Origin of the sequence: Vibrio sp. Vb1980 (assembly GCF_033338615.1) — a bacterium.
Classification (GTDB): Bacteria; Pseudomonadota; Gammaproteobacteria; order Enterobacterales; family Vibrionaceae; genus Vibrio; species Vibrio alginolyticus.
Genome location: NZ_JAWOSZ010000008.1, coordinates 152,077 through 209,747, shown reverse-complemented (window position 1 = coordinate 209,747; position 57,671 = coordinate 152,077). Strand labels below are relative to the sequence as shown.

Here is a 57,671-nt window from a genome sequence, read left to right as displayed (position 1 = left end):
ATTCTCATTTCCGACAAGCAGCATTTACATACTGCAAACATAAAACTAGGAGCAATCAAGCTCCTAGTTTTCAAAAACCTAACTAATTATAGGAAGTTCTTACCGTAATCCATTGGAGAAGTACCGAAGTAACTTGCCAATGTTTGACCGATATCTGCGAATGTTTCGCGGCGGCCAAGAGAACCAGCTGGTACTTTTTGACCATAAACCAATACTGGGATGTGCTCACGAGTATGGTCAGTACCTGGCCATGTTGGGTCACAGCCGTGGTCTGCCGTTAGGATAAGCACATCGTCTTCTTCCATAATCTCTAGCACTTCGTTGATACGATCATCGAAGTACTCAAGTGCCGCTGCGTAACCCGCTACGTCACGACGGTGACCGTAAGCTGAGTCGAAGTCTACAAAGTTAGTGAATACGATCGTGTTGTCGCCCGCTTCTTTGATTTGCTCTAGCGTTGCTTCGAACAATGCAGGGATACCTGTCGCTTTCACTTTCTTAGTGATGCCGCAGTTTGCGTAGATATCAGCAATCTTACCAATAGAAACCACGTTGCCTTGCTTCTCATCAACGAGCTTCTGAAGAACCGTTGCTGATGGTGGCTCTACAGAAAGATCACGACGGTTACCTGTACGCTCAAATTGACCTTTACCAGCACCAACGAATGGGCGCGCGATAACACGACCAATGTTGTAATCTTCTAGCTCTTCACGTGCGATTTGGCAAAGCTCTAGTAGACGGTCTAGACCGAAAGTCTCTTCGTGACATGCGATTTGGAATACAGAGTCAGCAGACGTGTAGAAGATTGGTTTGCCAGTCTTCATGTGCTCTTCACCAAGATCGTCAAGAACTTGAGTACCAGACGCGTGACAGTTACCTAGGAAACCGTCAAGACCTGCACGCTCAAGAATGCGGTCAGTCAATTCTTTCGGGAAGCTGTTTGCTTTGTCAGTGAAGTAACCCCAGTCAAACAGAACAGGAACACCTGCGATTTCCCAGTGACCAGACGGCGTGTCTTTACCTGAAGAAAGCTCTGCTGCATGACCGTATGCACCAATGATTTCAGCGTCTGCGTCTAGTCCAGGTGCGAAGCGACCTGTCGATTCTTTATGCGCCATTGCCAAACCAAGTTTCGATAGATTTGGAAGGCGAAGTGCACCTTGGCGATTGTCGTTATCTGCTAAGCCTTTGTCACATTGGTCAGCGATGTGACCTAGTGTGTCTGAACCTACATCACCAAATTCTTTAGCATCGGCAGTTGCACCGATACCGAATGAGTCTAGTACTAAAATAAATGCTCTTTTCATTGCTCGTTCCTTAGGCCCACTCGGCTTTTTATTATGGTTGAGTAGGCCTTGTGTAATTACTTGTTCTATTAGATATCTTCTGCTCGAATTTGGCGGTAAACCTCTGGAGTTGGTGTGTATTCACCACCTACTTTGATTGCACTGCGCAGTGCTTTTGCCGCTTCTTCCCATTGCTCTTCAGTGCGAGCGTGGATGACCGCAAGAGGTTTATCACTGTCTGCGACCTCACCTAGGCGGATGAACTCGTCGAAACCAACTGCGTAGTCGATTTCATCAGTAGCAACACGACGACCACCACCCATAGCAACCACAGCCATGCCGATAGCACGTGTATCCATTGCAGAGACAATGCCCGTTTCTGTTGCGTAAACTGGCTTAATGATTGCTGCTTTTTCTAAGTAGTTGTCGTAGTTTTCTACGAAGTCCGCAGGGCCGCCTAAACCGGCAACCATCTTGCCGAAGCACTCAGCCGCTTTGCCGTTATCCAGCACTTCCATCAGTTTTGCGCGTGCGTCTTCTGTGTTCTCAGCAAGCTTGCCAAGTACTAACATTTCAGCACATGAAGCCATGGTCACTTCAAGTAGACGAGGATTACGGTATTCACCCGTTAAGAAACGAACCGCTTCACGAACTTCCACTGCGTTACCCGCTGAAGACGCCAATACTTGGTTCATGTCCGTAAGAATTGCCGTAGTTTTAGTGCCAGCACCGTTTGCTACCGCAACGATTGATTTTGCTAGCTCTTCAGACGCTTCGTAAGTTGGCATAAATGCACCTGAACCCACTTTTACGTCCATCACTAGCGATTCCAGACCCGCCGCCAGTTTCTTAGAAAGGATCGACGCCGTAATCAGGGAGATATTGTCTACCGTTGCGGTAATATCACGAGTCGCGTAAACACGCTTATCCGCAGGAGCAAGGTCACCAGTTTGACCGATGATCGCCACACCAGCGTCTTTGGTTACTTGACCAAAAACATCGTTGCTCGGCGTAATGTTGTAACCAGGGATAGATTCAAGTTTATCCAGCGTACCGCCTGTATGACCAAGACCGCGGCCAGAGATCATAGGTACGAAACCGCCACACGCTGCCACCATTGGGCCAAGCATTAAAGAAGTTACGTCACCCACACCACCGGTTGAGTGTTTGTCGACAATTGGACCACCGAAGTTCATGTGGCTCCAGTCGATAACCATGCCCGAATCACGCATTGCACACGTTAAGGCGATGCGCTCATCCATGGTCATTTCATTAAAGAAAATCGTCATAGCAAACGCCGCAATCTGACCTTCAGATACCGTGTTGTTCGCTACGCCTTGAATAAAGAAGTTGATTTCGTCTGCGGTAAGTACTTCACCGTCACGTTTTTTACGAATGATTTCTTGTGGTAAATACATTAGTGCCTCCCAAGCTCTTTTGAGCCATGGTTGTAGTAGGATAGAAGAGGTTTGGTAGCACCCGTTTAGGTGCTACCGTTCAGACGTATTATTGGAATTAGTACGCTGTTGGATCAGCGACGTCGTCCGATACTTCTAATGTATTTAGTAGGTTGGTTAGCAGGCTAGACGCACCAAAACGGTAGTGACGAGCATCAACCCAGTTGTCACCTAGGATTTCGTCAGCCATTGCTAGGTATGCTGCTGCGTCTTCAGCAGTGCGCACACCACCTGCTGGTTTGAAACCAACAGTTTCTGCAACACCCATGTCGCGAATAACTTCAAGCATCATGCGAGCGTATTCTGGTGTTGCGTTTACTGGCACTTTACCAGTTGAAGTTTTAATGAAGTCAGCACCTGCTTCAATACAGATTTGAGATGCTTTCTTGATTAGTGCTTCTTCTTTTAGTTCACCTGTTTCGATGATCACTTTAAGAAGAACGTCACCACAAGCTTCTTTACATTGCTTAACTAGTTCGAAGCCTACTTTCTCATCACCCGCCATTAGCGCGCGGTAAGGAAAAACTACGTCAACTTCGTCTGCACCGTAAGCAACCGCCGCTTTTGTTTCAGCAACTGCGATTTCAATGTCGTCGTTACCATGTGGGAAGTTCGTTACTGTTGCAATACGAACCTCTGGCGTACCTTGCTCACGAAGTGTCTTCTTAGCAATAGGAATAAAGCGAGGGTAAATACAAATTGCAGCTGTGTTGCCTACTGCTGTTTTCGCGTCATGACATAGTGAGATCACTTTTGCATCAGTGTCATCGTCATTCAACGTAGTTAGGTCCATAAGTTTAAGTGCACGTAGCGCTGCTGCTTTTAAATCGCTCATTTCTATCTCCGATCAATATTCAAAAAATTCACTACTCAGCCTTACATCACGTCTTTAACTATAATCAACAAGTCGAGACAATGTGAGTAAATGGCTAAACAGTCTATTAATGAACGGACTTGGTTCCCTGAAGACTCGGCATATACAGCGAAAATTTATCATATGCCAATTGCTATCCTTGTCACCGCACAGTACCAGTTTGGCCTATGGCACAACAATCTATGATTGCGGTGTCTTTAATATCACATCACAAAGCAAAACGCCTATTAGATCTGATATTGCAGGGCAATTCATTTGCCCATCGATTATGTAATATTCATTACGTGATTAAGAATCAAGCTTAACCACTATCCTGTGATTAATACATTATAGAGTTTCACCGCAAAACTGTAGCACCAAATAGAGCGCAAACGGTTTGTATCTCAAAATTTCCTAGCCCCTATTCCATTGACTGCGTAATACCTCGACTAAGGCAAACACCCGATGAAATTTTGGAGCCCGAAAAACGAAAAATGCCCCGCAGCAATCTCTTGCTACAGGGCATGATGTAAAACGGCGTCTATATATTAAGAACCGATTCTAATTATAGTGCTGCAAGGCTTAAGCAGAAGCCTGCAATTGTCGCTGCCATAAGGTTAGACAACGTACCTGCAAGAACTGCTTTAACACCCATGCGAGCGATGTCACTACGACGGTTTGGTGCAAGGCTACCTAGACCACCAAGTAGAATCGCGATAGAAGAAAGGTTCGCGAAACCACATAGTGCGAATGAGATGATAGCTGTTGTCTTCTCAGACATTACTTCACCAGTTGCCGCGATTACTTGAGCGTTTTCACCTAGATATGGTGTGAAGTTCAAGTAAGCAACGAATTCGTTCACTACGATTTTCTGACCGATGAATGAACCAGCTGTTACAGCTTCTGCCCATGGAACACCGATTAGGAATGCTAGTGGAGAGAACGCGTAACCTAGGATTAGCTCTAGTGTTAGTTCTGGCATGCCGAACCAACCACCGATGCCACCTAGCATACCGTTGATTAGCGCGATTAGACCAACGAATGCGATTAGCATTGCACCTACGTTAAGCGCAAGTTGTAGACCAGAAGCCGCACCGCCCGCAGCTGCGTCGATTACGTTAACTGGTTTGTCGTCACCGCCGTCCATCGCTTCTTCGATACTTTCGTGAGGCTGGTCAGTCTCTGGGTGAAGGATTTTAGCGAACAGTAGACCACCTGGTGCTGCCATGAATGATGCCGCAACTAGGTACTCTAGTGGAACACCCATAGATGCGTAACCAGCTAGTACACCACCAGCAACAGAAGCTAGACCACCACACATTACCGCGAATAGCTCTGATTGAGTCATTTTTGGAACGAATGGGCGAACAACTAGAGGTGCCTCAGTTTGACCTACGAAAATGTTAGCTGCCGCTGACATTGATTCCGCACGAGAAGTGCCTAGCGCTTTTTGTAGTGCACCACCAAGAATCTTGATAACCCATTGCATAACGCCAATGTAGTAAAGAACTGAAATCAGTGCAGAGAAGAAGATCAGTGTAGGAAGAACACGGAATGCGAAGATGAAACCGCCGCCGCCGAATACTTCGAACATCTTGTCAGAAACAAGACCACCGAACAGGAATGATGAACCATCGTTACCGTAGTTGATAACGTTAGAAACACCTGAAGAGAAACCGTTTAGTAGATCACGGCCCCAAGGTACATACAGAACAAATGCACCTAATGCGAATTGGATAGCGAATGCGCCACCCACAGTTCTAAAGTTGATAGCTTTTCGGTTGTTAGAAAATGCCACTGCAATCGCAAGAAGCACTACCATACCGATTAGGCTCATAAACAGGCTCATAGTTTATGACTTCCTTATAAGTTATTTATTGGCGTGTTACAAAATGGAGCTATAAAGCGGGGGCAATTATACTCATGCAGAATCAATTAAAGTAATGCCAGCCTCACACTTTCCTATAAGATTCATGATTGATTCAACCAGCTTTGTGAGTTAATTCACAATAAGCAGGAAAACGTTTTCGATTTCAAACCACATCTTTAGATTTTATTCACATATCGAGAAAGCAAAATTGCTATTTTTCCACAGTTGAGAGGCAATCGATTGCTTTCGGCCGTTATGCAACTCTACGAGCTCATTAAAGACGTGAATGAGTTTGGCTGGGTGATTTGACTCCCCTTGATATCCAAGTATAGGCATATCTGGTGCGTCTGTTTCGATTACTAGGTTTTCGAGTGGTAATTTTTGAATTGCGTCGCGTGTTTTCTTGGCTCTTGGGTAGGTAATCGTTCCTCCTACACCGATAAAAAAACCTAATTTGACCCACTCCATGGCTTGCTGATAACTCCCAGAAAAAGCGTGTAGCACACCACCTCTAGGGAGATTCGCCGCTTTCACCATTTGAATGAGGCGATTGTGCGCTTTTCGGCTATGTAAAATAACTGGGAGTTCGAAGCGTCTAGCCAGCTCAAATTGAACTTCAAGTATCTTTTCTTGCAACTGTGGATCAACATCAATGGCAAAATCTAAACCACACTCTCCTATTGCCACGCACTGCTGCCCTTTTTGATTTAGATAGCCTTCTAGCTCTGTAAGGTGCTGCTCAACGTTATCTTCAAGAAAATACGGATGAAAGCCGAGCGCATAATACAAATTGGCATGTTGCTCTGCCAAAGTTTGAATACGAGCCCAGTTTTGCGGACCGACGGAAGGAATCAAAATTCTTGCGACGCCTTGCGTTTGAGCAAGCTCAAGTTGATGTGCAAAGTCATCTTGAAACACATCAAAATCAAAGTGGCAGTGCGTATCAAAGAGCTTCATCTTGACGCTTTTTATCTGTATCTGCGGGCAGAAAATCAGAGGATGGTTGGGCTTCACTCTTCTCTTCAGTTTGATGGGCTGGGTCTTTTCGATATGGGACACAACTGCGTTTCTGATCGGGAGTTAACCCCATCTCTTTACACCAGTTGTCGTAACGCTTTAGCCCACGTTTAAACCAATTCATATCTTATCCTTATATAAAAACGCCCTTGGCTAAGTTTATAGCCAAGGGCGTTTTAAAATCTAGTTTGCGTTAAGGCTTACCCTAACCGCGCAAATTAGTGCTCACGCGTCGCACGGAAATCAACGTCAGGGAAACGCTCTTTCGCCAAGTTTAAGTTAACCATTGTTGGAGCGATATACGTTAGGTTATCACCACCATCCAATGCTAAGTTCGCTTGATTCTTGCGTTGGAACTCATCCAGTTTCTTCGCATCACCACACTCAACCCAACGAGCAGTTGCAACGTTAATGCCTTCATAAATCGCTTCAACGTTATACTCAGATTTCAAACGAGCCACAACAACATCGAACTGAAGTACACCAACGGCACCAACGATCAGATCGTTGTTCTGTAGAGGACGGAATACCTGTACCGCACCTTCTTCTGATAGCTGAACCAAACCTTTGAGAAGCTGCTTCTGCTTTAGTGGATCTTTCAGGCGAATACGACGGAATAATTCCGGAGCGAAGTTCGGAATACCAGAGAACTTCAGTGATTCACCTTGCGTAAAGGTATCACCAATCTGAATAGTGCCGTGGTTGTGTAGACCAATGATGTCTCCGGCGTAAGCGTGTTCTGCACGTGCACGGTCACCAGCCATAAAGGTTACTGCATCAGAGATACTCACTTGCTTGCCAAGACGAACGTGGTTCATCTTCATACCTTGCGTGTAAGTACCCGATACAATACGCATGAATGCGATACGGTCGCGGTGTTTTGGGTCCATATTCGCTTGGATCTTAAATACGAAACCAGAGAACTTCTCTTCAGTCGCTTCAACTTCACGTTCAACCGCTTGACGAGTTTTCGGCGCTGGAGCCCATTCAGTTAGACCGTCTAGCATATGATCCACACCAAAGTTACCTAATGCAGTACCGAAGTAAACTGGCGTAAGATCACCGGTTAGGAACATTTCCAAATCAAACTCAGGGCAAGCACCCATGACAAGCTCAAGCTCTTCTCGAACACTTTCCGCAAGGCCTGCACCAACTTTTTCATCAAGCTCTGGGTTATCGAGACCTTTGATGATTCGAACTTCTTGAATCTCATGACCGTGACCTGATTCGTATAAAATCGTTTCATCACGGTGAATGTGGTACACACCTTTAAATTCTTTACCACAGCCGATTGGCCATGTAATTGGCGCACACATCATGCCCAACTCGTTTTCTACCTCGTCCAATACTTCCATTGGATCACGAACGTCACGGTCAAGTTTGTTCATGAAGGTTACGATTGGCGTGTCACGTAGACGTGTAACTTCCATTAGTTTACGAGTACGGTCCTCAACACCTTTCGCTGCATCGATAACCATCAGACATGAGTCAACTGCCGTTAGAGTACGGTAAGTATCTTCCGAGAAGTCTTCGTGTCCAGGCGTATCAAGTAGGTTTACCAGACAATCGTTGTAAGGGAACTGCATTACAGAAGTAGTAACCGAGATACCACGTTCCTTTTCCATTTCCATCCAGTCTGATTTTGCGTGCTGTGCGTTACCACGACCTTTAACCGTACCTGCTTTTTGGATCGCGTTTCCGAATAACAGTACTTTTTCAGTAATGGTGGTTTTACCCGCATCCGGGTGAGAAATAATAGCGAACGTTCTGCGCTTAGACACTTCGCCTAAAAAAAGGGGATTTGACATTAGTTAATCTTCTAAATTACTTTCATGCTCACAAAATAGGCAAGCATATCTACTATTCGATATTGTGCGGTATTCTCGCTTATTATCGCTGTGCTAGCAAACTGGAAAGACATGAACTGAATTTACTCGGCTCACCAGCCTTTACCTGCAACTAACAAGGGAAAGCCAGCTCCACACAAAGAGATGTAAAAATTCAAAAAATTATTATTACATATTCAAAAGCCTCGAATCCGGATACGCATTTAAAGCATAAGTGTTGATGAGGTAATTAGTAACGGCCTAAAACTAACTCAAAAATAAGTAACTCATGATAATGGCGTCTTCCTTACCATTTCCCGATTTAGCTGGGTAATAGTTGTAACGACGGTCCACTTCATTAAAACCTGCTTGCTCATAAATATGGATAGCTGGGTGATTACTTTCACGCACTTCTAACCAAGCACTCTCTGCTTTGGCTTGTTCACAGTATTCAATAAACGCGTCCAGCAATTTTTGCCCTAGCCCTCTGCCCTGTTGAGAAGGCGCTACTGCAATATTTAATAGTGTCACTTCTCCAACAATATTCTGTCCATAGAAGTAACCAACCACTTGAGAGCCTTCCAGCATCACATGATGGCAAGCACCGCGACTGGATAAGTCACGAACCAAAGATTCGGCCCAAGGGTGAGAATGTGCTTGCTGCTCGATTTGCCAAACTTGGTCGAGGTGCTCTGCACGCATCGGCGTAATTTCAATTGTCACGCATTAGCTCCGTTAAGAAGAGTACGAACAGATTTGTTGCCACAATGCGCGGCGCTGTTCGTTATTACCATCAATATCTTGTAATAGTGGCGAGGTCAGGTGCTTTGCCTTGATGCTTTGATCAGCCTCACAGCCTGCAAACCACACCCACTCTAGCTGATGTTCACCCAGCATGGATAAGCGCTCAGGCTCTAGGTGTAGCGCATCATCAAGCGTGAGCTTAATGCTTTTTAATACGCGCTCAAACATCAATGCCGTCTCGTTTTCTGGACATATTGGCGATACCAATAGGAGTTTACATGAACTTTGCAAATCCAATAATGGCGATTGATAGCCTTCCAGTCTTTCAGGGTGTACCAGCTCCCATGTGCTGATCCCCATTTCACGTAAATACTGTTTCTCGTTAATTGACATTTTCCGTCACCTATTTGAACGAGGGCAATCCTATCAAATTATCGCGATTATACCTAAAGGACTTCAAGGAACACCTGAACACAATGAGATGATTTGGATATTCCTGAACATAGCGTTTTGCCAACGGCCACACATTGGGTATGACATATGAGGTACATTATGAAATTCTTAAATACGCTACTACTTTGCACACTGGTAGCCGCCACCAGCGTGAGTGTTTTTGCTAATAACAGCGATGAGTGGGAGCTGATTGCAACGAAAACCGTTAACTTTCATACAGAAACAGATACCGTGACACCAAATAGCCTATTCCGAAACCGAAGCTTCAGTAAAATAAAACTAAAATGTGTGCAAGGAACGGTAGACATGAATGGTTTAAAAGTCGTCATGACAGATGGTAGTGAGAAAAAGCTTTCCTCTATGGGCGTACTAACAAGCGGATTGTCGACTCGTGCCTGGAGCCTTCCAGGTACAAAAGAAGCCAAGCTAAAACGGATTGAAATGACTTACAGTAGCTGGGGAAGCACAAAACTTAGCCTGCTAGGGGTAAGTAAAAAAGCGAAAATAGAGGTCTGGGGCAAAAAGAAAAGTAACCAGTCATCCTAACCTCCCTATCTCAGTTTTCAGTGAATAAGAAAGAAGCCCACTTAGTCGTGGGCTTCTTTCATTTACAGTTCAGAGAACTCTGGCGCATAGTCTATGCGTCCGGAGCGTCCAGCACATTGACCTTCGACCAACTCTGCGACTCGAAATGCACCTTTAGGGACATCCCAAGCACATTCAAAGCCCATCTCGTCGCATGATTGAAAACCCTGGCGCGCGTAATAATCAGGATCGCCCAACACCACACACACTGGGTAACCAAAATCACGCAGTGAATCAAAACCTTCTTTGATCAACTCTGCAGCGATGCCTTGGCGACGGTAATCTTCATGAACAGCTAATGGCGCTAGCCCTTGCCATGACAAATCTTCACCATTTAAGGTCACAGGGCTAAATAAAGCATGGCCTATCACCTCTCCCTCATCTGTACACGCGACTAAGGAAAGCGTGAATTTGCTGTTTTCGCGCAAACGCATCACAAGCTCAGCTTCAGCTTCCGTCGGGAAGGCGTGTTTCAATAAGCGGTCAATGGTAAGAATGTCCGCTGGGGCTTCAGTTCGAATAAGCATTCGCTACTCCGGTTGGTTGTGCAGGCGCTTGAACTCCTTTCTGAACAAAATCAGCCAATTGATTCAAAGCGACTTGCATTGCTTTCGGTAACTGCTCTAAGTCGACACTGTCCATTAAGTTTTTCACTTCTAAGCCAAGCTCAGTATCACCTTCAATTGAAAGGCGACGTTGGAAGAACAGTGTGTCAGGGTCTTCTTTACGACCAGCAATCAGTACTAGGTCGTTTAGATTACCACTAAAACTCACATCTTCCTGAACTGGTTTTTCAGCTACCACCAATTTTTCGTCTTGATAGCTGATGTACCATGCTAAGTTCAAGTCTTTAATCGCAACTTTTAACCACTTGTCTTCAAGGAACTCAAAGTCACCATCTTCCAAGGCTTCTTTAAACACCATTTTTAGCCCTTCTAGCAACGCTTTTTGCTGAATTGGCTGTGGTAATAACTGGACTGGAGAACGCAAAATATTAGCTGCGTTCTTTACTAGTTGACTGCGAATCTTGTTTAACACGTTCATTATCCGTTACTTTGTCATTAGGTTGCTTATATTAAGCAATCGTGGCGATGAGATTACTGTTATGTATCAATAAAGTGCTTATTTTAGATTGGTGGTTTATTGCTCACTAACGCTTCTTTTTTTGAACTTACGTGTATTATTGATGCGAACAGGTGGATAAACACTTTTACAACCGTATTTTCAAAGTTATAGTTATCTGAGCGTATCCATGTGATTGTCGACTGCACAGCTAAAACCGCGAGCCCTTTAATGGCAAGTAACACTTTAGCTTGGTGGTAGACCGCCGCAGGCTTATCAGGGTGTCGCTTTTTATACACGGACGAATAATCTGGCTCATTGGAGATCGGTAATACCCTAATGCCTTCCCAGCAATTAAAACATTGGTTTGCCACGCTAACCTCAAATAGCCCTTTCTTCTTTGCCATTCTTGATAAAAAACACAATTATCGAATGGTAAGTGACCGTTACTGCGATATCGCAGGTTTAAGTCATGAGGAAATCGTCGGCTTAAACGATTGCCAAGTGCTGGGTGAACAGTTTTATAAGAAGCTTGCACCATACTATCAGCGCGCGTTCAAAGGGGCACATGTCGAAGCCGAAATCACGCTCGATGAAACCGACCTTGAAACCAGTCTTCACTTTAGTCTTTCGCCAGTTTTTGAAGGTAACGACATTCGCTTTGTTGTTTTTCACGCTGTCGATACTTCAGAAAAGCAGATACTCGTTCGCTCCTTAGAAGAGTCCGAAAGTAAGTTTGCGAAGTTAACACAACTGCTACCAGACGGCTTACTGCTTATCGAAGATGATATTGTCATCTCTGCGAACCCCGCATCAGCGCGCCTTCTCGGACTTAACTCTCCTCATGAATTGTTGGGCGAAGAGCTAAGTCGTTTATTCATCGATGAAAACAGTAAAAAGGTATTTAGTCATCGATTGAGTACATTAATTTCTGACAAACCTTTTGTCTGCTTAACCAGCGCAAGATGCGGCTTTGAACGGAAAGTTCAGCTACACGCGGATTCCACGGCGATATTAGGTAGCGAATCTCAAATTATCCTAATCCAAGATGCTGATGATGCGCCCAAAAACCTGTCTTCTGCATCGAATGAAGACATACACATTGACTCGCTCACCAAACTCTACAACCGCTTTGGCTTCACCAAACGTTTGGAACAGCTGATCAAAAAGCAAACACCGCTTCTGGTGTTCTATTTGGATATCGATAACTTCAAAAACATTAATGACTCACTTGGTCACCATATTGGCGATAAAGTGATTCAAGAGGTATCGGCCCGTCTTAAACGGTTACTACCAAACCAAGCGATTATTGGTCATTTGGGTGGCGATGAGTTTGGCGTCATTCTACCGGAGCCAGAAAATACCCGCATGGCTGAAATTTTGTCCGATCGCATTATCTCGTTGATCAACCAACCTTTCGACCTGCACCACTTCAGCAAACGCCTTGCCTGTTCAATTGGTAGCGTTCGATACCCTGAAGACGGACAAGATGCACGAATCCTACTACAAAATGCCGATACTGCGATGTATGAAGCCAAAGATCGTGGTAGAAATCGTCTGATCAAATTTAACGATCAAATGAACAAAGAAGCGCGTATGCGTTTGTGGCTTGAAATCGAACTGCAAAAAGCATTGCAGCAGAACGGTTTGGAAGTGTGGTATCAACCTAAGGTTAACGCGCGAGACTTCAGTATCAACGGCGCAGAAGCGCTCGTTCGTTGGAAGCATCCAGTCGAAGGGTACATTAGTCCTGGCTCATTCATTCCTGTCGCCGAGCGCGCTGGGTTAATAGAACACCTTGGACGTGTCGTGATGCGTGATGTTTTCAATACGGTAAAACGTTGGAAGCAACAAGGCATACTGCCAGGCCGTGTCGCCATCAACCTCTCTCCCGAGCAATTTGGCAACCCACAGCTGATCGACTTTATGGAAAAGCTGCTTCGCACTACCGAGCTTGATCCAAGCTGCATTACCTTCGAGCTAACCGAAAGTGCCGTGATGAGTGATAGCGAACATACACTGCAAATGTTGAATGCGATTAAAAAGCTTGGCTTCGCTCTCTCTATCGATGACTTTGGTACCGGCTACTCTTCTCTTTCTTACTTAGCGCGTTTCCCTATTGACGAGCTAAAAATCGACCGCGCTTTTATTAATGATATCGACACACTACCGAAACAAGTCACTGTGATTGAAAACATCATTAATCTGGGTAAGTCGCTCGACTTAACTGTCGTTGCCGAGGGGGTGGAAACCCACCAGCAAGCTACTTTGCTCTCTAACCTTCAATGTAATGCCATTCAAGGATTCCATTTTTATCGCCCGCAGCCAAAACATGAAATTGAAGAGCTGTTTGTACAGAATCGTCGTCACAAGAACTAACCCCGACCCGATACCCTTACTCGCAAGGGGTAAATATCGACTTTATTGAGCTAAACCTAACTTAGGTCAATTTCGCTATTCATAATTCTTCATAAAATGCGGACACCTTTTTATTCTCAATGATTGTGAGCATATGGAACTCTTGTGTCCCGCGGGTAACCTGCCTGCGTTAAAAACTGCGATTGATTGCGGTGCCGATGCCGTCTACATTGGTTTCAAAGATGATACCAACGCCCGTCACTTTGCTGGCCTAAACTTTAACGGCAAAAAGTTAGAAAAAGCGGTGCAATACGTTCATGACCGCAATAAAAAAATTCATGTCGCGTTGAATACCTTCGCTCATCCCAATGGCTTCGAGCGCTGGACGAACGCAGTAGACAATGCAGCGGCACTGGGTGTAGACGCGCTGATTGTTGCAGACATTGCAGTGCTGGAGTACGCGGCTCGCAAATATCCCGATCTAGAACTACACCTTTCAGTGCAAGCATCAGCGACCAACGTCGCAGCCATTGATTTTTACAAACAAAACTTCAACGTAAAACGGGTAGTGCTACCCCGCGTTTTATCGATTCATCAGGTCAAACAGCTCTCACGCAACATCACTAGCGATGTCGAGTTAGAAGTCTTTGCTTTTGGTAGCCTTTGCATCATGTCTGAAGGTCGCTGCTACCTATCGTCATACATGACAGGCGAGTCTCCAAACACTGTGGGAGCATGCTCTCCAGCTAAGTACGTTCGCTGGCAAGAAACAGAAAATGGTCTGGAATCCCGCCTTAACGACATTTTGATCGATCGCTACAGCACCGGTGAAAATGCGGGCTACCCTACCTTGTGTAAAGGTCGTTTCGAAGCAGAAATCGAAGGCGAGAAAAAACGCTACCACGCACTGGAAGAACCAACCAGTTTGAACACCCTCTCTATGCTGCCAGAACTATTTGCTGCAAATGTGGCGTCTGTAAAAATTGAAGGTCGCCAACGTAGCCCAGCTTACGTAGAACAAGTCACTCGAACATGGCGAGCCGCGATTGACAGTTACCAAGCAAACCCAGAAGCTTATCAAGTCGAAGCGGCTTGGGATGCCGCATTGGCAAACGTGTCTGAAGGTACGCAGACCACACTTGGTGCTTATCACCGCAAATGGCAGTAGAGGTTAAGATGGATAATTCAATGAAATACGCGCTTGGCCCGCTGTTGTACTTCTGGCCAAAACAAGACATCGAAGCGTTTTATGAACAAGCGAAATCAAGCTCCGCGGACATCATCTATCTTGGGGAAACCGTATGTTCAAAACGTCGAGAAATGAAGCCTTCGCATTGGCTTGAAATCGCAAAAGAGCTGTCTGCATCTGGCAAGCAAGTGGTGCTATCAACAATGGCACTACTAGAAGCTCCGAGTGAAGTAAACATAATGAAGAAGTACATCGACAACGGTGACTTCGCGATTGAAGCAAATGACGTATCTGCTGTTCAATTGGCATCAGAGCATAAAGTGCCTTTCGTCGTTGGTCCTGCAATCAATACTTATAACGCACACACGCTCAACTTATTTTTAAAGCAAGGTATGATGCGTTGGTGCATGCCTGTCGAGCTATCTCGCGAATGGTTAAACGATACTTTAATTCAGTGTGACGAGCTTGGTATTCGTAACAAGTTTGAAGTTGAGGTATTTAGCCACGGTTATTTGCCTTTAGCGTATTCCGCTCGCTGTTTCACAGCCCGAGCTGAAAACCGAGCGAAAGACGATTGCGAAACCTGCTGTATCAAATACCCTACGGGTATCCAGGTCAGCAGCCAAGAAGGGCAAGAAGTCTTTAACCTTAACGGCATTCAAACACAGTCAGGGTATTGCTACAACCTCATCAATGACTTACCAAGTATGAAAGGGCTGGTTGATGTGGTCCGGTTAAGCCCTCTTGGTATGGACATTTTTTCAGAGTTAGAGCGTTTTCGCTCAAACGAATACGGCGATAATCCTGAAAAGCTCGAAAGCCGCCAATGCAATGGCTATTGGCATCAACTAGCGGGCTTAGAAGTAAAAACCATTTAATCCTTAAAGATAAAAGCGAGGCCTAGCCTCGCTTTTATCTGTTAGCTTTTGTTAGCAGGCTTGCACCCTTGGTTCGACAGAACTCTCATTAAGCAGCTTTTTCACATCTCGCCACAACATACTGATCACGACCAAACTCAATGCAATGTTAGACAATGGGAAAGCTAACCAAATACCTGTCACGCCGAAAAGTTTCGGCATAATGAATAAGAATGGCAACTGGACCAGCATGTTGCCTAGTGTTACAAACATAGCTTTGCTGCCTTTGTTTACTGATTGATAGTACGCGGCCGCCACAACTAAAAAACCATCTAAGAACAACGCAAACATGTGTAAACGAATCCCGATCACGGTGCTATCAATCAACTGTTGGTCAGCATTATTAAACACCGCAACCAGTTCGTACGGGAAAAGGTTCATCAAAACAACGAACGCCACCCCACCAAGCACAGATGTCCCCATCGCGACCTTTAATAACTTTCTAATGTTATCCTGATTACGTGCACCGTGGTTGAAGCTCACTAAAGGCTGCATACCATTCGCAATTCCTTCGGCTATCAGATAGTAAACCGTCACGATGTACCCCAAAATCGCGTACGCTCCGATCAACATTGCACTTCCGTATTGAGCAAATAACGCGTTGTGCAGTGCCACCATCACAGAGCCGTAGGCATACATAAAGAAACTTGATGTACCTATCATGATAATCTTTGGTGCAGCATCAACCTGAACTTTGAAGTCGCGGATACGAAGGTGTAATGTTGCTTTTGAAGTAAAGAAGTAACCAATACCGAGCACAGTGACTACTAATTGTGCAAGTGCAGTGGCAATAGCGGCTCCGGTTAACTCCCACTCCAACCAAGCAATAAATACGTAGTCTAATACAATGTTAATAACGGCACCGATGACCATCAAAATCGTTGCTAAGTTCGGGCTGTCGTCATTGCGTAACAGAAACGGAACCGCGATAGAACCCAACGTGAATACGCACGCGACAATCAGAATATGCAAATATTGCAGCGCAAGTTCAAACACTCGCCCTTCCGCTCCTTGCCAGCGAATAAATTCATCCGAAAACAAAAACAATATTGTAGCAACGATCGGCATCAATGCCGCTAACAACGTCAATCCGGTCGTTAGGATTCGCTTAGCACCTTCATGATCGTTCTCTCCTTGCTTGATCGAAGTTAGTGCACCAGTCCCCACCCCAATCATCATTCCTATACCGAGGATCGAACCGATAATAGGCCACGCAACATTGATCCCAGCTAATCCGTCAGCGCCAACATAACGGCCAATAAAAATGCCATCAACTATTTGATACAAACCGTTCACGAGCATTGCTGCGACGGTTGGAATCGTATATTTCCAAAACTGTCTATAAATTGAGTTTTGCATGACTGTCACCAGTAGTTAGCAAAGCTAACCATTTAATTAGCAAGGCTAACTAAATGGTTAAATTAAATAAAAGAAAGATGAAACAACAAAAACTAAACCATACAGCTGAAGCCTTTGCTTTAGTTTAAAATGACTTATTACTCAACGCTTTATTCAATAAAGCTTGTAACTGCTCAGCTTCTTGCTGATTTAATTGTTGCATCATTTGGTCAGAGATATCTTTGTACACTACCTGCTCCAAAGACATTTTTTCTGCGACTTCTTCCGTAAGCAACACACGCTTAGCACGAGCATCCTCATTACATGCGATGCGTTTCACCAAACCCTTTTTTTCCAAACGCACAACCATTGTCGATGCGGAAGGCTTAGTCACTTGCAGCTCTTCTGCAAGATCGGTTATTCGCACACCCTCAGGGTAAACCTGAATCACACGTAAATAATCGAACTCATTAAAGCTTAGATGTGATAATGGATCTTCTTTGGCATAGACACGCCAAGCTTTGGCGCAAAAACGCTCTAAATCAATCAAGCTTTCTTCTAATGCCATAAAAGCCACCACCACTTAGTTAGCAAGACTAACTATTTTAAATGAGTCACTCATCAAGTTCAATCATAAAAAAAGCCGCTCTCATCGAGCGGCTCTAAATCATTCAATTTCCAGCTTCTTGGCGGCCTTTAACTTGGCCAATCTATCTTGCTGTAATTGATCGTAAATTTGCGACAACTCCAAGAAAGAATAGCGATGCTCAACATAATCGTAAACGTTGAACGAAATCGCGAGCTTATAAAGTGAGATGGCACTTGCGATATCACCTTCAAGCTGATTACGCTTTCCAAGGTAGAAATACGTTTCCGTCAATCGTTCAGCTAGGCGATAGTTCTCTCTCGTTCCATCCATAATTGCTTTAAGCGCGTCTTCGTCCGAGACGTCTCGTAGCATGATGGCAACAAGAACCCATCCCCACTCTTCACTACGATCTCGTAAATAACGCTGTTGAAGATTGGCTTTTGCTTGCTCTGGATTTTGCTCAGCTTCGATGATGTACAGCCATAATGAACGAAAAGGATCCGTTGGCATTTCTTGATAATGCTTGGTCATATCTTCTAAAGCGAGATCGATTCGGCCACCATAATACAGTGCAATCGCACGGTTGCGCTCAGCATAGGTATTATCAGGAGCCAACTCTATGGTCGAGTCAAACGCTTCATATGCCGCATCAAACTCTCCTACTTGGGTAAAGTATACTCCCAAAAGATTGAAGATGTCCGGCTGAGCAGGATTCAACTGCAAAGACTGGTTAAAGTCCAAACGGGCAAGATCACGTAAACCAACGCTGTCGTAGTAGCTACCGCGCTCATAATGCATTTTAGCGCGCACTTCATCACTAAGGTCGGGACGTTGTAGCAACTGCGAGAGACGCGCGATTTGTACTTCTTGTTGAACACTAGGCTGAAGTGGCACCGCCATCGGTGGATATAACCACTTTTGTGCTGATTGTTGAGAAGTATTTGCACAACCGGTCAGCGCGATAGCAACACATAAAATTGCGGTTTGAAACCATTTCACTAATTGATACTCCTGTTTGGACCGCTCAAGATTTATTTCTCTTAATGCAATATAGGCGATAACCTCGTTTGAGGTTAATACATCGAAACAAACCAAAAAAGGGGAGCGAAAATGCTCCCCTTTTATAACATGCTTTCAGGCCCTTAATCTAATAAAAGGCTGAAAGTCTCATTTTGTCTTACTCGTCTTTAGCAGCTGGTGCTTCAGCAGCAGCTTCTTCAGCTGGCTTTTCTACCGCTTCTTTCATGCTTAGACGTACACGGCCTTGGCGGTCGATTTCAAGAACTTTAACTTGAACTTCTTGACCTTCAGCTAGGTAGTCAGACACTTTCTCTACGCGTTTTTCTGCGATTTGAGAAATGTGTACAAGACCATCTTTGCCTGGAAGAACCGTTACGAATGCACCGAAGTCTGCTAGACGTGCAACTTTACCTGTGTAGATACGGCCCACTTCAACTTCAGCAGTGATCTCTTCGATACGGCGGATAGCTTCTTTCGCAGCAGTGCCTTCAGTTGCCGCAATCTTGATAGTACCGTCGTCTTCGATTTCGATAGTTGTACCAGTCTCTTCAGTTAGAGCACGGATAACTGCACCACCTTTACCGATAACGTCTTTGATCTTCTCAGCGCTGATCTTCATCGTGTGAATACGCGGAGCAAATTCAGAGATGTCTTCACGAGCACCAGAGATTGCTTCATCCATTACAGATAGGATGTGCTTACGTGCGCCTTGAGCTTGGTTAAGCGCAATTTGCATGATTTCTTTAGTGATGCCTTCGATCTTGATGTCCATTTGAAGTGCAGTGATACCAGTGTTAGTACCTGCTACTTTAAAGTCCATGTCACCTAGGTGGTCTTCATCGCCAAGGATGTCAGAAAGTACAACGAAATCGTCACCTTCTTTAACAAGACCCATTGCGATACCAGCAACAGATGCTTTGATTGGTACACCTGCGTCCATAAGTGCAAGAGAAGTACCACATACTGAAGCCATTGAAGATGAACCGTTAGATTCAGTGATTTCCGACACAACACGTACTGTGTATGGGAACTCATCAACAGAAGGCATTACTGCAGCAATACCACGCTTCGCCAGTTTACCGTGGCCGATTTCACGACGCTTAGGAGAACCTACAAAACCAGTTTCACCTACACAGTATGGAGGGAAGTTGTAGTGCAGTAGGAAGTGATCTTTACGCTCACCAGTTAGCTCATCGATGATTTGAGCATCACGCTGAGTACCTAGCGTTGCCGTAACGATCGCCTGAGTTTCACCACGAGTGAATAGCGCGCTACCGTGAGTACGAGGAAGAACACCAGTACGTACATCTAGTGCACGAACCATGTCTTTTTCACGGCCATCGATACGAGGGTTACCTGCAATAATACGGCTACGTACTACTGTCTTCTCTAGATCATGGAAGATAGTGTGGATTTCTTTTGTATCTGCTTCAGGATCTTCAGCAAGAAGAACTTCATTTACTTCCGCAGCGATCTCATGGATGCGGTCGTAACGAGCCATTTTCTCAGTAATTTGGTAGGCTTCAACAAGTTTAGCTTCTGCTAGATCAGCAATCTTATTTTTAAGCGCTGTGTTCTCTTCAGGAGCAACCCAATCCCAAGCAGGAGTTGCAACTTCTGCTTTGAATTCGTTGATAGCTTTAATAGCAACTTGTTGTTGGTCATGACCATAAACAACCGCCGCTAGCATTTCTTCTTCAGTTAGGTTGTCCGCTTCTGACTCAACCATCAATACTGCTGACTCTGTACCTGCAACAACAAGGTCAAGCTTAGAAGTTTCTAGTTCAGTTTGGCTAGGGTTAAGTACAAGCTGACCATCGATATGACCAACACGCGCCGCACCGATAGGGCCGTTGAATGGAATGCCAGAGATAGCAAGAGCAGCAGAAGTACCGATCATTGTAACGATATCTGGCTGAACATCTGGGTTTACAGACATTACTGTCGCGATAACCTGAACTTCGTTTTTAAACGCGTCTGGGAATAGCGGACGGATTGGACGGTCGATTAGACGAGCTGTTAGCGTTTCGCCTTCAGAAGGACGACCTTCACGTTTGAAGAAGCCGCCTGGGATTTTACCCGCAGCGTAAGTACGCTCTTGGTAGTTAACCGTTAGTGGGAAGAAGTCTTGACCTGCAACGGCTTCTTTTTTACCTACAACAGATACGAATACAGACGTATCATCCATTGTGACCATAACTGCTGCTGTAGCTTGACGTGCAATAACGCCAGTTTCTAAAGTAACTGTGTGGTTACCGTACTGGAACGTTTTAACAACTGGTTTTTCGAACATTGTTATTCCTTGTTTCTAATCTTCCTTTAGTGCTTAAAGAAATCTTAGATGTGTTAATTGACACTCAAGGCATTACGAATCGCGACTAGTAAAAAGAAACTCGGAAGTTCCTTTTGAATAGTCGCGACCTTTTGGTCGACGTGGTTGACTGTAATGCTATGAGCTTTTGAGAAAACCTCTTACAAGGTTTAGCCGCCAGTATTATAACGGCATAAGTCTAATTTGGCTAAATTTAGGCAACAAAAAAGGGGCATAAAGCCCCTTTTAGACAAACTGCTATGCAGTCGCTGATTAGCGACGTAGGCCTAGACGTTTGATTAGGTCTTGGTAGCGAGCTAGGTTTTTACCTTTTAGGTAATCTAGAAGCTTACGACGACGAGAAACCATGCGTAGAAGACCACGACGGCTGTGGTGATCGCCTTTGTGCGCTTTGAAGTGACCTTGTAGGTGGTTGATAGAAGCTGTAAGTAGAGCTACTTGAACTTCTGGTGAACCAGTGTCGCCTTCGCCTTGTGCGTATTCTGCAACGATTGCTGCTTTAGTTTCTGCATTCAGAGACATAATTCTCTCCTAATAAGAGTAGGTTTAAAGTTGTAGCAGCCAATCTCTGATTCAGCCGCTACGCGAAGCGCGGATTATAGGGAAATTTCCTATCTCGTGCAATATAAAAATACCGACACTCAGGTCGGTATTTTCAATCATTTACTTGGATGCAACGTCATCTCGGAACACGACCAATCGCTTAGGAGCGATTTTGCCATCTTCGTTCATTTCGCCAACGCCAATAAACAAGCGTTCTTCACCCATAGTAAGGCGAAGTGAGCCCTCTGTCGGAGCACCAAATACTTGAACGGGCTGCCCATGTTGGACCATATCCGCCAGTTCAGGCACCAAGTTGACTTCTGGTAAGTCTTCTACCGCTGTATCCATTGGCAAAAGCAGTGGGTCCAGTAGTTCTCGAGGCGCTCGTTCCTCGCGGTGAGCTTGCTCTAGCAACTCATTTAGTTGCTCAAGTGTTACCATATTCTCGTAAGGGTATTTAGCAACACCAGTACGACGAAGCATAGTTACGTGCGCACCACAACCTAACATTTCGCCCAGATCATCAACGATAGTACGAATATAGGTACCTTTAGAGCAGTGCACTTCCATCTCTACTTCATCGCCTTCAAAACGGTGAAGAACAATCTCATATACCGTGATCTTACGAGATTCACGCGGAACTTCGATGCCTTTACGAGCGTATTCATACAAGGGTTTACCTTGATACTTCAACGCAGAGAACATGGAAGGCACTTGATCAGATTCACCACGGAATTGATCGATGCACGCTTCTAGCTTGTCTAACGTAACATCGACTGGACGCGTCTCTACAACTTCACCATCCGAGTCAGACGTATTGGTACGTTCACCCAGCTTTGCGATCACACGGTAGCGTTTATCAGAATCAAGAAGAAACTGAGAAAATTTTGTCGCTTCACCCAAGCAAATTGGCAGCATGCCTGTCGCTAATGGGTCCAAGGCTCCAGTGTGGCCTGCTTTCTCAGCAAAGTAGATTCGCTTTACTTTTTGCAGTGCATCATTGGAAGAGATACCTGTTGGTTTGTCCAACAGTATAACGCCATTAATTGGACGACCTTTACGACGACGAGCCATTATTCTTCGTCCTCACGACCAGAATCTTTTTGCTTTTGTTTGTCTGAACTAACGACTTCAGACACTAGGTTAGACATACGCATACCTTCAACAAGCGTATTGTCATAGTGGAAGCGGATTTCTGGCGTTAAACGTAGACGAATACGCTTACCTAACATCATGCGAATGTGCACTTCGTGCTCACGTAGCGCTGCTAGACATGATTCAGGTGTTTGCTCACCCACACACAGGAAGGTCACAAATACTTTTGCGTAAGCTAGGTCACGAGAGACTTCTACGTCTGAGATCGTCACCATGCCAAGGCGAGAGTCACGAACTTCACGTTGAAGGATCATCGCTAGTTCTTTTTGCAGCTGCTGTGCAACGCGCTGCGTGCGGCTAAATTCTTTTGACATATCTTTACTCTTATATAGAAAGAATGGGGGGTTGGTCAAAGCCAGCCCCCCATGGTGTATTCAACAACCAATTACTACTTATCTTTCAAAGACAATATTAGTAATTTTAGTCAATTAGTCTAGAGTACGTTTAATTTCAACGATTTCGAAGACTTCGATTTGGTCACCAACGCGAACATCATTGTAGTTCTTAACGCCGATACCACATTCGTAGCCATTCTTAACTTCTTGAACGTCATCTTTGAAACGACGTAGTGACTCTAGTTCACCTTCGTAAATAACAACGTTATCACGTAGTACACGGATTGGGTTGTTACGCTTGATCACACCTTCTGTAACCATACAACCAGCGATAGCGCCCAGTTTCGGTGACTTAAACACGTCACGAACTTCAGCAAGACCAATGATCTCTTGCTTGAATTCTGGAGCAAGCATACCGCCCATTGCTTGTTTCACTTCATCAATCAATTGGTAAATGATTGAGTAGTAACGTAAGTCAACAGCTGCGGCTTCAACAGCACGGCGAGCAGAAGCATCTGCACGAACGTTAAAGCCAAGGATGATTGCGTTTGAAGCTTCCGCTAGTACTACGTCAGTTTCCGTAATACCACCTACACCAGAACCAACGATGTTCACTTTAACTTCGTCAGTAGATAGCTTAACTAGTGAGTCAGCGATTGCTTCTACAGAACCTTGAACGTCTGCTTTAAGTACAACGTTAAGTTCAGCAACTTCACCAGCAGTCATGTTAGAGAACATGTTCTCTAGTTTAGATTTCTGCTGACGAGCAAGTTTCACTTCACGGAACTTACCAGCACGGTAGTTAGCTACTTCACGCGCTTTACGCTCGTCACGAACTACTGTTGCTTCATCACCTGAAGATGGTACACCTGAAAGACCTAGGATCTCTACAGGGATAGATGGGCCAGCCGAAGTAATTTCTTTACCTAGCTCATCACGCATTGCACGAACACGGCCGTATTCTTGACCACAAAGAACGATGTCGCCTTTGTTTAGTGTACCTGATTGAACAAGTACTGTTGCAACTGGGCCACGACCTTTATCTAGGCGAGATTCAACAACAACACCAGATGCCATGCCCTCAGCTACAGCTGTAAGTTCAAGAACTTCAGACTGAAGAAGGATTGCTTCTAGAAGACCATCGATGTTTGTACCCTGTTTAGCAGAGATGTGAACGAACATGTTCTCACCGCCCCACTCTTCAGGAATAACGTCGTATTGAGCAAGCTCGTTCTTAACGTTATCTGGGTTCGCGTCTTCTTTATCGATCTTGTTCACAGCAACAATTAGAGGAACGCCTGCCGCTTTCGCGTGCTGAATCGCTTCTACTGTTTGTGGCATTACGCCATCGTCTGCTGCAACTACAAGAACAACGATATCTGTTGCTTGAGCACCACGAGCACGCATTGCAGTAAACGCTGCGTGTCCAGGAGTATCAAGGAACGTGATCATGCCGTTGTCTGTTTCAACGTGGTACGCACCAATGTGCTGAGTAATACCACCCGCTTCGCCAGAAGCAACGTGTGTGCGACGGATGTAGTCAAGTGTTGACGTTTTACCGTGGTCAACGTGACCCATGATAGTAACAACTGGAGCACGTGGAACTGCTTCCGCGTTAGTGTCACGGTCAGATAGTACCGCTTCTTCCAGTTCGTTCTCTTTACGAAGAACTACTTTATGGCCCATTTCTTCAGCAACAAGTTGTGCTGTTTCTTGGTCGATCACTTGGTTGATAGTCGCCATAGCGCCCATCTTCATCATTACTTTGATAACTTCTGTCGCTTTAACCGACATCTTGTTAGCAAGTTCTGATAGAACGATCGTTTCGCCAATTACAACGTCTTGCTTAGCAACCGTTGCTGACTTATCAAACCCGTGCTGCATTGAAGTCGGCTTAGCAAGTTTGCCCTTACGACCTCTACCGCCACGTTGGTTGTTACGGCCACCGCGAGCTTGGTCGTCTTTACCCGAAGCTGCTTTTTTCTTCTTACGACGACCGCCTTCTACTTTGCGATCTGCTTCATCTTCGGCTTCACGTGCGTATTGTGAAGTCGTTACATGGTAATCTGTATCTTCCATATCACCCTTTTTCTCTTCTGCAGCAGACCAACGCTCTTTATTCTTTTCAGCCAATTCGCGAGCTTCTTCAAGCTTGCGCTGACTTTCCTCTTCAGCCTTACGCTTAGCTTCTTCTTCCTGACGACGTTTAAGCTCGTCGGCCTCTTTTCGCGCTGCTTCTTGCTTAATTTTCTCTTCAGCATCACGCTTTGCTTTTTCTTCAGCATTACGTTGTGCATTCGTATCTACGTCTCGCTTCGCTTTTTCTTCAGCTTCACGTTTCGCTTTTTCTTCCGCTTCACGTTTTGCAGCTTCTTCAGCTTCACGTTTTGCAGCTTCTTCAGCTTCACGTTTTGCAGCTTCTTCTGCTGCACGTTTTACTGCTTCTTCTGCTTCACGTTGTGCTGCTTCTTCAGCTTCACGTTTCGCTTCATCTTCAATTGTGCTGCGCTTCACGTATGTACGTTTTTTGCGCACCTCAACCTGAACATTCTTACTCTTACCACCACCCGCGTTCACACTAAGTGTACTACGAGTTTTACGCTGAAGCGTAAGGCGAGTCGGCTCTGAATCACCTGATTTATCACCGTGTTCTTTCTTTAAATGAGAGAGAAGCTTCTGCTTCTCTTCATCAGTAACATTGTCAGAGCTCGCCTTTTTAATGCCAGCGTCAGCAAGTTGTTCAATCAAGCGGTCGACTGGCGTACCAATCTCATCACTCAGTGCTTTAACTGTTAATTGTGTCATGCCGCTTCCTCCTTGCCGAAAATTATGCTTCTTCGCCGAACCAACAGATGTTACGTGCGGCCATAATTAGCTCACCTGCACGTTCTTCGGTCAGGCCTTCGATACCTTCTAAATCGTCAATACCTTGGTCAGCAAGATCTTCCAGTGTCGCTACACCTTTCGCTGCCAATTTAAATGCCATCTCACGCTCAAGACCTTCAAGTGCAAGTAGGTCCTCAGCTGGTTCTAGACCTTCAAAAGACTCTTCTTGTGCTAGTGCGATCGTCGTTAGTGCATCTTTTGCACGTCCACGAAGCTCTTCGATTAGTTCTTCATTCAAACCATCGATTTCTAGTAGCTCGTTAACTGGCACGTATGCGATTTCTTCTAGCGTTGAGAAACCTTCTTCAACAAGAAGTTGAGCGAAGTCTTCTTCAATATCTAGGTACTTCATGAAGTTTTCAATAGATGCTTGTGATTCTTCAGCGTGTTTCTTCTGAAGATCAGCAACTGTCATAACATTCAGTTCCCAACCGGTTAGTTGAGATGCTAGACGCACGTTTTGACCGTTACGACCAATAGCTTGCGCTAGGTTGTCAGCTTCAACTGCGATGTCCATTGAGTGTGCATCCTCATCAACGATGATAGATGCAACATCAGCTGGCGCCATTGCGTTGATAACGAATTGAGCTGGGTTATCATCCCAAAGAACGATATCGATACGCTCCCCACCAAGTTCGCCAGAAACAGCTTGTACACGTGCACCACGCATACCAACACACGCACCTACAGGGTCGATACGTTTGTCATTTGTTTTGACAGCGATCTTAGCGCGAGAACCAGGATCACGTGCTGCGCCTTTAAGCTCGATAATATCTTCTGCGATTTCAGGCACTTCAACACGGAACAGTTCTGCCAACATTTCTGGCTTAGAACGAGTGATGAACAATTGGAAACCACGTGCTTCAGGCGCGACTTTGTAAAGAAGGCCACGTACGCGGTCGCCTGGACGGAAGTTTTCACGAGGAAGTTGGTCATCACGCAGGATTACCGCTTCAGCGTTATTACCAAGATCAAGCACGATTGTGTCACGGTTTACTTTTTTCACGACACCAGTGATTAGATCACCTTCATTGTCGATGAACTGTTCAACGATTTGTGCGCGCTCAGCTTCACGAACTTTTTGAACGATAACTTGCTTAGCAGTTTGAGTCGTAATTCGGTCAAACGTTACTGATTCGATTTCGTCTTCTACGTAGTCGCCAAGCTCGATTGAGTCATCTTCGTATTGCGCTGCTTCTAGTGAGATCTCTTTTGTAGGGTTCTCAACGTCATCAACAACTAACCAACGGCGGTAAGTTACAAATTCACCGGTTTTACGGTCAATGGCAACACGTACGTCGATTTCGATTTCGTATTTTTTCTTTGTAGAAGTTGCTAGAGCAATCTCAAGAGCCTCAAAGATACGCTCACGAGGTACCGCTTTTTCGTTCGATACCGCTTCTGCTACCGCTAAAATTTCTTTACTCATTATATTTAGCCTCTAAGCTTAAACTTTTTTAGGGAACTAAAATTTAGGGATCAGGTTAGCTTTGGAAATGTTACTTAGAGCAAACTCTTCTTGCTGACCGTCTACAGTAATTGTCACTGTTTCGCCATCAACACCGTGGATAATACCTTTCCACTTACGACGGTTTGCTACAGCCATTTTCAATACGATGCTGACCTCGTGACCAATAAATTGCTCGTAATGTGCTGCTTTAAAAAGTGGTCTTTCTAAACCTGGAGAAGACACTTCTAGGCTGTAAGCAACAGAAATTGGATCTTCAACGTCTAAAACTGCACTAACTTGGTGGCTAACTTCTGCACAGTCGTCTACGTTAATACCATTTTCATGGTCAATGTAGATACGTAACGTTGAGTGCGCGCCTGCACGAATGAATTCTAATCCAACTAACTCATAACCTGATGCCGCTACTGGCGCGTCAAGCATTTCAGTAAGTTGTCTTTCTAAACCAGTCATTTAACCACTCCAGAAACAAAAAAAGGGCTCAGAGCCCAATCAAAAAACCAAGCAGTATCTGAGCTATTTCAAAAAGCTCAGATAACAAAAAACCCCGATAGTCGGGGTTTTATGCTGCTGGACCCTGATACGTTAAGAATAGCCAACAATTGCTTTTCTTAACTCGTAGTGTGGTTAGCACTACGCAAACTTGCCAATCTACGATTTCCTTTTAAAGAAAGAGATTGGTTGCGGGGGCCGGATTTGAACCGACGACCTTCGGGTTATGAGCCCGACGAGCTACCAAGCTGCTCCACCCCGCGTCCGACTTGCTGAGCATTATACTCGCAAACAAGTGATTTACAAGTTTGTAAATACATGGTGCCGAGAGAGGGACTCGAACCCTCACACCTAAGGCACTAGCACCTCATGCTAGCGTGTCTACCAATTTCACCATCTCGGCATCAAAACCTTACAGCTTATTGAGGAATTTCATCACCCGCAGGGGCAGGAACTTCACTCGCTGCATCCTTAACTTGTTCAACAACTGGTTGACCTAACGTTGGGTCTACCCATTGTGATTCAGTCTGGTGCGTAGACATACGACCAAGTAACAAGCTAACGATAAAGAATACGGTTGCTAAAATAGCAGTTGTTCGGGTTAAGAAATTACCTGAGCCGCCAGCACCAAACACTGTGTTTGAAGCACCAGCACCGAACGAGGCTCCCATATCTGCGCCTTTACCTTGTTGAATCAACACAAGGCCAATCACACCAAGCGCTGCCAACAGGTAAATCACAAGTAGAACTGAAAACATTTTTTCCACCTATGTTCCAAATTGTTGAGCCAGCGCCGTTCAAAAGAATAAATCATAATGAACAAGGCTAGCGACCTCCTAACGGGAGGCGGAGCAATACTAGCGAAAGCCAGTAACGCTGACAAGGGAAAATTAGTAAAAAATCAATGCCAATGCGTTAAGCGCTCAAAAAAAGGGCAAAAGATGCCCTTTTCATTCAAGACATGCTTTAACGCAATGATTAACAACTTGCTTTAACAGCCTCAGCGATTTTCAATGCTGAGTGTTGAACTAGTTCACCATCTTCGCCTTCCACCATAACGCGGATCAAAGGCTCAGTGCCAGACTTACGCAGCAGTACACGCCCTTTATCACCAAGTGTCGCCTCTACTTCAGCGACAGCGTTTAATACAGCTGTAGCTTCAAGAGGGTTACTTTCTCCTGAGAAACGGACATTTTCTAAAACCTGAGGATATAATGTCATTCCTTGCGATAGTTCATATAAAGACATATCGCTGCCAATTACAGAAGCAAGTACTTGAAGTGCAGCAACAATCGCATCGCCGGTTGTGACTTTATCTAATAAGATCACATGGCCTGAGTTTTCAGCACCAATTTTCCAACCTTTTTCTAGCAGTTGCTCCATGACATAACGGTCACCAACAGCAGCACGTACAAACGGAATGCCTAGCTGCTTTAAACCATTTTCCATACCCAAGTTAGTCATTAGTGTACCAACAACACCACCCTTTAGCTCACCACGACGAAGTGCATCACGAGCGATGATATAAGCAATTTGGTCACCATCAACTTTGTTACCTAGGTGGTCGACCATAATGATGCGGTCACCATCACCATCAAATGCGAGACCAAGATGCGCTTGCTCTTCAACAACACGCTGTTGAAGAGCTCGTACGTCTGTTGCGCCCACTTTTTCATTAATGTTGATGCCGTTAGGCTCTACGCCCATAGCGATAACTTCTGCCCCAAGTTCTTTGAAAACATTTGGAGCGATGTGGTACGTTGCACCGTGCGCACAGTCTACTACGATCTTAAAGTTCGCAAGGCTCAACTCAGATGGGAAAGTACTCTTACAGAATTCGATGTAACGACCAGCTGCATCATTTAGGCGGGTTGCTTTACCAAGCTCAGCAGACTCCACACATTCAATTTCTTTATCTAACTCAGCTTCGATCGCCAATTCGATATCGTCAGGTAGCTTAGTACCCTCAGAAGAAAAGAATTTAATGCCGTTGTCGTAATATGGGTTATGTGATGCAGAAATCACAATACCAGCCTCGGCACGGAAAGTCTGAGTTAAATATGCCACAGCTGGAGTTGGCATGGGACCAGTAAATGTTGCTTTAAGTCCCGCAGCTGCAAGGCCAGCCTCTAGTGCAGATTCAAGCATATAACCTGAAATACGTGTATCTTTACCTATGATAACTTTCTTTGTGCCTTGTTTCGCTAGTACACGACCAGCAGCCCAGCCAAGCTTAAGTACGAAGTCTGGAGTGATTGGGTATTGTCCTACTTTACCGCGCACACCGTCAGTACCAAAGTAACGTCTTTCATTCGACATAAACTTTCCTTTATTATTTTTAAATATTGTTTTTCGTCATCTCAACAACTTTCATCGCTTCGATTGTCTCTTCAAAGTCATGCACGCGAATGATCTGCGCGCCTTTCATCGCGGCAATCGTAGCACAAACGACACTTGCGTTCGTACACTCTGCCGCTGGCTTGTCTAACAGTTTGAAGATCATGGATTTACGAGACATGCCAGCCAAAATAGGCAGGCCGAATTCATGAAACTTTTCAAGATGAGCAAGCATATGATAATTGTGTTCGATTGTTTTGCCAAAGCCAAACCCAGGATCGAGAATCAGTTGAGATTTATCAATCCCTGCTGCTTCACACGCCGCGATACGCTCTTCTAGAAAAGCCGACACGTCCCCCATTAAATCATCATAATGAGGGTCAACTTGCATGGTCCTAGGCTGACCTTTCATATGCATCAGACAAATTGGAAGGTTTGCTTCTGCTGCGACTTCCAGAGCACCTGGCTCTTGCAGCGAGCGGATGTCATTGATCAAATCAGCCCCAGCATCAATTGCTTGACGCATCACTTCTGCTTTACTGGTGTCAACGGAAATCCACACATCATACTTTTCACGAATGGCTTTGATTACTGGGACAACACGCCTAAGCTCTTCTTCCAAAGACACATCCGGTGCACCAGGTCTTGTCGATTCACCACCAACATCAACAATACTTACACCAGCCTTTATCATTTTATCAACTTGAGCAAGAGCAAGTTCAATTGAGTTGTATTTACCGCCATCCGAAAAGGAATCCGGTGTCACATTTAGAATGGCAATGACATGTGGACGCGAAAGGTCCAAAGATTTGTTATTTGCTGTAATCATCATCATAAACACAAAAACCCCGAGATAACTCGGGGTTTAATATTATCGATACTCTTTATTCAGAGTCTTTCTTTTCAGGCGCTTCGTTAGAAGTTGTTTCAGAAGAGCTAGGCTGTTCTGCATCTTTCGCAGTCTCCGTTGCTTCTTCTTTAACTTCTTGCTTTGCTTGAGGCTTGTCGCTGTCTTCTGGTTTGCTTGCTGAGTTATCACTCCAGCCCGCAGGCTCACGAATTTCAGCTTTGCGCTCCATTAAGTCATCAATCTGGCGAGCATCAATGGTTTCATACTTCATCAGCGCATCTTTCATCGCATGCATGATATCCATGTTCTCTTGAAGAATCTTCTTCGCACGATCGTAGTTGCGGTCAATGATCTGACGAACTTCGTCATCAATCAACTTCGCTGTATCGTCAGACACATGTTTAGTCTGAGTTACACTACGTCCTAAGAACACTTCGCCTTCATCTTCTGCATACAGCAGAGGGCCAAGCTTTTCAGAGAAACCCCATTGAGTAACCATCTTACGAGCAATATCTGTTGCGCGCTCGATATCATTAGAAGCACCGGTTGATACTTTGTCAGCACCGTAGATAAGTTCTTCTGCTAAACGACCACCGTACAAGCTAGAAATCATTGATTCTAGGTGTTGGCGAGACATACTCACGCGGTCCTGCTCTGGAAGGTACATTGTTACACCCAACGCACGACCACGTGGAATGATAGACACTTTGTACACTGGATCGTGTTCAGGAACCAAGCGACCAACAATCGCGTGACCCGCTTCGTGGTATGCGGTTGACTCTTTAACTTCCTCAGACATCACCATTGAACGGCGCTCAGCACCCATCATGATTTTGTCTTTCGCCAGTTCAAACTCAACCATAGAAACGTTGCGCTTGTTACCGCGCGCAGCAAACAGGGCTGCTTCGTTAACTAAGTTTGCTAGGTCAGCACCAGAGAAGCCTGGAGTACCACGCGCGATGAGAGAAGGCTCTACATCACCCGCTAGAGGGACCTTACGCATGTGAACTTTTAGGATCTGTTCACGGCCACGTACATCTGGAAGACCAACTACCACTTGACGGTCAAAACGACCAGGACGCAGTAGCGCAGGGTCTAGCACGTCCGGACGGTTAGTCGCAGCGATAACGATAATACCTTCGTTACCTTCGAAACCATCCATCTCAACGAGCATTTGGTTTAGTGTTTGTTCACGTTCATCATGACCACCACCAACACCTGCGCCACGTTGACGACCTACCGCATCGATCTCATCGATAAAGATGATACAAGGTGCAGCTTTCTTTGCTTGTTCAAACATGTCACGCACACGAGATGCACCAACACCAACGAACATTTCTACGAAATCAGAACCAGAGATAGTAAAGAATGGTACTTTCGCCTCACCGGCAATGGCTTTCGCTAGAAGCGTTTTACCCGTACCAGGAGGACCAACCATTAGAACACCCGTTGGAATCTTACCGCCCAGTTTTTGGAAGCGGCTTGGATCGCGTAGGTAGTCCACCAGTTCTTTCACGTCTTCTTTTGCTTCGTCACAACCAGCAACGTCAGCAAAAGTTGTCTTGATTTGTTCTTCGCTCATCATTCGAGCTTTACTCTTACCAAAAGACATGGCGCCTTTACCACCGCCGCCTTGCATTTGACGCATGAAGAAAATCCATACACCAATTAGTAAGATCATTGGGAACCAAGAGATGAAGATAGTACCAAGCAAGCTTTGCTCTTCTGGAGGCGTGCCTTGTACTTTCACGTTTTGGTTAATTAGGTCATCTAGAAGCTTTTGGTCATACACTGGCATGTAAGTGACCATTTTGGCACCGCCGCCACGACGAACAAAGCTAATTTCACCGTCTTTAAAAGTTGCTTCTTGAATCTGGCCTTGGCCAACTTCCTGTACAAACGTGGTGTAATCCACGGTTCTGCCATTGCTTTCTCCAGGGCCAAAGCTCTGGAATACCGACATCAATACGACGGCGATAACAAGCCACAGAATTAAATTTTTTGCCATGTCACTCAAGGTGTAAGCCTCTCGATAACTAATTGTAATTAAAGGTAGGGTACTACAGTTCATTAACTGTAGCTATAGTGTTAACACGCTCTCAAGAGAGCAAAATGGTTAACCTTTGTAACCAGTGGCTACGACGAAGACCTCTCGAGAGCGAGCTCGCGATGAGTCTGGTTTTCTAATTTTTACGGCTTTAAACATGTCTCGGACTTCTTTCACATACTGATCGAAGCCTTCCCCTTGGAAAACCTTTACGACAAAGCTACCATTAGGCGCTAGAACTTGTCGACACATATCTAAAGCTAATTCAACTAAATACATAGCGCGAGGTTGATCAACAGAATTGTTTCCCGCGATGTTAGGCGCCATATCAGACATTACTACGTCTACCATGGAAGGTTGGATCCTTTCTAGCAAAGCTTCCAATACCGCATCATCACGAAAGTCGCCTTGTAAAAAGCTAACGCCAGCAATCGGGTCCATAGGAAGCAAGTCACACGCGATGATCTGACCACTGTCCCCTACTATCTTAGCAGCATATTGAGACCATCCGCCCGGCGCAGCCCCCAAGTCGACGACTGTCATTCCAGGCTTTAACAATTTATCTTTCGTTTGAATCTCATCGATCTTGAAATAAGCACGTGAGCGGTAGCCTTTTTTTCGGGCTTCATTCGCGTATTTATCATCAAAGTGTTCTTTCAACCAACGACCAGAACTAGCCGAATGTTTTTGTTTACTCATTTTAATCCCAACAAGGCACAAATTGGAGCTATTGTTTTAATAGGCGCTACCTATTACTCAATAAATTATAGTCTTCAGCAATAGATGGCGTTAAAATAGCTTTTTTCAACCCTTATTTTAAAGAAAATTGGCCGCGTAATGAACCTAAGCACCAAACAAAAGCAGCACCTTAAAGGCCTAGCTCACAGTTTAAAACCTGTTGTGCTAATGGGCGCAAATGGACTTACAGAAGCCGTGCTAGCAGAAATTGAAATCGCTCTTAACCATCACGAACTTATCAAAGTAAAAGTTGCTTCGGAAGATCGTGAAACAAAACAGCTAATCATCGACGCTATCGTACGTGAGACGGGCGCTGAAAAAGTTCAGACTATTGGTAAAGTGCTTGTGCTATACCGCCAGTCTGAAGAGCGTAAAATCGAAATCCCTCGTAAGTAACTCTACTTACGTTGCTGAAGAAAAAAGGTCGCCTGAGGCGACCTTTTTGCGTTTTATCAGAGTAGTAATGCTACTCCAGACGACTTAGATATATTCTACTCGGTCAATTTCGAAGTCTTTCGCGCCACCCGGAGTTTGAATAGCAACTTCATCGCCTTCCATCTTACCAATCAGGCCACGAGCAATAGGTGAGCTCACTGAAATGCGACCTGCTTTGATATCGGCTTCGTCATCACCAACGATTTGGTACGTTTTTTCTTCTTCGGTGTCGATATCAATCAAGGTTACGGTTGAACCAAAAATAACTTTACCCGTGTTCTCCATCTTCGTTACATCAATAACTTGAGCAACTGACAGTTTGTATTCAATGTCACGGATTTGTGCTTCACAAATGCCCTGCTCTTCACGAGCGGCGTGATATTCAGCATTCTCTTTTAAATCACCTAGCTCACGAGCTTCAGCAATTGCCTCTGAGATCTGAGGACGTAGTTTAAGTAGACGATCGAGTTCTGCACGTAGCTTTTGCTCGCCACGTAGTGTCATTGGAACTTTTTCCATTTTATAACCTCAAGCCCAAATGGGTCTTTGGACAAAAAAAGCCCACCCTGTCATAGGACTGGGTAGTGCGCTTAAAGATGTATTTCGTTTAGTGTAAACAAACTCCCGGACGAAATCATCTTAATTCGAAAGACAGCAAGACTATGCCTTTTCGGCATAATGATATAACTCACTTTTAGAGCGGTTCTAGGGCGAATCACCTTCTCAATTTATTGAAAAACAACACTGTTCATTACACCAAAAACCTCAAAAAAGATAAAAACTAATCAATGTCAGGCCAATGTCATTGCCAATAATTTCAATCAAAAACAGTAATTTAAATAAAAACAACGCACAATTGAACAGTGTTCATCAGTGGGATTTATATCATTTTACTAACTCATACGGAAACTTTAGCAGTAAAACATGTCCAGCGAGTTGTTAGATCAATGGCTTACAAGTGCGAACTATATCGCTCAATTAGCCAATTTTGGACCAACAACTTGTGAGAGATCACCTCTCCCCCATACAACAATGATTATGGACAGCTAACTAGGACAAATAAGATGAAAAAGACTCTAATTGCTCTTTCTGTATCTGCAGCAGCTATGGCAACTGGCGTAAACGCAGCTGAACTTTACAACCAAGACGGTACTTCTCTAGAAATGGGCGGCCGTGCTGAAGCACGTCTATCTATGAAAGATGGCGACGCTCAAGACAAATCTCGCATCCGTCTAAACTTCCTTGGTAAACAAGAAATCAATGACAACCTATACGGTGTTGGTTTCTGGGAAGGTGAGTTTGAGACTGCTCAAAACGGTACTGTAGACGGCGACGACAAGAGCGATCTAGAAACTCGTCTTGCTTACGCTGGTCTTGGCGGTGCTTACGGTGAGTTCGCATACGGTAAAACTGAAGGTGCACTAGGCGTTATCACTGACTTCACAGATATCATGGCTTACCACGGTAACTCTGCAGCAGACAAACTAGCTGTATCAGACCGTACAGACAACATGATGGCTTACAAAGGCCAGTTTGAAAACCTAAGCGTAAAAGCAAGCTACCGCTTCGCTGATCGTATGGAAAACAAAAACACTGGTGAGTACTACGACAACAAACAAGACGGTTACTCTCTATCTGCAATCTACGCTCTAGCTGACACTGGTCTTGAGCTAGGTGCTGGTTACGCAGATCAAGACAAAGCTAACGAGTACATGCTAGCTGCATCTTACACAATGTCTGATCTTTACTTCGCTGGTGTATTCACTGACGGCGAGAAAATGGAAGATTCAAACAACAGTAACACAGTTGATTACACTGGTTACGAGCTAGCGGGTGCTTACACTCTAGGCCAAACAGTATTTACAACATCATACAACAATGCAGAAACTAACAACGAAACTTCTGCAAACAACTTCGCTGTTGATGCTTCTTACTACTTCAAGCCTAACTTCCGTGGTTACATTTCTTACAACTTCAACCTGATTGATGCAGGTGACAAGTTTGGTTCAACTGACACGAGCAAAACAGTTGCAACTAAGATCGATGCTGAAGACGAGCTAGCTCTAGGTCTACGTTACGACTTCTAATTCCGGTCTTTGACTAGAATATCGAATGCCCGCTTTAAGCGGGCATTTTTTATACTTCATTTTAAGCAGCGCGCCTTTCTCTCGTGTCTCATTCATGAAGACATTTGAAGCATTTCTTTAGTTACCTAGCATATTGAAAGGACTTGCGTATACTCAATCACATAACTCACCTTAGAAAGTATCATTATGCGTTTACGTTGGCCCTTGCTCATATTCTCTTCATTACTTTCTGCTTTTTCACAAGCGTACCCTCATCAAGAGGTGTTGCCTGAAGGCGCCCGCATCAGTTTAGTTGCGGAAAAACTCAGTGAAAATGCTGAGCTTGACGGTGTTCATCCTACCGAACAACTGTTCCCACCAGCGAGTACATTAAAAATCGTCACCGCATTAGCCGCAAAGCTAGAACTGGGTGATAATTTCCGGTTTCGAACCAAGCTGGAAACGTCGAACTCAGATACAGTGATTTACTTTGTCGGCGACCCAACACTCCAAACCAACGACTTAAAATCACTTCTCACTTTAGCTAAGAAAAATGGCTTAAAACGGATTAACGGTGACCTATGGCTCGATAACAGCGCATTCACTGGTTATAACCGTGCGGTGGGCTGGCCGTGGGATGTCTTGGGAGTTTGCTACAGCGCTCCGGCATCGACCATCACACTCAATAACAACTGTGTACAAGCCTCTATCTATACACAAAAAGATGGTGGAACGCGGGTCTACGTACCAGAGCATCAACCTATTCGTGTCACAAGTACCGTAGAAACAGTTTCTAAAACCATTAAGAAAAGTCGTCATTGTGACTTAGGTTTAGTTGCAAATCCCGATAACAACTACAAGCTAACAGGGTGCTTGGTTGAAAGAGACAAACCATTGCCACTGAAATTTGCGGTTCAAGACCCTGAGCGTTACACCAGTCAAAGGTTGGCGGCTTTGCTCAAGGAGCTCAACATTGGGGTATCGGGAAAGATTAGGGTCGGTACGGCGCCAGAAAAGCAGCGAAAGCTCATCGCAATGCATCAATCAAAAGCCTTACCAGACATTCTCGAAGATATGCTCAAAAACTCTGACAACTTAATTGCCGACACATTAACCAAAACACTTGGCGCTAAATTTTTCGTTCAGCCAGGCAGTTTTACTAACGGGACAGAAGCGATCAAGCAGATCATTTTCGCCAACACTGGTATTGATATTCGTAATGCGCGCCTAGAAGACGGCTCAGGACTTTCGCGAAATAACCGGATCTCCGCGACCAAGATGGCTGAAATGCTGCGCTATATTTGGAAGCATGAAAACGAACTCAAATTGATTGCCATCATGCCGAAATCAGGTGAATCCGGCACATTAAAGTACCGACAAAGTATGCGAAAACTTCCAATTAAAGGACAGCTGATCGCGAAAAGTGGCTCTATCTACGGGACTTACAATATGGCTGGATATGGCTTGGATAAAAATGGTCAACCTAACACCATTTTTGTTCAGTTTGTTTCAGACTACTTCCCAGAAAAACGGGACGACAACACACCTGTCATCGCCCCGATTACACATTTTGAGCAGCTTTTTTACAATGACATTGTGAACTTTAGTCAGGCAATACCTAAGAAATAGTTCACCACGTTAAAGTAAATCCACATTCCTGAAATATCGACGATAGACGCAAGAACTGGACTCACCAATACGGCCGGGTCCAACTTGCAAGCTCGTGCAATAATTGGCAACAGCCCGCCCAATGTTGTAGAAATGGTGACTTGAATGAACAGCGCAACTGCTATTGCCAGTGCGATATCGGTCAGTTCAAAGCCTCCTGTTGATTGTCCTGCACTAAATAACATAATGCGTCCAATCATCACGATAGCGATTGCTAGCGCAATAAATAGAGCGACTCGGCTCTCTTTCCACAAAACTTCTAACCATTGGCGTTTTTTTAACTCTCCAGTAGCAAGAGCACGAATCACCAAAGTTGCTGCTTGTGTTCCTGTGTTACCACCAGCAGCTGCAATCACTGGCATGTACACTGCAAGTAAAACAAGCTGACTAAGGGTGTCCTCATACTGAGCGATGATCAAGCCTGACACTATCCCTAAAAGAGCCAGTGCAATGATCCATCCAATACGCTGTTTTACATGCCCTAAAACACTAGTTGATAAATAACCATCGGGTGTATCAACTTCAGACATATGCAGACCCAGTTGGTGAGCATAATGACGTGCGCGTTTGTCATGACCTGCTTGCTCAAGTTGAGCAATAAGACTATTCACATAGCCGACAGAGCAATGCTGTAAAATACCTACAGCCTCATCAATCGGCATAACCGTAAGCAAATGGACTTGTTGCTCTTGCTCGTACTGCAAGAATGCATTGCGAGCTGCACCAATTTCTACTTCAGAAAAGTTTGGTGTTGTTTCAATAAAAGTGTTGTTCATTACCGTCATGGCGAATCTCCCGATTGGCATGGTAACGACCATCGACAAAGCATGAAAAGCCACTCTTGCACGCTAAAAGTCAGACAACAATTAAGATGCACAGAGAAAACCAATGCGAATGCACTGTCTATTCAGAATGTATGAAGGAAATAACGAGAAGAAAATTAGAAAAGATGCCTCACCACTTAGGTAAGGCGGAGATCGCCAATACCGAAGCGGGTTATTTCGCTCCCTTAATCTTACTCACCCAACGACTGGGAGGATGGTCGGTATTGTTCATGTAAATCTCCGATAGCGCTGCCATTATTGGCAGCGCAAGTATAGTAGCAAAGTTCATCAGGTATGGAAGTTTTACTTTGCCGTTTTTGCTAAATTTTCATACAAAAAAAGCGCCCTTCGGACGCTTTCATTTGCAGTCATTATGAATTACTGAATAGTAATACGAGCAAATTTACGTTTGCCTACTTGGAACACGTAAGTACCCGCTTCTGGAGCAAATTTGCTGTCCGCAATTTTTTCACCATCAATCTTCACAGCGCCCTGCTTAACCATGCGCATCGCATCTGACGATGATGGACATAAGCCTGCTTCTTTCAACAGATTACTCATTGGGCGACCTGCGTCAAAGTCAAACTCTGGCATTTCATCAGGAATTTGGTTCTTCGCAAAACGGTTTACGAATTCTTGCTCTGCTGCATCGGCATCGGCTTCACTGTGGAAACGAGCAATAATTTCTTTTGCTAGCAATACTTTGATGTCACGAGGGTTTTTGCCCGCTTCTACATCAGCTTTGAATTGAGCAATCTCTTCCAGAGGACGGAAAGAGAGCAGCTCGTAGTAGCTCCACATTAAGTCATCAGAAATAGACATGATTTTACCAAACATTTCGCTTGGCGCTTCGCTGATACCGATGTAGTTGTTTGCTGACTTAGACATCTTCTTCTCGCCATCAAGGCCCACTAGAAGCGGCATCATCAGTACAACCTGAGGTTTTTGACCGTGAGACTTTTGCAGTTCACGACCCATTAGAAGGTTGAACTTCTGGTCTGTACCACCTAATTCAACATCCGTTTCCATTGCTACTGAGTCCCAACCTTGTAGAAGTGGGTACATGAACTCATGAATAGCAATTGGCTGACCACCCGCGTAACGCTTTTTAAAGTCGTCACGCTCTAGCATACGAGCAACGGTTTGGTTTGCCGCAAGGCGAATCATACCTTCTGCGCCCAATTCAGACAGCCACTCAGAGTTAAACTGAATTTTAGTCTTTGCAGGATCGAGAATTTTGAACACTTGCTCTTTGTACGTTTCAGCGTTACGCAATACGTCTTCACGACTTAGCGGTGGACGAGTTGTGTTTTTACCTGTTGGGTCACCAACCATTGCAGTGAAGTCACCGATTAGGAACGTCACTTCATGACCTAGTTCTTGGAACAAGCGAAGCTTATTGAAAATAACCGTATGGCCTAGGTGAATGTCAGGTGCTGTTGGATCAGCGCCCAATTTAATACGTAGAGGACGGTCTTCTTTTAGTTTTGCGATTAGCTCTTCTTCTGGAATCAGCTCTTCAACACCGCGCTTAATCTCGGCTAGTGCAGCTTCAATGCTCGCCATTCTTGTTCACTCCCACAGATTTGGCAAAAATATAATAGTTGAACATATTACTTGAATAGCGATGCATTTTGAAACACGTTAGACTAGGTAGTTGTCACTTTTTCCGTTTAATTTAGCAATCAAGTACCTCATGCATTCGATTTTTGTCCGACTTCCACTCTTGCACAAAGTATTGATCGGTTTTTTTAGTGCGCTGATTATCTTCGCGCTCTTCTTTTTACCTGATCCGCAAGACCTAGACCCGCAGCAGAGCCGATTAAAAGTTGGTCAACATTATCCTGTGCCAGTTTCCCTCGAACTCAGTGCACTAAATAGTTCATCGCCTGCGGTTCCCGCCGTGCTGCGCTGGGAGACATACAAGGTAAAAAATGGCGAGAGTGCTGCCATCTTATTTAGTCGCGTAGGGCTTTCTGCTCGTCTATTACATGAACTGGTGTCATCAGACAAAGAAGTGGAAAAACAGTTAACTCGGCTTCGACCTGGTGACCGATTGCAATTTGGTTTTGACGAAAATAACGACTTGGTGCAGCTAAGAAGAACACTAAGCGCGTTCGAGACTTTTCGTATCACATTAAAAGACGGCAAGTACGTTTCTGAAGTTGATAAGAAAGAAGTCGACTTCCAGTACAACTACGCTGAAGCCACCATCAAATCAAACTTTTGGAATGCAGGAATATCTTCTGGATTAAATGGTAACCAAATCATGGAACTGGCTGGCATATTTGGTTGGGACATCGACTTTGCTTTAGATATTCGTAAAAACGACAGCTTCCGAGTACTTTACCAAGAGGAAGTGGTAGAAGGTGAAGTAATCGGCCGTGGAAAAATCATTGCTGCGATCTTTAAAAACCAAGGCGATACCTTTACCGCAATATTGGATCAGAAAAGTGGCAAGTATTACGACGAAAATGGGCGTGCAATGAAAAAAGCATTCTTACGCGCGCCGTTGGATTTCCGTCGAGTTTCGTCTAACTTCAACCCACGCCGCTTACATCCAGTGACGGGACGCGTTCGTCCTCATAGAGGCACGGACTATGCAGCACCAGTGGGCACCCCGATTTGGGCGGCTGGTGATGGTGTTGTTCAAAAATCGTCTTACAACAAATTTAATGGTAACTACGTTTTCATTAAACATAGTAATACTTACATTACCAAGTACCTGCACTTAACCAAACGTACTGTACGAGCTGGTCAACGCGTTAAGCAAGGCCAAACCATTGGTACGCTTGGCGGAACTGGCCGTGTAACTGGCCCTCACCTGCACTATGAGTTCCTTGTGAATGGTGTCCATAAAAACCCGCGCACGGTGAATTTGCCACAATCTAAATCCCTGACAGGCAAAGCGAGACAAACTTTCATGGCAAACGCGAAAATTAGCATGGACAAGCTTGAACGCTACAGCAAACTGCTAGCAATGAAGTAAGCCAGGTATTGAAAAGGGCAGCGAAGCTGCCCTTTTTGTTTTGTCGATATCATCACGATAAAGCTTACTGTTCGGAGTGATGCTCTCTCCCGAGCATCAGCAAACACGGGGTCAGAACTAACGTTAGCAAAGTCGCAAACGCCAAACCACCCGCAACAGCGGTCGCAAGCTGAGACCACCATTGAGTGCTTGGTGCGCCAAACTCCACTTTCTGATTAACTAAGTCGATGTTCATTTCTAACACCATTGGCAATAAGCCTAATATGGTGGTCACCGTCGTAAGTAAAACGGGTCTTAAACGCTGCACACCCGTACGCAAAATAGCCTCAGATTTTTCTAAGCCACGTTTACGCATCTGATTATAAGTATCGATTAAAACAATATTGTTGTTTACCACGATACCAGCCAACGCAATCACTCCAATTCCCGACATAATGATGCCAAATGGCTTTTGGAAAATAAGTAACCCGGCGAAGACACCAACGGTAGAAAACAGCACTGCACTAAGGATTAAGAAAGCTTGATAAAAGCTATTAAACTGCGTAATTAAAATCAAAGCCATCACACCAAGCGCGACAATAAAAGCATTTTGCAAGAATGCTGATGAGTTTTCCTGCTCTTCATTTTGACCCCGAATCTTATATTCAATGCCTTCCGGTAAGTCGAGCTGTTCCATTCCAGCGGCAATCTTAGGTAACTCAAGCGCCAAATTGTAACCTTCCACCATATCCGCTTTAATATTGATAACTCGATGACCGTCGACCCGACGAATAGTGTCTTGCTTATGATCTGGTTTGATTTGAGCAAAATTCGTAATCGGTACCAGACCAGCTGCCGTTTTCACTCTCAGTTGATCAAATCGACCTATGTCGCGCTTATCTTGCGGATAGCGCACCAAAATATCGACTTCTTCATCCGCATCATCGGGCAAATAATCGCCTATTTTCAAGCCGTTCGTAACAAACTGGACGGTATTCCCGACTAAAGTAGCATCCGCTGCAAAGCGAGAGGCGTCATCTCGCTGGATATCAATTTGCCAATCAATCCCTTCCTTATTAGTGGTATCACTCAAGTTGGTCAGTGCAGGATTACCATCAGCCCAATGTCGTACTTTTTTGGCCGCTTCATCTAACGCACTAACACTCAAGTTTCGTGATGATACTTCAATCACGAGATCATGCTCGACAGGCGGTCCTGCGTCCGGGAATTTATACTCAAGTTCAACACCATAAAAGCGATCTGTCGTCTCTTTTAGTTCCTCAATAATGGTTTTCACTTTGCGTCGATACTGCCAATCCACAGGCGTTATTTGAATCTGGCCAATCTCGTCCCCATTATCGCTAGATCCTGTGCGCGTGTAGACACTTTCAAACTCGTCATGACCGAGCATCACCTTCTCGATTTCGCGCATAACAACATCTTTTTCGTGAATAGACAAGTCACCATAAGAACGAACTTTAACGGTAAAAAAGGCAGGGGCCACCTCAGGGAAAAACTCTGCACCCAAGCCAGCTTTGTTGTAAGTGAAGCCGACACCTGCCGCTAGCAGTATCGCGCTGAGTAAGACCTTCCATGGATGACGAATCGCTACCGACAGAGTCTGGTAATAAAGCTTGGTAATGCCTGTCGCTTTTTCAAAGTTGCCGTTATGCAGCTCCACCATTTCTCGCTGAGCTTTCTGATTGACTACTTGAGGCTTGCCAATGATCCCGCCGATGACAGGAACGAACAATAAAGCCATCATCAGAGAAGCGGCCAAAGTAGCAATTAAAGTAAGTGGTAAGTACTTCATGAACTCACCAGTGATGTCTGGCCAGAAAAGTAACGGAGCAAACGCAGCCAATGTGGTTGCTGTAGATGCGGTAATAGGCCAGGCCATTCGCTTTGCGGCATCTCGATAGGCTTCTTTACGTGGCGTTCCTTCTTGCATGCGCCGATCTGCAAACTCTGTCACCACAATGGCACCATCCACCAACATGCCTACTGCCATAATTAAAGCAAACAGTACGACGATATTGACCGTCAGCCCAAATACCGATAACACCAACAACCCAGTCAAGAACGATCCTGGAATAGAAATCCCCACGAGAAGCGCGGTCCTAACCCCCAATATGGCAATAATGACGATAACTACGAGGATAATTGCGGATAAGATATTGTTTTGTAGATCACTGAGCATCAATTTGACATCGTCGGATTGATCCCAAGTGTATTTAACTTGCAAATTGTCGGGCCACTCAGCGCGCTTCTGTCCCTGAGCCAGTACTTCTTTTACCAGCTCAACCGTTTCAATGATGTTTTCCCCTGCCCGTTTTTTTACGTCCAAAACGATGGCAGATTCGCCATCTAAACGAGCAAAACTTTCAGGATCGCGAAATGCACGTCGTACTGTCGCCACATCGCCAAAAGTGATCACCTCTTTGCCATTCACCTTGATCGGTAGTTCAAGCACATCTTTCAGTGAATCAAAAACCGATGGGACTTTTACCGAAAAGCGTCCATACCCAGTATCGACAAACCCCGCAGCCACAACTCGGTTATTCAAGGCAATTAAATTATAGATATCCGCTTGATCGAGACCGTAGCTTTCCATCAATAGCGGATCGACAACTATTTCCACGATGTCTTCGCGATCCCCTGCGATTTCAACTTCAAGAACCTGACGGAAACTCTCCAAACGATCACGTAGCGTTCTGGCAATCTGTACAATGGTCCGCTCTGGTACGGTGCCATATAGAACAACAGTCAAAACAGGCTCTTCAGATGCAAACGTGACTTCATTTACCGTTGGCTCATCACTGTCCTCTGGTAATTTTGGCTTTGCAAGATCAACCGCATCACGCACATCTGCCATCGCTTTATCAAGATCCACTCCAACACTAAATTCCAGCGTCACCGAAGCATGACCTTCTGATGCCACAGAGGTCATCTCTTTTACGCCTTCAATAGAGCGCAACTCTTGCTCTATTGGGCGAACCAATAAACGCTCGGCATCGACAGGAGAAATGCCTTGATGTCCAACAGAAACATAAATAATCGGAATGGTAATATCAGGGCTCGATTCCTTGGGGATTGTGACGTAAGTAATGACACCAGCAATTAATATCATCACCAACAATGTCAGCATAGTGCGAGCGCGAGATAACGCAGCATCAATCAGAGTGTACATAAGTGCTCCTTACTGCTCACTAGCCGCTTCAACAACTACGTCATCAACTTTATTGGCCAGTACTTGATCACCATCTCGCACAAAACCTTGTCCCAGCACGATAATGTCTGCACGCTCTCCTAACCCAGAGAGCCACACACCATCATCCTCGGCCTTAACGAGTTGAATTGGAACAAACTCAACATACTCATTACGCAGTGTCTTGACACCTAAGTTACCTTCTTCATCTAGTGCTAACATGGCAGCCGTAATCTTTACTGCCAACACTTCACTCAAAGGCAGCTGTACTTCTGCGCTCATACCGGCAGGAATTCTTGCGTCTTGATTATCAATTTCGATTTCAATTGGAAATGTATTAGTAGAAGCAGAAGAAACACGTCCAATGTAGCGCACACGACCTTGATGATGCTGTTGGTTAATGGTTCTTACGTCGGCTTCTAGGCCTTCCTTAAGGTATTGTATATGCCGTTCACTGACATCGGCTTCAATCACTAAAGTATCCAAATCAATGACCGTCGCAATAGGATCGCCAATCCCGACAAAATCACCTAACTCAACAAAGTGGTGATCTACGATGCCATCAAATGGCGCTTTAACCTCAGTATTTCTTAAAGCCGTTTGCACGTTACTCAAATTCGCACGTGCATCTACCAACGCTGCTTGCGCTGTCGCGAATGCAACCTCACCTTGCAGTCCACGACTTTTTAGCGATTTAGCTGCATTAAACTCTTTCTCTTTAACCAACAGCATCGCCTGGGCCCGTTTAAGTTGAATGCCAAGGTCGCGCTTATCGATGTTTGCGATCACTTGTCCCTGTTTGACCGCTTGGCCTTTCTTTATGTTAAGACTGACTATTTTACCGGCAACTTCGGCGCCAAGACGCGCTTGACGATTGGGCGCCGTTCGTCCATACAATTCAATGGTTTTACTGGTAGGTTCGGCAAGAAAAGTATCAAACATCACCTTTGCAAGTGGTGTCGTGTTCGTGGATGTTGAAGAGTTAGGATGATCATCTTGTGCTTTGAGTTGGCCGATGGTTAGCCATGCAACAAGAAGTAAGACGAGGATAAGAGATACTAGCCAAGGGCGCTCGACAATTCGGCGTCCAAAAGAAAGTCCAGACATATAAAGTCCTTTTTATTATTTCTCTGCATATCTGCGAGCGTGTGCTTTACGTGACATCCTTCTACATAAAGCACAGGCAGCCATTAGCTGCCTGTTAGGTGTTAATTACACACTGAACGATGCACCACAACCACATGTTGTCGTTGCATTGGGGTTATTTACGAAGAAGCGCGCTCCTTCCAACCCTTCTGTGTAGTCAACAATACCGCCAACGAGATATTGCAGACTCATAGGGTCTACAACCAGTGTTACACCACTGTTTACGATTGTTGTATCGCCTTCGTTTACATTTTCATCAAAAGTAAAGCCGTATTGGAAGCCGCTGCAGCCGCCGCCAGTAATGTATACGCGCAGTTTCAATGCTGGGTTTTCTTCTTCAGCAATCAATGCTTTAACGCGAGATGCTGCTGCGTCAGAAAAAGATAATGGTACGTTTACTTCGCTCACGAAGACCTCTCTCACTCGTGTAATGCGTCAAGCCTGAAGCAAGACGTCAAATTTGTGCTAATTGAGACGATTATCCAATACCTGACAAACTCGTTCAAGTATTCGCCGCCGATTCTTTATAACAGATGCGGATATATAAGATTACACTGCGAAACAACACATAAATTAAGCAAAACGTTTCTAACTTGATTATAGCTAGGTACAATGCGCTCCACTTGGTCCGAGCAATCAAAAGAGGATAACCCCATGACCAAATCATCAGAGCTGTATCAAAAAGCTCAGCAAACCATCCCTGGCGGTGTCAATTCACCAGTTCGTGCATTCAACGGCGTTGGCGGCTCTCCGCTATTTATCGAACGAGCAGACGGTCCACTGATTTTTGATGCCGATGGTAAAGCGTATATTGATTACGTTGGCTCTTGGGGTCCAATGATTCTTGGCCACAACCACGCGGTTATCCGCGAAGCAGTAATTGATGCAGCGCAACGCGGTCTTAGCTTCGGTGCGCCAACAGAACTTGAAATCGCGATGGCAGAATTAGTTTCTGAGCTTGTTCCATCAATGGAGCAAGTCCGCATGGTAAGTTCTGGTACTGAAGCTACTATGAGCGCGATTCGCCTTGCACGTGGCTTCACCGGTCGCGATAAGATCATGAAATTTGAAGGTTGTTACCACGGCCACGCTGATAGCTTGCTAGTAAAAGCAGGTTCTGGTGCACTAACTCTAGGCCAACCAAGCTCTCCTGGCGTTCCTGCAGATTTTGCTAAACACACGCTAACAGCAACATTCAACGACCTAGATTCTGTACGCGAGCTATTTGCTGCTAACAAAGGCGAAATTGCTTGTATCATCGTTGAGCCAGTAGCAGGCAACATGAACTGTATTCCACCAGTGGAAGGCTTCCACGAAGGGCTACGTGAAATCTGTGATCAAGAAGGCGCGCTACTAATTTTTGATGAAGTAATGACAGGCTTCCGTGTTGCTCTAGGCGGCGCGCAAGCACACTACAACATCAAACCCGACCTAACGACACTGGGTAAAGTGATTGGTGGCGGTATGCCAGTAGGTGCTTTCGGTGGCCGTAAAGAAGTGATGCAATACGTTGCACCTACAGGCCCAGTTTACCAAGCTGGTACCCTTTCCGGTAACCCTGTCGCAATGGCAGCAGGCTACGCATGTTTGAACCTTCTAAAAGAAGAAGGCAACGAAAAGCGCCTAGCTTCTAAAACGAAACAACTTGCTGAAGGTTTTAAGTCTCTAGCAGAAAAACACGGTATTCCGCTAGTTGTTAACCAAGTGGGCGGTATGTTCGGCTTCTTCTTCACTGACCAAGAAAAAGTAACTTGCTACGAAGACGTAACGAAGTGCGATGTAGAACGCTTCAAGCGTTTCTTCCACTTAATGCTAAAACACGGTGTCTACCTTGCGCCATCTGCGTTTGAAGCGAGCTTTACTTCACTCGCTCATGGTTCAAAAGAGATTGATGCCACACTAGAAGCTGCTGACCGCTGTTTTGCTGTTCTTGCAGAAGAAGCGAAGTAATCGCTAAAAACGGCGATAACGCATTTAGAAAAGGACCGTAACGGTCCTTTTTTATTGCCAATTCAAAATAACCAATATCGCTAATACCCCAACGACAATGCCAAACCACGGTATTCGCTTAGCTTTTTTCTCGGTTTGACACTTTTTATCACCGTTGCAACAACCCATAGCTCATCTCTTGATTGATAACCGACTGATTTGTAGTCATTATAGCAAGGTACATCGCCCTGCTCTAATTCGGCATTGTCATAAGCTTGAAAGAGTTAAGAGTGCAAAGTAATAAAGGTTACACGCCATCATTGAAGGCATAAACCGTAAACGTCACCTGTAAGTTGGACTAATACCATGCCAAATAATGTAAAAATAACGTCGAGTCACCGAGTACTAATGGTTGCTTTACTCGCCGCTGCTTTTGCTTGCTACTTATTGGTTGAGCCATATATCAATTCAATTGTGATGGCTTTTATCATTTCTTTGCTCATGTTTCCGATACACGAATGGTTTGAGCAGAAAATTCCCAAGCACCCCAATATGGCGGCACTGCTGTCATGTGTCGTCTTGACGTTTATTATTGTTATCCCGCTTTTATTTGTGTTTGCCGCCATTGTTCAGCAAGGCTCTGTTTTCTCACAAAATACATATAATTGGGTTACCAATGGTGGCATCCAAGATATATTCCAACATCCTTTCGTTATCAAAGGCTTATCGATTGTTAATGAGTACTTACCTTTTGATAAAATCGAGCCCAAAGCCATTGCTGAGAAAATTGGTCAATTTGCCACATCGTTTGGCTCTAACTTAGTCGCTATCAGCGCAAAGATTTTAGGAGACGCAACCAACTTCCTAATGAACTTCTTCCTAATGCTGTTTGTGCTGTTTTTTCTGCTTCGTGACCACGACAAAATTATCTCTGCGATTCGTCATATCCTGCCACTCTCACGTAGCCAAGAAGACCGCATATTGACAGAGATAGAGCAAGTTTCTAAATCAGCCGTAATGGGCTCATTCATGACAGCGATTGCTCAAGGTCTGGCTGGCGGTATCGGTATGTGGCTCGCCGGCTTCCCTGGGTTATTTTGGGGAACAATGATGGGCTTTGCATCATTCATTCCAGTGGTAGGAACCGCACTAATCTGGATTCCTGCAGCAGCGTACTTGTTCTTAACAGGCGATATGACTTGGGCTATCTTCTTGACGGTGTGGAGTGTAGTTGTCGTTGGCTCTATAGATAACCTATTGCGTCCGTTGCTAATGCAAGGCAGCGCCGGCATGAATACCCTTATGATTTTCTTCTCATTACTGGGTGGTCTGCATCTGTTTGGTTTGATTGGTCTTATCTACGGCCCACTTATTTTTGCCGTGACCATGGTACTGTTTAATATCTACGAGGAAGAATTCAAAGACTTCCTTAACCAACAAGACAACAGCTAGTCACCGCTTAATCACTTCAAGCTTGGGGCAGATTGTGCGAAAATCTGCCCCAAATTATTTCTGATGAACCAAATTTATGTCTGCTTATATCGCTCCTAGCCAAATAGCTCAGCGCCAACTTGAATACTTCAACGGAAAACACGTTTTAGTCGCTGGTGAAGTTGAAGACCTATTTCCTCTTGAGTTAGTGGCTCATTGTGAGTCTGTTGAAGTGTTTACTTCCAACTATAGCTACTACCGCCAAATTCAAACCTCTGACAAAGTGAAAAGTCATTTTGGCTCTGTGTTTGATGTTGAAACAAAAGCAGACATGGTCCTTTTATACTGGCCAAAGGCAAAAGCTGAAGCAGAATACTTGCTGGCGATGTTGATGGCGAAACTGGGCATTAACACCGAAATCGTCATCGTTGGTGAAAACCGCTCCGGCATCAAGAGCATCGAGAAGATGTTCCAAGAATACGGCCCTGTGAACAAGTACGACTCTGCTCGTCGCTGCTCATTTTACTGGGGTAATTGCCTCAATGAACCAAAACCTTTCAACCAAGCAGATTGGTTTAAGTCTTACACTGTTACACTCGGTGAGCAGTCGCTAGCGGTTAAGAGCCTACCTGGCGTATTCAGCCATGGCGAGTTCGACTTAGGTAGCCGATTGCTGCTTGAAACCTTACCTAAGCTGTCGGGCAAAGTGCTCGACTTTGGTTGTGGTGCAGGTGTGCTCGGTGCGTTTATGGCGAAAGCGAATCCAGAGATCGCGATTGAGATGTGTGACATTAATGCTTATGCGATCACTTCTAGCCAAGCCACATTAGAAGCGAATGGTTTATCCGGACGCGTATTTGCATCAGATATATACTCGGATACCGCAAAAGACTACCGCTTTATTATCAGCAACCCGCCATTCCACAGTGGTTTAGACACAAATTACAACGCAGCGGAAACCTTGTTGGGTCAGGCACCACAATATCTAACCAAAGACGGCGAAATGGTGATTGTCGCGAATAGCTTCTTAAAATACCCACCAATTATCGAGCGGGCGTTTAATAATTGCGAGACGCTAAATAAGACCAATAAATTTTCTATCTACTACGCGAAAAAATCATAACTTCCCCCCGCGCAGGCACAAACCTGCGCGATTTTTTCTCATAAATTCAACACTCATAAGAAAAACTGCGTCACCCTGCACGCTTTACAACTAACTTTCTTGTCAAAGAAAAAAAACTCGTTAATTTTGTTAATTCTATCTAGTTGAACATCTTATCCGTTTTTAACGAGAACCTCGGCAGCGAAGTATGTTTTAGAACTGCCCATTATGAGTTGTAATCTTATCCATGTTTAAATTCTACAAAAAACAGAAATTTAAGCGCCTTCAGAGTACACTGATGACCGCATTTCTGGTGCTCAGTATCACACCTCTTACCATTACTGCGATCTTTTTCTTGCAGTCCCACAGTAAAGATCTGCAAGAACAAAGCACCTCGCACTTACTGTCTGTTCGAGATACAAAACAGCAGCAAATCATCGACTACTTTGAGGCACGAGAAACCGAAGTCATGGGCTTTGTGCGCTCAGAGTTGGCTTACGCCAGTGGTGGCCGATTCTACGGTCTCGTCAATGCTTTTAGTCGTTTAGGCAATGATATTGAAGAGTCTCGTAAAAACGCCCAACAGCGCTACATCGAGGGCAGCGGAGACCAAATCAAAACCTCAACGTTACCCGAGTCATCCAACTATGTAGGAAGTGAACGTTACCGACTTTTACATAAACGCTATCATTGGGCCTACTTGGAGCTCCTCAAGCGCTCTGATTTTAATGACATTTTGCTGGTCGACATCAATGGTAACGTCACCTACTCGATCAACAAAGACGATAACTACGGAACGAACTTGTTATCAGGCCCCTACAAAGACTCGGCACTTGGCAAAACTTTCAAGCGTCTCGCCGATGATGTGACTGAACGTCGAAAAGTAAACGAAGACTACACTCCTGTGATTGTGTCTGACTTCGAGCTGGAAGGGGGTAAATCAGTCGCTTGGCTAGGTGCACCAATTGTTCAGCAAGGTTATCTACACAGCTATGCCATGTTCCGCTTGCCAAATAATGGCATCACTAAGTTAGCCGCAGACGCTAATCGAGAGTCATCCATTAACACCCTGCTGGTTGGAAATGATCACCAACCTCGCACAATTAACACGAAACAAGACGACATTAAGAACAGTTTAGAAGTGATCGATAAAGCACTCTCTGGTGCGTTTGGTGTCGGCACTTACACGAACGGCTTAGGTGAAGAAATCATCGCGGCTTATGCACCGATTGAAACTCGTGGTGTGATTTGGGCGCTCGTCGTACAGTTACCAGAAAACGAAGCTTTCGCTCGTATCCATCAACTCGAAAAACTATTCGTTATCGCTATGTTGATCGCCATTATCCTTGTGGTGATCGCTTCTCACTATTTATCAAACTTTATCACTTCTCCGTTGCTGAAATTGACTTGGGTTGCCGAAAAGGTCTCTGCAGGGGATCTTGATGACACGTCTTTTAATACGGTTCGTAAAGATGAAATTGGTCGGCTTGCGTTAAGCTTTGAACGAATGCAACGCTCTATTCGAGAGAAGATTCAAACCATTAAGAAGCAAAATGAAGAACTAGAAAGCAACATACAGATCATTCAGAAACAGAATGAAGAACTGCAATTGGCCGATAAATTAAAAGATGAGTTCTTAGCCACGACTTCTCATGAACTTCGTACACCGTTACACGGCATGGTCGGGATTGCTGAAACCTTAGCGTCCGGCGCCAATGGCGCGATCCCCGCTAGCCAGAAATATCAGCTTGATATCATCATTAAAAGTGGTCAGCGTCTCGCTAATCTAGTCGATGACTTATTGGATTATCATAAAATGCGTTATGGAAGCATGGATATCCAGAAATCAGCAGTGAGTTTGGGCAGTGCAACACGATTGGTTTTAGAGCTTTCTAGCCATTTACTTGGAAGTAAAACCATCCGCATCATCAACCAAGTCCCTGCGGATTTAAAAGCAGTGTCAGCTGACCCGCAACGCCTTGAACAAGTGCTATATAACCTGATTGGCAATGCGATTAAATACACCTCAGAAGGCAAAATTGTTATCTCCGCTAATGTGGTAGATGATCATGTACGCGTACAAGTCGTGGATACTGGACAAGGAATTCCCGCAGAACAACTTGAACATATTTTTGAACCACTTATCCAAGCAGGGCAAGACGCGAGCCGTTATCGTCAAGGTGCAGGGCTTGGGCTCTCCATTAGCCGTCAATTGATCGAATTAATGGGAGGCTCGTTATACGTCAGTAGCCAACCAATGGTCGGAACTACCTTCAGTTTCACTTTACCGCTCGCCAGTGAAGAAGAAATCCAAGCAACCCAGACTCTAGCTGCGCACGGACACTTCCAAATCCCTGAAGTTAATGTAGAGAACAGTGAAGACTTATCACTTCCAGAGAACCCAGACGGCCCGTTACTGTATGTTGCTGACGATGAACCAGTAAACTTACGCGTGCTTGAAAGCTTTTTACGTTTAGAGGGCTATCGTGTGCGTACCGTCTCCGATGGGCCAGAAACGTTAGCGCTCGTCGAGCAAGAGAAGCCGGAACTTCTGTTATTGGATATCATGATGCCAGGCATGAGCGGCTACCAAGTTTGTAGTGAACTACGTGAAACCTATGATCATGCCGAGTTGCCAATCATTATGCTCACCGCACTCAGTCAAACAGAAGATCGTGTAAGAGGTTTTGAGGCAGGAGCCAACGACTATTTATCGAAACCATTTAATAAACAAGAGTTGGCGGCACGTATCCAAGCGCATTTAACGGCAAGTAAAGCAGAAATGCGCCATATGGAAAACAAAGTGCTAGAGTCTGAACTTAGACAGCGTGCAGTCGTTGAAGCAAGCTTACTTGAGACTCAAGGTCGTTTGTTGGAACAGCTAGAATCGGCTCCTGAAGCTATCATCTGTCTACGTGAAGACAAGCGTATTCGCTTTGCTAACGAAGCTGCTTGTAAGCTATTCAAGCGCAGCTTAGAACAGCTAAAGCGCTCATCTGCTGATGAGCTGATTGCCCCTAAATATCTAACCGTCAAACAACCTCATTACTGTGGCAAGATTGATATCTATATTGAAGATATTCGTCAGAACATCGAAGCAGACATTCTTAAGCTCCCTGAAGGTTCAGGGTTAGATATCATGTACATCTTTAATGTCGGCGGTGGAGCCAGTGCCGCTCGCATACATAATCTAGAAACCGCCGTAGAAGTGCTTTCAAGTTATGCATTTGATGGTGACAAAGACCAATTGCAAAAGCTAAAAGAGCTTGGCGGAGAATTTACGCGCCTTGCAGACAAAGCGCTCGGTAATAAAAAAGACAAGCAAGAACTTATGCGAGAAGTTCTAGTAGACGCAATGACACATGCTTTAGAGTATTGGGAATCTGTAACGGGTGAAAGTAAGTTCGCATTTGCAGAGCAAAGTGGCTTGTGGCGCGTTTATCTAGACCGTAGTACTTTGCAAACACGCACTTTAGATAAATACATGCGTATAGAAACATTACCCAAAACACCACGTTGGAGAACGGTGCTAAGCTCGATAGAGTTCATTCTCGAACACTGCAAAGAACAGAGCCCCGAGAGAGCATACATAGAAGCACAACGAGATAAACTACAGCGACTATTGACCAGCTAATATTTATCAAAAAAACTAGCCCAGCGTGCATGCTGGGCTTTTTTGTTATTCGAGTATTCCCTTCCTAGAGATAAAAGAGACCGCCTCTTCCTACCCCATTACCATATTTCCAATAACGAACATTCGGTTAGACAACGCTATCTATTGTTGGTCTTCAAAACGTACGACCTTATCCATTTAACTTGTCTTAACTAGGTAAGTTCGAGCAACCGAAAAACTTCATTCATACAATAAAAAAAGGACAACAAACGGAAGAAAACTATCGATAAAAAAAGCAATTTTTCAGATAACAAGCGGATTTTGACGAACTATTGATAGAGATTGCGAACTTAATCACAACAGAACGGCAGATTAATTTTTAGCTGATTAATTAACACCATTCCTGCATGTGAGCGAGATCTCCGAACCTAGAAACCAAGCAGGAAACGTATATTTTAAAAGGACCAACAGGTTAGTAATCACCAACACTCATTATTAACAAGGATATAAACTGCGACGCATATCAACGTTTATTTTTTGGCCCAATGCTGGTTAAAATCAGCCAAAATAACGTTTATAACGGAGAGCTCAGAGATTTTAACGTTTTTAACGGGAATCAAGTTTGATTATTTTATGGATAAGGTGTTTTCTTACTCCTGCCTAAGGCCTACAGGCCACTCTTGGCGAAACTCAATGTTGTAATGAGTAAGGCATGTACAAGAGGTAGGTCTTAGAGAGTGTTTATCAATTGATGACATTCAATTCCATTTAGTGAAATGAAAGCAAATAGTAAGGAACAGCTATGCTTGCCAATATTAAAAAAACAGCACTAGCAACAGCAATTATTGCAACGGCTACTACAGGTTTTGCATCGGTAGCTACTGCGGCTGAACGCAGTGAACTGACTATCCACCCTAAAGAGTTTACAACTTTCGTTCGTAACTTTAACCCTTTCTTGGGTGCAACTAACCTGCACACAACAACCGACTTTATTTACGAGCCGCTCGTTGTTTTTAACGAAATGCACGGTAACACGCCTGTATTTCGTCTAGCAGAAAACTTTACCATGGCTGATGACCTGATGAGCGTAACCTTCGATATCCGTAAGGGCGTAAAATGGTCTGATGGCAAAGCGTTTACCGCTGATGATGTTGTTTATTCTTTCAACCTAGTTAAAGAGAAGCCAGAGCTAGACCAATCTGGTATCAACTCTTGGGTGACTGGCGTAGAAAAAGTTAACGACTACCAAGTTAAATTCCGTCTAAGCGAAGCAAACTCAAACGTTCCTTACGAAATTGCGAAAGTACCAGTCGTACCTAAGCACGTATGGAGCAAAGTAAAAGATCCAGCAACATTCACAAACGAAAATCCAGTAGGCAGTGGTCCATTTACTGAAATCGACACTTTCACACCGCAGCTATATATCCAGTGTGAGAACCCGAATTATTGGGATGCTGACAACCTAGATGTAGATTGTCTGCGTGTGCCACAAATCGCGAACAACGACCAATTCTTGGGCAAAATCGTTAACGGCGAAATGGACTGGACGTCTTCATTCGTACCAGACATCGACCGTACGTACGCTGCAGCAAGTCCGAATCACCACTACTGGTACCCACCAGCGGGTACTCAAGCATTTGTAGTGAACTTCAAAAACCCAGACGCTGCGAAAAACGAAGCACTAACTAACGTTGACTTCCGTCGTGCGTTCTCTATGGCGCTAGACCGTCAAACTATCATTGATATCGCTTTCTACGGCGGCGGTACAGTGAACGACTTCGCATCTGGCCTTGGCTACGCATTCGAAGCTTGGTCTGATGAAGAGACGCACAACAAGTACAAAGGCTACAACACATACAACGCGGAAGGTGCGAAAAAGCTTCTAGCTAAAGCTGGCTTCAAAGATGTAAACAAAGATGGCTTTGTGGATACACCATCTGGCAAGTCTTTCGAGCTTCTAATTCAATCACCAAACGGTTGGACTGACTTCAACAACACGGTACAACTAGCCGTTGAGCAACTAGCAGAAGTGGGCATTAAAGCTCGTGCTCGTACACCGGACTTCTCGGTATACAACCAAGCTATGCTAGAAGGTACTTACGACGTTGCTTACACCAACTACTTCCACGGTGCAGATCCACACTTGTACTGGGATAGTGGCTACAACTCGAAGCTACAAGCTGGTGACGGCATGCCTCGCTTTGCAATGCACTTCTACAAGAACGATAAGCTAGACGGTCTTCTTAACAGCTTCTACAAGACAGCAGATAAGCAAGAACAGCTAGAGATCGCTCATGGCATTCAGAAGATCATTGCTCAGGACCAAGTAACTATTCCTGTGCTATCTGGCGCGTACATGTACCAATACAACACAACTCGCTTCACTGGTTGGTGGAACGAAGAAAACCCTAAGGGCCGTCCAAACATTTGGGCAGGTATCCCAGAGCGTCTACTTCACGTACTGGACCTAAAACCAGTTAAATAAGTAGAAGTTCATTTCAAGCGGCATACATCCCGTGTGCCGCCTATAAAAATCCCTTGTTAACGAAACCAATATGTGGCGCTCGTCGTCAGGGGATTTTTCGCTCTAAATTTCGCTAGGAGCGACCTGAAACCAGAAACAGGGAAAAAATCTGGGTGAGTAAGGTGTGAGTTATGGGTTATTTTTTAAGACGTTTGTCGTTCTATCTTGTCGCGCTCTTAGTTGCAGCGACGTTAAACTTTATTATTCCGCGAGCAATGCCTGGTGACCCAGTTACCATGATGTTTGCTAATGCTTCAGTACAGGTGACTCCAGAACGAATCGCAGCAATGAAAGAACTGCTCGGTTTCGTTGATGGGCCAATTTACATTCAGTACTTCTCGTACATTAAAAACATTCTAAGTTGGGAATTGGGCACCTCAATCCAGTTCTACCCACTTTCAGTTAATTCTTTACTAGGTAGTGCATTTGGCTGGTCACTATTTCTAGCTGGTACTGCGGTTGTACTTTCTTTCTCCATCGCTTCTGTCCTTGGTATTTTTGCCGCCTGGAAGCGCGGTAGTAAGTACGATGCATTCGTAACGCCTGGCACATTGATCATTCAAGCTATTCCACAAATGGTTATCGCAATGTTAGCGCTGTTTACCTTTGCGATTGGCCTGAAATGGTTCCCATCTGGCTATGCTTACACGCCAGGTACTATTCCTGATTGGACAAGCTGGGAGTTCATCAAGAACGTGGGTTACCACGCTGTACTACCTCTATTCTGTGCAACCATCGTTCAAATTGGTGGCTTCCTAGTTAACATGCGTAACAACATGATCAACCTTCTCGCCGAAGACTACATCACGATGGCTAAAGGTAAAGGGCTGAGTGAAAACCGCGTCGTCTTTAATTACGCCGCACGTAACGCACTACTTCCAAGTGTTACCGCACTGTCTATGTCTTTGGGTATGGCCATTGGTGGTCAATTGATCATCGAGATGATTTTCAACTACCCAGGTTTAGGCACCGTGCTACTTAACGCAATTCACGCTCGTGACTACCAAGTA

47 protein-coding genes and 2 tRNA genes (1 of these 49 running past the window's edge) are annotated in these 57,671 nt (G+C 44.7%); 15 read left to right on the top strand and 34 right to left on the bottom strand.

From position 1 onward, the window contains the following. Positions 1-86: 86 nt before the first annotated feature. The 3 genes from R7F64_RS14490 to deoC all read right to left on the bottom strand — a co-directional run bounded on the left by R7F64_RS14490 (position 87) and on the right by deoC (position 3,578). A complete protein-coding gene (locus R7F64_RS14490) occupies positions 87-1,307 on the bottom strand; it encodes a phosphopentomutase (RefSeq protein WP_054700480.1) in 1,221 nt (406 codons plus the stop codon). A gap of 68 nt (positions 1,308-1,375) precedes the next feature. Continuing rightward, positions 1,376-2,704, bottom strand: a complete 1,329-nt coding sequence (gene deoA / locus R7F64_RS14485) for a thymidine phosphorylase (RefSeq protein ID WP_025768209.1) — start codon at positions 2,702-2,704, stop codon at positions 1,376-1,378. Positions 2,705-2,801: 97 nt separating this feature from the next. After that, a complete protein-coding gene (deoC, locus tag R7F64_RS14480) occupies positions 2,802-3,578 on the bottom strand; it encodes a deoxyribose-phosphate aldolase (protein ID WP_318071815.1) in 777 nt (258 codons plus the stop codon). 90 nt (positions 3,579-3,668) lie between these two features. Here deoC and R7F64_RS14475 point away from each other — a divergent pair, with 90 nt between their 5' ends. After that, positions 3,669-3,803 (top strand): hypothetical protein, encoded by a 135-nt coding sequence (locus R7F64_RS14475; protein WP_005391675.1) that lies wholly within the window; start codon positions 3,669-3,671, stop codon positions 3,801-3,803. A gap of 358 nt (positions 3,804-4,161) precedes the next feature. Here R7F64_RS14475 and R7F64_RS14470 read toward each other — a convergent pair whose 3' ends face one another. The 6 genes from R7F64_RS14470 to R7F64_RS14445 all read right to left on the bottom strand — a co-directional run bounded on the left by R7F64_RS14470 (position 4,162) and on the right by R7F64_RS14445 (position 9,446). Continuing rightward, entirely contained in the window at positions 4,162-5,445 is a 1,284-nt protein-coding gene (locus R7F64_RS14470) for a NupC/NupG family nucleoside CNT transporter (RefSeq protein WP_005380131.1), read from the bottom strand. A gap of 204 nt (positions 5,446-5,649) precedes the next feature. Next, complete coding sequence (locus R7F64_RS14465) at positions 5,650-6,423, bottom strand: TatD family hydrolase (RefSeq protein ID WP_005380129.1); 774 nt, start codon at positions 6,421-6,423, stop codon at positions 5,650-5,652. Further along, entirely contained in the window at positions 6,410-6,607 is a 198-nt protein-coding gene (locus R7F64_RS14460; RefSeq protein WP_005380125.1) for a DUF5363 family protein, read from the bottom strand. Before R7F64_RS14460 ends, R7F64_RS14465 begins: the two co-directional genes overlap by 14 nt. A gap of 94 nt (positions 6,608-6,701) precedes the next feature. After that, positions 6,702-8,291: a peptide chain release factor 3 gene (gene prfC, locus R7F64_RS14455; RefSeq protein ID WP_005380123.1), complete on the bottom strand. Its 1,590-nt coding sequence runs from the start codon at positions 8,289-8,291 to the stop codon at positions 6,702-6,704. A 285-nt stretch (positions 8,292-8,576) separates the two neighbouring features. Continuing rightward, the gene (gene rimI, locus R7F64_RS14450) at positions 8,577-9,032 is read right to left on the bottom strand and encodes a ribosomal protein S18-alanine N-acetyltransferase (protein WP_005380122.1); all 456 of its coding nucleotides are present in this window, start codon (positions 9,030-9,032) and stop codon (positions 8,577-8,579) included. A gap of 12 nt (positions 9,033-9,044) precedes the next feature. After that, positions 9,045-9,446, bottom strand: coding sequence for a DNA polymerase III subunit psi (locus R7F64_RS14445; protein ID WP_005380121.1), 402 nt, complete (start codon positions 9,444-9,446; stop codon positions 9,045-9,047). 159 nt (positions 9,447-9,605) lie between these two features. Between R7F64_RS14445 and R7F64_RS14440 the strand changes: the two genes are divergently transcribed. After that, entirely contained in the window at positions 9,606-10,052 is a 447-nt protein-coding gene (locus R7F64_RS14440) for a hypothetical protein (protein WP_005380120.1), read from the top strand. Positions 10,053-10,114: 62 nt separating this feature from the next. Here the strand turns inward: R7F64_RS14440 and R7F64_RS14435 are convergent, their stop codons facing one another. Together R7F64_RS14435 and ubiT are read right to left on the bottom strand one after the other, a co-directional pair. Then, entirely contained in the window at positions 10,115-10,618 is a 504-nt protein-coding gene (locus R7F64_RS14435; protein WP_005380119.1) for a GNAT family N-acetyltransferase, read from the bottom strand. Beyond that, complete coding sequence (gene ubiT, locus R7F64_RS14430) at positions 10,602-11,129, bottom strand: ubiquinone anaerobic biosynthesis accessory factor UbiT (protein WP_005394645.1); 528 nt, start codon at positions 11,127-11,129, stop codon at positions 10,602-10,604. Before ubiT ends, R7F64_RS14435 begins: the two co-directional genes overlap by 17 nt. A 363-nt stretch (positions 11,130-11,492) precedes the next feature. On the opposite strand from ubiT, the gene R7F64_RS14425 reads away from it, so the two are divergent. The 3 genes from R7F64_RS14425 to R7F64_RS14415 all read left to right on the top strand — a co-directional run bounded on the left by R7F64_RS14425 (position 11,493) and on the right by R7F64_RS14415 (position 15,578). Continuing rightward, positions 11,493-13,532, top strand: coding sequence for a bifunctional diguanylate cyclase/phosphodiesterase (locus R7F64_RS14425; RefSeq protein WP_005380112.1), 2,040 nt, complete (start codon positions 11,493-11,495; stop codon positions 13,530-13,532). A gap of 133 nt (positions 13,533-13,665) precedes the next feature. Then, the gene (gene ubiU, locus R7F64_RS14420; RefSeq protein ID WP_151515090.1) at positions 13,666-14,679 is read left to right on the top strand and encodes a ubiquinone anaerobic biosynthesis protein UbiU; all 1,014 of its coding nucleotides are present in this window, start codon (positions 13,666-13,668) and stop codon (positions 14,677-14,679) included. A 20-nt stretch (positions 14,680-14,699) separates the two neighbouring features. Beyond that, the gene (locus R7F64_RS14415; protein WP_171344545.1) at positions 14,700-15,578 is read left to right on the top strand and encodes a U32 family peptidase; all 879 of its coding nucleotides are present in this window, start codon (positions 14,700-14,702) and stop codon (positions 15,576-15,578) included. Between the two features lie 51 nt (positions 15,579-15,629). Here R7F64_RS14415 and R7F64_RS14410 read toward each other — a convergent pair whose 3' ends face one another. From R7F64_RS14410 to rlmE, 17 genes are all read right to left on the bottom strand, one after another. After that, entirely contained in the window at positions 15,630-16,976 is a 1,347-nt protein-coding gene (locus R7F64_RS14410) for an MATE family efflux transporter (protein WP_318071814.1), read from the bottom strand. 124 nt (positions 16,977-17,100) lie between these two features. Continuing rightward, entirely contained in the window at positions 17,101-17,523 is a 423-nt protein-coding gene (locus R7F64_RS14405; protein ID WP_005380103.1) for a MarR family winged helix-turn-helix transcriptional regulator, read from the bottom strand. Between the two features lie 99 nt (positions 17,524-17,622). After that, entirely contained in the window at positions 17,623-18,543 is a 921-nt protein-coding gene (gene nlpI / locus R7F64_RS14400; protein WP_318071813.1) for a lipoprotein NlpI, read from the bottom strand. 178 nt (positions 18,544-18,721) lie between these two features. Beyond that, entirely contained in the window at positions 18,722-20,857 is a 2,136-nt protein-coding gene (gene pnp, locus R7F64_RS14395) for a polyribonucleotide nucleotidyltransferase (RefSeq protein ID WP_054574827.1), read from the bottom strand. Between the two features lie 291 nt (positions 20,858-21,148). Beyond that, the gene (gene rpsO, locus R7F64_RS14390) at positions 21,149-21,418 is read right to left on the bottom strand and encodes a 30S ribosomal protein S15 (protein ID WP_005380094.1); all 270 of its coding nucleotides are present in this window, start codon (positions 21,416-21,418) and stop codon (positions 21,149-21,151) included. Between the two features lie 141 nt (positions 21,419-21,559). Then, positions 21,560-22,513, bottom strand: coding sequence for a tRNA pseudouridine(55) synthase TruB (truB, locus tag R7F64_RS14385; protein ID WP_017820421.1), 954 nt, complete (start codon positions 22,511-22,513; stop codon positions 21,560-21,562). Then, positions 22,513-22,908: a 30S ribosome-binding factor RbfA gene (gene rbfA / locus R7F64_RS14380; protein WP_005380087.1), complete on the bottom strand. Its 396-nt coding sequence runs from the start codon at positions 22,906-22,908 to the stop codon at positions 22,513-22,515. Before rbfA ends, truB begins: the two co-directional genes overlap by 1 nt. Positions 22,909-23,022: 114 nt before the next feature. Continuing rightward, positions 23,023-25,734, bottom strand: a complete 2,712-nt coding sequence (gene infB / locus R7F64_RS14375) for a translation initiation factor IF-2 (RefSeq protein ID WP_167415424.1) — start codon at positions 25,732-25,734, stop codon at positions 23,023-23,025. Positions 25,735-25,756: 22 nt separating this feature from the next. Further along, entirely contained in the window at positions 25,757-27,244 is a 1,488-nt protein-coding gene (gene nusA, locus R7F64_RS14370) for a transcription termination factor NusA (protein WP_005380084.1), read from the bottom strand. 36 nt (positions 27,245-27,280) lie between these two features. Continuing rightward, positions 27,281-27,736 (bottom strand): ribosome maturation factor RimP, encoded by a 456-nt coding sequence (gene rimP, locus R7F64_RS14365; protein WP_005386424.1) that lies wholly within the window; start codon positions 27,734-27,736, stop codon positions 27,281-27,283. Positions 27,737-27,961: 225 nt separating this feature from the next. Further along, a tRNA-Met gene (locus R7F64_RS14360) sits at positions 27,962-28,038 on the bottom strand. Between the two features lie 56 nt (positions 28,039-28,094). Next, positions 28,095-28,178: transfer RNA gene (locus R7F64_RS14355), tRNA-Leu, on the bottom strand. A 16-nt stretch (positions 28,179-28,194) separates the two neighbouring features. Continuing rightward, positions 28,195-28,533 carry a preprotein translocase subunit SecG gene (gene secG / locus R7F64_RS14350; RefSeq protein WP_005380080.1) on the bottom strand — a complete coding sequence of 113 codons (339 nt, stop codon included), beginning with the start codon at positions 28,531-28,533 and terminating at the stop codon, positions 28,195-28,197. Positions 28,534-28,753: 220 nt separating this feature from the next. Next, entirely contained in the window at positions 28,754-30,094 is a 1,341-nt protein-coding gene (glmM, locus tag R7F64_RS14345; RefSeq protein ID WP_005388992.1) for a phosphoglucosamine mutase, read from the bottom strand. A 19-nt stretch (positions 30,095-30,113) separates the two neighbouring features. Further along, positions 30,114-30,944, bottom strand: coding sequence for a dihydropteroate synthase (folP, locus tag R7F64_RS14340; protein ID WP_318071816.1), 831 nt, complete (start codon positions 30,942-30,944; stop codon positions 30,114-30,116). A gap of 52 nt (positions 30,945-30,996) precedes the next feature. After that, a complete protein-coding gene (ftsH, locus tag R7F64_RS14335) occupies positions 30,997-32,970 on the bottom strand; it encodes an ATP-dependent zinc metalloprotease FtsH (RefSeq protein ID WP_017635895.1) in 1,974 nt (657 codons plus the stop codon). Between the two features lie 108 nt (positions 32,971-33,078). Beyond that, entirely contained in the window at positions 33,079-33,708 is a 630-nt protein-coding gene (gene rlmE / locus R7F64_RS14330) for a 23S rRNA (uridine(2552)-2'-O)-methyltransferase RlmE (protein ID WP_005388985.1), read from the bottom strand. A 138-nt stretch (positions 33,709-33,846) separates the two neighbouring features. Between rlmE and yhbY the strand changes: the two genes are divergently transcribed. Beyond that, a complete protein-coding gene (gene yhbY / locus R7F64_RS14325) occupies positions 33,847-34,143 on the top strand; it encodes a ribosome assembly RNA-binding protein YhbY (protein ID WP_005380066.1) in 297 nt (98 codons plus the stop codon). 84 nt (positions 34,144-34,227) lie between these two features. Here yhbY and greA read toward each other — a convergent pair whose 3' ends face one another. Then, positions 34,228-34,701: a transcription elongation factor GreA gene (gene greA / locus R7F64_RS14320; RefSeq protein WP_005380065.1), complete on the bottom strand. Its 474-nt coding sequence runs from the start codon at positions 34,699-34,701 to the stop codon at positions 34,228-34,230. A 545-nt stretch (positions 34,702-35,246) separates the two neighbouring features. On the opposite strand from greA, the gene R7F64_RS14315 reads away from it, so the two are divergent. Then, the gene (locus R7F64_RS14315; RefSeq protein WP_005380064.1) at positions 35,247-36,269 is read left to right on the top strand and encodes a porin; all 1,023 of its coding nucleotides are present in this window, start codon (positions 35,247-35,249) and stop codon (positions 36,267-36,269) included. Between the two features lie 186 nt (positions 36,270-36,455). After that, a complete protein-coding gene (gene dacB, locus R7F64_RS14310; RefSeq protein ID WP_318071812.1) occupies positions 36,456-37,877 on the top strand; it encodes a serine-type D-Ala-D-Ala carboxypeptidase in 1,422 nt (473 codons plus the stop codon). On the opposite strand, the gene R7F64_RS14305 is transcribed toward dacB, so the two are convergent. Further along, a complete protein-coding gene (locus R7F64_RS14305; RefSeq protein ID WP_005380062.1) occupies positions 37,856-38,701 on the bottom strand; it encodes a magnesium transporter in 846 nt (281 codons plus the stop codon). The genes dacB and R7F64_RS14305 overlap by 22 nt on opposite strands. Before the next feature lie 417 nt (positions 38,702-39,118). Beyond that, positions 39,119-40,306: a tyrosine--tRNA ligase gene (tyrS, locus tag R7F64_RS14300; protein WP_318071811.1), complete on the bottom strand. Its 1,188-nt coding sequence runs from the start codon at positions 40,304-40,306 to the stop codon at positions 39,119-39,121. A 130-nt stretch (positions 40,307-40,436) separates the two neighbouring features. Between tyrS and R7F64_RS14295 the strand changes: the two genes are divergently transcribed. Continuing rightward, the gene (locus tag R7F64_RS14295; protein ID WP_005386530.1) at positions 40,437-41,729 is read left to right on the top strand and encodes a peptidoglycan DD-metalloendopeptidase family protein; all 1,293 of its coding nucleotides are present in this window, start codon (positions 40,437-40,439) and stop codon (positions 41,727-41,729) included. Positions 41,730-41,793: 64 nt separating this feature from the next. Here R7F64_RS14295 and vmeK read toward each other — a convergent pair whose 3' ends face one another. From vmeK to erpA, 3 genes are all read right to left on the bottom strand, one after another. Continuing rightward, positions 41,794-44,898, bottom strand: coding sequence for a multidrug efflux RND transporter permease subunit VmeK (vmeK, locus tag R7F64_RS14290; RefSeq protein WP_318071810.1), 3,105 nt, complete (start codon positions 44,896-44,898; stop codon positions 41,794-41,796). Between the two features lie 9 nt (positions 44,899-44,907). After that, the gene (locus R7F64_RS14285) at positions 44,908-46,023 is read right to left on the bottom strand and encodes an efflux RND transporter periplasmic adaptor subunit (protein WP_005386537.1); all 1,116 of its coding nucleotides are present in this window, start codon (positions 46,021-46,023) and stop codon (positions 44,908-44,910) included. 105 nt (positions 46,024-46,128) lie between these two features. After that, a complete protein-coding gene (gene erpA / locus R7F64_RS14280; protein WP_005380031.1) occupies positions 46,129-46,470 on the bottom strand; it encodes an iron-sulfur cluster insertion protein ErpA in 342 nt (113 codons plus the stop codon). Between the two features lie 246 nt (positions 46,471-46,716). Here erpA and hemL point away from each other — a divergent pair, with 246 nt between their 5' ends. The 6 genes from hemL to R7F64_RS14250 form a co-directional block, all read left to right on the top strand. After that, complete coding sequence (hemL, locus tag R7F64_RS14275) at positions 46,717-48,012, top strand: glutamate-1-semialdehyde 2,1-aminomutase (RefSeq protein ID WP_086047025.1); 1,296 nt, start codon at positions 46,717-46,719, stop codon at positions 48,010-48,012. 345 nt (positions 48,013-48,357) lie between these two features. Next, positions 48,358-49,443 (top strand): AI-2E family transporter, encoded by a 1,086-nt coding sequence (locus tag R7F64_RS14270; RefSeq protein WP_025768201.1) that lies wholly within the window; start codon positions 48,358-48,360, stop codon positions 49,441-49,443. Between the two features lie 76 nt (positions 49,444-49,519). Next, positions 49,520-50,545 carry a 16S rRNA (guanine(1207)-N(2))-methyltransferase RsmC gene (rsmC, locus tag R7F64_RS14265; RefSeq protein WP_025768200.1) on the top strand — a complete coding sequence of 342 codons (1,026 nt, stop codon included), beginning with the start codon at positions 49,520-49,522 and terminating at the stop codon, positions 50,543-50,545. Between the two features lie 226 nt (positions 50,546-50,771). Then, positions 50,772-54,158, top strand: coding sequence for a response regulator (locus tag R7F64_RS14260; protein ID WP_005380036.1), 3,387 nt, complete (start codon positions 50,772-50,774; stop codon positions 54,156-54,158). A gap of 781 nt (positions 54,159-54,939) precedes the next feature. Then, positions 54,940-56,622 carry an ABC transporter substrate-binding protein gene (locus R7F64_RS14255; protein WP_005380037.1) on the top strand — a complete coding sequence of 561 codons (1,683 nt, stop codon included), beginning with the start codon at positions 54,940-54,942 and terminating at the stop codon, positions 56,620-56,622. Positions 56,623-56,792: 170 nt separating this feature from the next. Next, positions 56,793-57,671 carry the 5' portion of an ABC transporter permease gene (locus tag R7F64_RS14250; RefSeq protein ID WP_005380038.1) on the top strand. 108 nt of this gene lie beyond the right edge of the window, so 879 of the gene's 987 nt are visible here — the first part of the coding sequence; its start codon is at positions 56,793-56,795; the stop codon falls past the right edge of the window.

Bases quoted from the DNA above. Each gene is read 5' to 3' on its own strand.
- R7F64_RS14475 (WP_005391675.1), top strand. From the start codon at position 3,669: ATGGCTAAACAGTCTATTAATGAACGGACTTGGTTCCCTGAAGACTCG.
- nusA (WP_005380084.1), bottom strand. From the start codon at position 27,244: ATGAGTAAAGAAATTTTAGCGGTAGCAGAAGCGGTATCGAACGAAAAA.
- truB (WP_017820421.1), bottom strand. From the start codon at position 22,513: ATGGCTCGTCGTCGTAAAGGTCGTCCAATTAATGGCGTTATACTGTTG.
- folP (WP_318071816.1), bottom strand. From the start codon at position 30,944: ATGATGATTACAGCAAATAACAAATCTTTGGACCTTTCGCGTCCACAT.
- R7F64_RS14285 (WP_005386537.1), bottom strand. From the start codon at position 46,023: ATGTCTGGACTTTCTTTTGGACGCCGAATTGTCGAGCGCCCTTGGCTA.
- tyrS (WP_318071811.1), bottom strand. From the start codon at position 40,306: ATGGCGAGCATTGAAGCTGCACTAGCCGAGATTAAGCGCGGTGTTGAA.
- prfC (WP_005380123.1), bottom strand. From the start codon at position 8,291: ATGTCAAATCCCCTTTTTTTAGGCGAAGTGTCTAAGCGCAGAACGTTC.
- R7F64_RS14440 (WP_005380120.1), top strand. From the start codon at position 9,606: ATGAAATTCTTAAATACGCTACTACTTTGCACACTGGTAGCCGCCACC.
- pnp (WP_054574827.1), bottom strand. From the start codon at position 20,857: ATGTTCGAAAAACCAGTTGTTAAAACGTTCCAGTACGGTAACCACACA.
- vmeK (WP_318071810.1), bottom strand. From the start codon at position 44,898: ATGTACACTCTGATTGATGCTGCGTTATCTCGCGCTCGCACTATGCTG.
- R7F64_RS14470 (WP_005380131.1), bottom strand. From the start codon at position 5,445: ATGAGCCTGTTTATGAGCCTAATCGGTATGGTAGTGCTTCTTGCGATT.
- rlmE (WP_005388985.1), bottom strand. From the start codon at position 33,708: ATGAGTAAACAAAAACATTCGGCTAGTTCTGGTCGTTGGTTGAAAGAA.
- R7F64_RS14260 (WP_005380036.1), top strand. From the start codon at position 50,772: ATGTTTAAATTCTACAAAAAACAGAAATTTAAGCGCCTTCAGAGTACA.
- dacB (WP_318071812.1), top strand. From the start codon at position 36,456: ATGCGTTTACGTTGGCCCTTGCTCATATTCTCTTCATTACTTTCTGCT.
- R7F64_RS14405 (WP_005380103.1), bottom strand. From the start codon at position 17,523: ATGGCATTAGAAGAAAGCTTGATTGATTTAGAGCGTTTTTGCGCCAAA.
- R7F64_RS14445 (WP_005380121.1), bottom strand. From the start codon at position 9,446: ATGTCAATTAACGAGAAACAGTATTTACGTGAAATGGGGATCAGCACA.
- rbfA (WP_005380087.1), bottom strand. From the start codon at position 22,908: ATGTCAAAAGAATTTAGCCGCACGCAGCGCGTTGCACAGCAGCTGCAA.
- infB (WP_167415424.1), bottom strand. From the start codon at position 25,734: ATGACACAATTAACAGTTAAAGCACTGAGTGATGAGATTGGTACGCCA.
- ubiU (WP_151515090.1), top strand. From the start codon at position 13,666: ATGGAACTCTTGTGTCCCGCGGGTAACCTGCCTGCGTTAAAAACTGCG.
- hemL (WP_086047025.1), top strand. From the start codon at position 46,717: ATGACCAAATCATCAGAGCTGTATCAAAAAGCTCAGCAAACCATCCCT.
- rsmC (WP_025768200.1), top strand. From the start codon at position 49,520: ATGTCTGCTTATATCGCTCCTAGCCAAATAGCTCAGCGCCAACTTGAA.
- R7F64_RS14315 (WP_005380064.1), top strand. From the start codon at position 35,247: ATGAAAAAGACTCTAATTGCTCTTTCTGTATCTGCAGCAGCTATGGCA.
- R7F64_RS14460 (WP_005380125.1), bottom strand. From the start codon at position 6,607: ATGAATTGGTTTAAACGTGGGCTAAAGCGTTACGACAACTGGTGTAAA.
- R7F64_RS14295 (WP_005386530.1), top strand. From the start codon at position 40,437: ATGCATTCGATTTTTGTCCGACTTCCACTCTTGCACAAAGTATTGATC.
- R7F64_RS14415 (WP_171344545.1), top strand. From the start codon at position 14,700: ATGAAATACGCGCTTGGCCCGCTGTTGTACTTCTGGCCAAAACAAGAC.
- yhbY (WP_005380066.1), top strand. From the start codon at position 33,847: ATGAACCTAAGCACCAAACAAAAGCAGCACCTTAAAGGCCTAGCTCAC.
- glmM (WP_005388992.1), bottom strand. From the start codon at position 30,094: ATGTCGAATGAAAGACGTTACTTTGGTACTGACGGTGTGCGCGGTAAA.
- R7F64_RS14305 (WP_005380062.1), bottom strand. From the start codon at position 38,701: ATGACGGTAATGAACAACACTTTTATTGAAACAACACCAAACTTTTCT.
- R7F64_RS14490 (WP_054700480.1), bottom strand. From the start codon at position 1,307: ATGAAAAGAGCATTTATTTTAGTACTAGACTCATTCGGTATCGGTGCA.
- R7F64_RS14410 (WP_318071814.1), bottom strand. From the start codon at position 16,976: ATGCAAAACTCAATTTATAGACAGTTTTGGAAATATACGATTCCAACC.
- R7F64_RS14465 (WP_005380129.1), bottom strand. From the start codon at position 6,423: ATGAAGCTCTTTGATACGCACTGCCACTTTGATTTTGATGTGTTTCAA.
- deoA (WP_025768209.1), bottom strand. From the start codon at position 2,704: ATGTATTTACCACAAGAAATCATTCGTAAAAAACGTGACGGTGAAGTA.
- R7F64_RS14255 (WP_005380037.1), top strand. From the start codon at position 54,940: ATGCTTGCCAATATTAAAAAAACAGCACTAGCAACAGCAATTATTGCA.
- deoC (WP_318071815.1), bottom strand. From the start codon at position 3,578: ATGAGCGATTTAAAAGCAGCAGCGCTACGTGCACTTAAACTTATGGAC.
- ftsH (WP_017635895.1), bottom strand. From the start codon at position 32,970: ATGGCAAAAAATTTAATTCTGTGGCTTGTTATCGCCGTCGTATTGATG.
- R7F64_RS14270 (WP_025768201.1), top strand. From the start codon at position 48,358: ATGCCAAATAATGTAAAAATAACGTCGAGTCACCGAGTACTAATGGTT.
- rpsO (WP_005380094.1), bottom strand. From the start codon at position 21,418: ATGTCTCTGAATGCAGAAACTAAAGCAGCAATCGTTGCAGAATACGCA.
- secG (WP_005380080.1), bottom strand. From the start codon at position 28,533: ATGTTTTCAGTTCTACTTGTGATTTACCTGTTGGCAGCGCTTGGTGTG.
- rimP (WP_005386424.1), bottom strand. From the start codon at position 27,736: ATGACTGGTTTAGAAAGACAACTTACTGAAATGCTTGACGCGCCAGTA.
- greA (WP_005380065.1), bottom strand. From the start codon at position 34,701: ATGGAAAAAGTTCCAATGACACTACGTGGCGAGCAAAAGCTACGTGCA.
- R7F64_RS14425 (WP_005380112.1), top strand. From the start codon at position 11,493: ATGCCTTCCCAGCAATTAAAACATTGGTTTGCCACGCTAACCTCAAAT.
- R7F64_RS14435 (WP_005380119.1), bottom strand. From the start codon at position 10,618: ATGCTTATTCGAACTGAAGCCCCAGCGGACATTCTTACCATTGACCGC.